Origin of the sequence: Edaphovirga cremea (assembly GCF_003332275.1) — a bacterium.
GTDB lineage: Bacteria > Pseudomonadota > Gammaproteobacteria > Enterobacterales > Enterobacteriaceae > Edaphovirga > Edaphovirga cremea.
Genome location: NZ_QOVA01000003.1, coordinates 57,672 through 114,043, shown reverse-complemented (window position 1 = coordinate 114,043; position 56,372 = coordinate 57,672). Strand labels below are relative to the sequence as shown.

Genomic DNA, 56,372 nt, shown 5'->3' with positions numbered 1-56,372 from the left:
GGTTCCGCCAACGGTTAGCATATCCAGTTTCAACGTCGGCTGACCGACACCGACGGGCAGGCTTTGCCCTTCCTTGCCGCATACGCCCACGCCGTTATCCAGCGCCAGATCGTTACCCACCATGGAAATCTGTTGCATCGCCTCGATACCGGAACCAATCAGCGTCGCGCCCTTCACCGCCTTGGTGACCCGGCCTTTCTCAATCAGATAGGCTTCTGAAGTCGAGAACACGAATTTACCCGAGGTGATGTCCACCTGGCCGCCACCAAAGTTCGGTGCATACAGGCCATACTCGACGCTGCTGATAATGTCTTCTGGCGTCGACTTCCCTGCCAGCATGTAGGTATTGGTCATTCGCGGCATAGGCAGATGCGCATAGGATTCACGACGGCCATTACCTGTCGGCGCAACGCCCATCAATCGGGCATTCAGTTTATCCTGCATGTAGCCTTTCAGAATGCCGTTTTCAATCAGTACGTTATATTGACCCGGAACGCCTTCATCATCAATGGACAACGAACCACGACGCCCCTGAATGGTGCCATCGTCAACAACCGTACAAAGTTCGGATGCAACCAGTTGTCCCATCTGTCCACTGAAAACAGAGGTGCCGCGGCGGTTGAAATCGCCTTCCAGCCCGTGACCGACGGCTTCATGCAACAGTACGCCCGGCCAGCCCGCACCCAGCACAACCGGCATTGTGCCAGCCGGGGCGGCAACTGCGGAAAGATTAACCAGCGCCATACGTACCGCTTCACGCGCATAGGTATCGGCACGGACTTCGCCGTCTACCACTTCCAGAAAGTAGTCATAGCCAAAACGCCCGCCGCCACCGCTGGCACCGCGCTCGCGCTTCCCGTCTTCTTCAACCAGCACGCTGACCGACAGCCGTACCAACGGACGAACATCAGCCGCCAGAGTGCCATCTGTCGCGGCAACCAGTACCGTCTCATACACACCGGTAATGCTTCCGCTTACTTCCTGCACGCGTTTGTCTGCCGCACGGGCAATCTTGTCGACCCGGTGCAGCAGCTCGATTTTTGCTTCACGCGGCATGCTTTGCAACGGGTCGAGCAGCGGATATAGCGCCTGATGCGTGATTTCACCCAGCGTGCGCACTTTGCCGTTACCGCTTTCGCGTACAATACTGCGCGCAGCCTGGGCACTCTGATTCAAGGCATTCAGGGTGATCTGGTCAGCATAGGCAAAACCGGTTTTCTCACCGCTCACTGCCCGCACACCCACACCCTGATCGATGTTATAAGAGCCATCCTTGATGATCCCGTCTTCTATTACCCAGGCTTCGTGATAGCTGGATTGGAAATAGAGATCTGCATAGTCCAGGCGGCGTTCAGCCAGTTGGCCCAATACGGTGAAAAGGTCTTGATGACTCAGGTTGTTAGCCGTAAGTAACTGCTCACTGACAAAGGCCAGACTCATAATTTGTTCACTCTTGATTGTTGGATTGACCGGCCTGCACCGGAATCGTCATGCTGCATCATACATCACAGCCGGGCAGCGTCTGGACTCGTCACTGACGCTAACGCCCTTCTGCGATAACCTACTTGGCTTCATTGTCCTTCGGCTGACGCAACACCTCATTAATACTCGGATGATCCAGACTACCGGTTATCTGGTAACGAATCAGTGATATTTTGTTCCACAGCGGTGCCAGCACTTTCGTCGCCGCAAATACCGCTGCGCCCACGACAGGGTTAATGACAAAAGCCGTCGCAACACCTACCGTGGCGGAAATCTCAGGAGCGATTACCGCTTCCATATCAATTTGCCTTCTGACCAGATCAATTTTGCCACTCATTGCAATATCGGCGGCCAGTCCATCAATCAGCAAATCATCGGTATGCATCACACCGTCTTTAATCCAGGCTGTGGATTTGATCGAGTCAAAATAGAATCCGCGACCAAACGTATCCCTGAAATCAAACTGTAGCTTACGCAGCAGGGCGTCGAAACTCACCAGTCGCAGTAACTGCCCGGCGCGACCTCCACCGAGGTTATCAATTTCGCCTTTGCCCAGCCGGGTATTGAGCGTACCGTTCAACGTTGCTATCTGTGGCTGCCACGGCGCGCCCTGCCAATAGAGATCAAACTCGAAGGTAAAGGGGGCGTCCTTGAGCGGCGTTGATACACCGAACCAGTCTGTTGCATCATTAATCTTTGCCCCGCTCAGTTTGCCCTTCAGCGACGTCTTTTCCGTATTATCACTCTGCTGCCAGCGTCCAGCCAGCAACACACGGGCTTTACCGGTATCAATCAGCCCATGATCCAGCGTCAGGGTGTCATTGCTCGTCGTGACATCTGCCTCAACGCGACCAAAATTTTGCCCATAGAACCAGCAACTATCACAGCGCAGCATCAATGAGGGCCAGGATTTGAATGAAACCTTGCCACTCAGTGGCTCGGACGCAGATTCGGTGCCAGCCAGATCGCTCCCGGCTTTAGGGAATTGCGGATTGAAATAAAGATAGCGGATATTGGCACGCCATGGGGCATTCGATACAATCCGCAGTGTACCGTCAATCTCTTTACCCTTCGCATCAACCTGTATGCCGTTGATCTGCTGCCGATTTTGCAGCGTAAGATTGTGCCACGCCTGTCCTGCCAGCGTCAGTTGCGGCGTCGTCAGCGTGACCTGTTTCGGGAAGCTGAATCCCCCGACTTTGCCACTCGAACTCTCCTGTATCGCATCAGGCGAAATCAGTGCCAACCAGCTTTCACCGTCAAGCGCCGGGAGATCGAGCGTCAGGCTGCTGTTTTCCGGTAATGGTGGCACTTTTTTACTGTCGGTATCCCAGGAAGCGCGGTTCAACTCAATCTCTTTGCCGAGCAACCACTGGCTATTGAAATGGTTCTTGCTGGCCAAACTGCCGGTGAGCATAAAACCATGCAAATTACCGGTAGCGTTGACTTTCAACGGCAGGGGTTCGCCAGCCTTTTTGTCCAGTGGTGCAGGTAAGTAACTACTCACTCTTTTTAAATCTGCATTCACATCAACCGTATAATTTGGCACGCCTTTGCGCGGCAGAGTGATCGCCACTTTACTGTTCCACGGCACTGAGCCCGACAGCTTTTTCGCCTCCTGCGGCGGTAATCCCGGCAGTTTGGCCGGTTGCCAGTCGCCGTTAAGATCAACGCCAACCTGATACTCTTTTTCCAGCTCTTTGGTGGAGAAGTTGACGTTTACCGGTTGCCCCAGCCAGTTCGCGGTCAACGCGTCGCTGGTCAGATTGCCATTATCAAAACGAAACGCGCCTGACAGGCGGTCCATCTTGCTTTCCAGCGGCTTAATAAACAGACCATTATTGTTCAGCACCACTTCGCCTGAAGCGGTAACCTCTTCACCATCGAGTGGAATGTCGAGATGTAAGCGACCATTCACTTCGCCGCTGACCTGCAATTCCTCAAGCGCTCCACCCAATGAATCATCCAGTGGCGTCTGCATAAAGTAGTTACCGACCTCTTTCCCTTCGCCGGTAATATCCGCATCAATCAACAGCTTTTGCTTGAGATAATCGGGGATCGCGGCAGCGATATTTTTGCCCGTCACTTTACCAAGTTGCGTCTGTTTCGCTTTCATGAACAGGCCATCATTCAGGAAGTCGAGATCGATATCCAGATTGGTCAACGCAGGCCAGCCCGGCTCGAACTCAAAAGTCGCCTTACGCAGGGGCACAAAAACTTCAAACTGCCCTTCGTTATGCTTATAGGGGAATAGATGCGGATTACCCGCGTAGATCAACGACGCATTATCGACCTGCCCAGCCTGAATCGCCTTACTGAGATAGTCCACTAAATGCTTGCCCATCAAGGGTTCCGGGAAATAACGCCAGGCGTTGCCTGCGTCATAAAGGCGAATCCCGGCGAGAATTTTCAACCACGGATCACCCTTGGCTGGCTGTTGGTAATGAAAGTCGCCATTAATCCACAGGGATTTAGCCTGCACATCCAGTTTATTGCTCCACATTTCCCAGCCTTGAGCGTTGTCCCGCCACTCCACCGCACCGCTGGCCTTGCTGACTTCCAGCGGCGCACGGAACATCGTGCCATACGGCAACAGACTGTTTTGCAAATTAAGATCGAGGCGCCCATGGCCAACGCTGCCACTGAGTTTTCCGGAAAAATGGTCAATGCCAGGCAACAGTTTCCAATGCTGCCAACTGAGATCTTGCCAGCTCGCCTGAAAGCGGATCTGCTCAGGCTGCCTCATCGGGATATCCAGTGCCAGCGCGTTAATCTTGCCTTTAGGTTGCAGATCCGCCCAACGCTCCAGCAGATTTGGCGTTAAAAAGGAGATCGCGGGCAGAATGGGTTCCAGCCTTTCCAATTGAATATTGCTGGCACGTAACCGCAACTCTTCGTTTTGGGCTGGTCCAAGGAACTGGGTGTTCTCCGGTAGCCACAGCGCAGACAGCGCGCCCTGCGGCCAACGGATTCCGTCGGTTTTAAGATTCAATGCAGGAACATCAAACTGCCAGCCAGTGCCTTCACGCCTGGCGTGCAGCGTCAGATTATCAACATCCAGACGGTGGACGTTGTCGCCCTCTTTCCAGTTGGCGGCTCCGCTACTGAGCAGGGCATTGCCACCAATTGCCTGACCATGCTTCACACTGATCCAGGCGGCCAGACTGAAATCCGCACTTTGCAGACCGGTGTTGTTACGCAACCAGCGGCCAAACCACGGCTTGAGATCGATATTGTCGGCCTGCAAATAGAGCATGCCGTTATTCAGCAAACCCTGATTGTCATGCAAATCCATCCGCACCTGAACCACACCGTGCTGCCCGTTAAAACTCGACAGGCTGATCTGCCCCTCGGCACGATGGCGATTGAGCGAGTTAAGCCAGGTCAGTTGAGGGATTTCCAGTTCGGCGCGAGAACCGGAGGGCGTAAGGAAAGAGATACGGCTGTTACGTAAATCGAAGTGGTCGATCTGCTTGAGGAAAATATCACTGACCTGACTCGGCTCAATCGTGTTGCCACGGTGATCCTGACCACCCAGCGTCGTGTGCATATCAAGTTGCAGGTTGTAGAAAGTGAGATCGCGGAACTGCCAACGCATATGCAACAGGGACTGCCAGACATCCAGCGCCAACGTGATGCGCTGAACCTTCAGGTCAGATTTCGGCAGGGCGGTGTCCAGTTGTTGCAACTCAAGCGTCGGACCAAACGTCTGCCAGCTACCGCTCATCCTGGCGACATGAACGTCAATGCCCGTGACTGCTTTGATCTTTTGCAGGATTTGTGGACGGAAACTGTCAATCTGAGGCATTACCAACCGTAATCCACTGATCAATAACGCCACAATCACAATGATTGTGGCGCAGGTGGCTAACAGGATCCCCGGCACTCGCCTCACGCATTTCTCCTTGTCTTCCGGCCAGGATCGCATGGCCGGATCAAATCAGTTCAGAATCTTTACAGCCACGAGCGATGTGAAGGCAAAGTACGATCGGTTATTACGGTAGCTGCCCGCTACATCATGACGACGTCAAACTGCTCCTGGTTATAGAGCGGTTCGATTTGCACTTTGACCTGCTTGCCGACGAATATTTCCACTTCCGCCAGCGCGTGAGACTCTTCACCTTTCAATGCTTCGCCTACCGCAGCGGAAGCATAGACCAGAAAACGGTCAGATTCATAGGCATGGTGCACACGCACGATTTCACGCAGAATCTCATAGCATACCGTCTCGACGGTTTTCACAGTACCCCGGCCATGACAAGTAGGACATTCGCTACAGAGCACATGTTCCACACTTTCACGGGTGCGCTTGCGGGTCATCTCAACCAGACCAAGCTGGGAGAAACCATTGATACTGGTTTTGACCCGATCTTTGCTCATCGCCTGTTCCAGGGAACTCAGCACCCGACGCCGGTGATCCTCATTACTCATGTCAATGAAATCAATAATGATAATGCCGCCGAGGTTACGCAGGCGCAACTGCCGCGCAATCGCCTGGGTGGCCTCAACATTGGTATTGAAGATTGTCTCATCGAGATTGCGGTGGCCGACAAAAGCCCCGGTATTGATATCCACCGTGGTCATTGCCTCGGTCTGATCAATGATCAGATAACCGCCCGATTTCAACTCGACTTTACGTTCAAGCGCGCGCTGAATTTCGTTTTCGACATCAAACAGATCGAAAATCGGCTGCTTGCCGCTGTAATGCTCCAGCTTCTGTGTCATCTCCGGAATATATTCCCGGGTGAATTCCACCAGTTGATCAAAGGTAAGGCGTGAATCAATACGGATCCGATCCAGTGCCGCGCCAGCAAAATCGCGCAGTATGCGATGCGCCAGTGCCAGTTCACCGTACAGCTTGCATTTAGTGACGTTACGGCGTTTACGCTCCATCACTTTGGCCCAGACGCGTTTCAGATAAGCCGCATCCTGCGCCAGCTCTTCTTCACCTACTCCTTCAGCCGCAGTACGGATGATAAAACCGCCATGCTCATCGCAGTACGAGGCAACCGTATTTTTCAGGCGATCGCGCTCTGCTTCCGTTTCAATACGCTGCGAGACACCGACATGCGCAGCACCCGGCATAAAAACCAGGTAACGCGACGGCAGGGTGATATCGGTTGTCAGGCGGGCACCTTTCGTTCCCAGCGGATCTTTCACCACCTGCACCATCAAATCCTGTCCTTGACGGACCAGTTCAGCGATATCGCGGACGTGAAAGTTTTTCTGCTCGTCACCCGCCACGCACTCCGTGTGCGGCATGATGTCCGATGCGTGCAAGAACGCCGCTTTATCCAGCCCGATATCTACAAAGGCAGCCTGCATACCCGGAAGAACCCGGCTGACACGGCCTTTATAAATATTGCCAACGATTCCGCGTTTGGCTTCGCGTTCAATATGGATTTCTTGCAGAATGCCGCCATCGATATAGGCGACACGGGTTTCAGACGGTGTAATATTTACCAGTAATTCAGCGGTCATGCTCTCCCCTTACTGCCCGCACAGCCATGAAATCACTGTACAGCTCATAGGTTTCGACCAACGGTAAGCCCATCACCGCGTGATAGCTACCGCGGATCTCCCGGACAAAGCAACCGCCGCGCCCTTGAATTCCATAGGCTCCGGCTTTATCCATCGGCTCGCCGCTGGCAATGTAATGTTGAATATCGTCAATTGACAGAGTGCGGAATGTCACATCGGTGACGACCAGTTTATGCAGGACATCCTGGCGGTCAGCGATGGCAATGGCAGTCAGAACCTGATGCTGCTGGCCGGAAAGTGCCTTGAGCATTTCAGCAGCATGCTCAACGCTCGTGGGTTTTTCCAGTACCTGACTATTAAGTACCACGATAGTATCAGAACCCAATACCGGCAAATCCTGCGATGCAATTTCCACACCCGCACGGGCTTTATCTTGTGCCAGTCGACAAACGTACTCTTGCGCCGACTCCCCTTCACGACGAATCTCTTCTACATCAGCCACCAGCCGTTCAAAGGGAATATCGAGCAGGGTAAGCAATTCATGCCGCCGCGGAGAAGCGGAAGCCAGGTAGAGCGCTGTCATGTATGTCCTCACTGTACGGCGAACTGGCGGCGGATTTTACGCATCAACAGGAACAACCACGGCCACAAAATTCCGTCTACAACACTACTCCAGAAAACATCTGGGCGGAAAGAGACATTGATCACTAAAAACTCAGCCCAGAAAACAATGACATCCATAGCCAGTGACAATAACACCACAATCAGTGCCTGCTGCCACAACGCCATATTACGGAAGAGCTGGAATTTGAAGGCGACCAGATAAGCAATGATGGCCAGCGCCAGTGCCCGGACGCCAAGTGTTGAGCCAAAAATGAGATCCATGATCAAGCCGACCACAAAACCAGTACCGACATTGACCCGGTGCGGCAGTGCCATCACCCAATAAATGAGGATCAGCGTCAACCAGGAGGGACGGAACATATAGAGCTGTTCCGGCCAGGGCATGATTTGCAGTAACATCGCAATCAGGAAGGAGAGCCAAATGATCCAACGGCCATGACTGCGGTAGCGATTCATTGGCTGCCTCCGCTTACCGGCCGGTCAGTCACAGTCGATCCCACGGTGCCCGTCGCAGGCTGCGGCAGCGGGGCGGGTGGCCCCATGTCGCCCGGCGGCGGCAACACTTGTGGCATCATCTGCGTCAGGCGCTCATTGGCAACGCGGTGGACAGCATCGGGTGGCAGCGGCATATCGCCATTGCGATCGGAACCCCACAGCAGCAGCAGATAGCGTAAACGCTGCAAGCCTGCGGTTGGGCGAGCCTGAATCACAGTATATGCACGTTGATTATCGACTTTGACCGACGAGACCACAGCAACCGGGTACCCTTCCGGGAAGCGACCACCGAGTCCAGACGTCACCAATACATCACCAACGCGAATATCAGTATTGCTCGGCAAATGCTCAAGCAACAGATCGTCAGTACAGCCACTGCCCGCGGCAATCACCCGGATGTCATTACGTAACACCTGAATCGGCAGGGCGTGCGAGGCATCGCAAATCAGCAAAACGCGGCTGGTCAGTTTACCTACGGCAACCACCTGGCCGACCACACCTTTATCACTGATTACTGGCTGCCCTTCGTAAACACCACTGCTCGAGCCTTTATCGATCACCACCTGATCGCTGTACGGATCGGTACCGGTAGAAATCACCTGGGTCACCATTTTGTGCTCATCCTGACGCAGCGGCGATCCCAGCAATTCACGCAAACGGGCGTTTTCCTGTTTGAATTGGCCGAGCAGCAGCGTATCGCTGTTTTTCAACAGCAACTCCTGGCGTAATGCACGGTTTTCAAGTTCAAGCTGTTGGCGAGTGGCAAAGGTGTCAGACACGCTGTCCAATACTTTGCGCGGTCCATTGGACAAAAAATAGAAGGGACTTACGGCAGTGTCCATATAGGTACGAATCTTCACGAAAGTACCCAAACGGTTGTCAGCAATGATCAATGCAATCGCCGCTAAAATCGCCAGAAAAAGTCGGAGTTGCAGGGAAGGCCCCCTGCTAAAAATCGGCTTCATAAAATATGTGCGTTCCTCGACAACAGAAGGTGCTATACCCGAATTCCTTCAAGCTGCAGGGGTGTTGGCTGCCTTTATTCACCCCATTCACTTACCTGAATAAGTGACTGGGATTCTCTCAGTTGCCGCCTACCTGCAACCTGAAGTTTTTTGGGTACAACCACACTGGGTGAAAACTGAATCAGCGAAGAAGAGGCGAGTCCAAAACGGGATAACCGGCGCGCCGCAACAAAAGCGGGCACGCCACTTACAGCCATTTTTAACGCTGCAACTTTAGCGCAGGAGTTATCACGGGAGAGGTCATCACCTTCACGGGGCTGATTATTCTTCGCTGAACAAATCGCCGCCATGCATGTCGATCATTTCCAACGCCTTACCGCCGCCGCGCGCTACACAGGTCAGCGGATCTTCCGCGACCACAACCGGAATTCCGGTCTCTTCCATTAGCAGGCGATCGAGGTTACGCAGCAGTGCGCCACCTCCGGTCAGTACCATACCGCGTTCTGAAATATCGGAAGCCAGTTCTGGCGGGCACTGTTCCAGTGCAACCATCACAGCACTCACGATCCCGGTCAGCGGTTCTTGCAATGCTTCCAGAATTTCGTTGGAATTCAACGTAAAGCCGCGCGGTACACCTTCTGCAAGGTTACGTCCACGCACTTCGATTTCACGGACTTCATCACCCGGATAGGCGGAGCCGATGCCATGTTTAATACGTTCTGCGGTCGCTTCGCCAATCAGTGACCCGTAATTACGGCGCACATAATTAATGATAGCTTCATCAAAACGATCGCCGCCAATACGCACGGACGAGGAGTAAACGACACCGTTCAGGGAGATAACGGCCACTTCGGTCGTACCACCACCGATATCCACAACCATTGAACCGGTAGCTTCAGAGACAGGCAGACCTGCACCGATAGCTGCGGCCATTGGCTCTTCAATCAGGAATACCTCGCGTGCACCTGCACCCTGTGCAGATTCACGGATCGCACGGCGTTCAACCTGCGTGGCACCTACAGGTACACACACCAATACGCGCGGACTTGGGCGCATAAAGCTGTTGCTGTGAACCTGTTTGATAAAGTGCTGCAGCATTTTCTCGGTGACAAAAAAGTCAGCGATAACGCCATCTTTCATCGGGCGGATAGCCGCGATGTTGCCGGGTGTACGCCCCAGCATCTGTTTAGCTTCATGGCCCACAGCCGCGACGCTTTTAGGTGAACCGGCACGATCTTGGCGAATGGCGACCACAGACGGCTCATTCAGTACAATGCCTTGCCCTTTTACATAAATGAGGGTATTGGCGGTACCCAAGTCGATGGACAAGTCATTAGAAAACATGCCACGAAATTTCTTAAACATAACTAAAGGAATATCCTGCAAGCTGGGGGCGGAAAATAAAATCCGCCTACTTTACCAACCACACGAAGCAGCGACAAGGCGCAAAAACGTTCTGCTTCGGTGAAAAGATAGTCTGCGATGTTGATGACTTATCAGCCGCAAAACCACGGTGACCCGAATCTATAGATTGGGCGCTCACCCTGGCACGTCTATTGGCAAATAAATGGCCAAACATCGCTCATAAATTCTTACATTTTGCCGGATTGGTGCGGGTTTGTAAGTACCCACCAACACCCTTCTGTCCGGGCTGGCTTATTCTACGTCAATTCACGCAAATCTATCAGGGTAAACGTGTCAGTTATGTGAATATTTTTTACTGCTTAGCTCCACTGGCTCCGGCGAGGCAAAATAAACCCCCTGACCACCCCGAACCCCCTTGTCCAAAAGTGTCTGCCACTCGTTGCGCGTTCTGACCCCAGCAGCAAAAACCTGGGCATGACTTCCTTCGCACGCCCCCGTCAAACTTTCAACAAACAGTTGATTCTCAATACGACGGTCGATACTACGCACCAGGCCGGGGTGAAGTTTTACAATTTCCACCGGCAAAGATTTAATATATGACGTGCTCACAACGGTCAATCCTGCCTGTGAAACAGCCAGCCGACACCCCAAACCCGACAATAGTCGCAATGCGGGGCGTAAGCGGTCGATATGTTGACATAGATCTGCCTCTGCAAGTTCAATCAGCATGCGATTTCTCTGCTGTTTTTTACATTGCAGCATGGTGTCGCGTATCCAGCGCAAAAATGAGCGCTGCAATAATGAATCAACCATGATTGGGAAAGCCAGCGTCTCTTGCGGCCATTGGGTCAGTAACGGAATAATCCGACTCACCATCTGGCGATCGTAACTCTGAGAAAGTCCCAACTGATTCACCAGTGGTATAAATTCAGCAGACTGCAATTCCTGCTCACCATCATAAATCCGCTGCATGATTTCCCGATGATGCATTTTCCCTTCTTTGGTCAATGCCGGTTTCTGGTAGAGCCGTGGTCCACCGCGCGCCAGAGTCTGTTCAAGCAGCGTCCGCCATTTGACGCTACCGCGGCCTTTTTCAGGCACCTTGTTATCGTAGACATACCAACTGTTGCTGCCCTGCAAAGAGGCATGGCGCGTGGCCTGCTCCGCAAAATCCATCACTTGTTCGGGTGTCTGCCCATGGCGATAGGTGCTGATACCAATATAAAGCAGCGCATCACGGTCGATAATATGGGGTATCGGCAACGCGCTGACCGCTTTGACCAGCTGCGCCGCGATCACATCGGCCTCCTTCAAGGTACAATGGGGCAGCAGAACGGAGAAATCACTGTGGAAGTAGCGGGCAAGCAGTGCGGTGGGGTAGCGCATCACGAACGTAGAGAGCATGTTTACCATGGTATGCATCAACTCTTGCGAGACCTGGTTGCCATGAATCTCACGCAGTGTGTCGAAGTCCGGTAAGCGAATCATCATCACCACACCGTGAGACCCTTCCTCTTCGATTTGTGTCGTTAATTGATTGTCGAAGAAAATGCGGTTATTCAGGCCGGTCTTGCCATCTTGTGCAGCAAAAACCCGGATGAGTGTATCGACACGGCTACGCTGCTCACGCGCTTCACTCAAATCATTCAACAAAAGGTCTATCGCGCTGCTGGCAGCTAACGGCCATTCATGCACGTCCCCTCTCTCTACCGTATCACGCTCACCGCTGAGGATACGGTTCGCCCGTTTCTCCAGACGCTCCATGCCGTTGGTCAGCAATCGCAACCAGCGGAAACTCAGCAACACAATGATGATCGTCAAGCCGATCGCACCACTGATCATGGACGTGGATTGCAGTGAACGGCTGAAGGTCGCCAACGGATCTATATAGGTGAGCCGTACCTCCACACCGGGATGCTGTAACAAAGGAAGAGTAGCGACTTTATAGTCACCGTAGGTATACCGAACATTGTTGTACGCTGGCTGCGATAACTGAAAGAGAGTGTGATTATTGTTCACAACATCCATTTTCACTACGCCAATCGCACTCATCACCACCGGTAACCAGCTTTTTATCGTCTCGGGCGGCTGACTGAGTAACGTTTGGTCAAATGTGGTGACCAGTAAGCGCAGACGACTCTCCATCCTCTGCTGACTCAGATAAAAATAGCTAAACGTGGTCGCCAACAGGATTAATAACATGCCCACTGCAACCAACAGAGTGATATATGCAGATAATTTGGTAGTAAATCGCATCCCTGTGCCTTACGTACGGTGATGAGTGAAATTCAGCCTCTGAATAAAAAGGCGGCGCTACTATAAGACAATATGCCAACAACACTAAGACAATATGTCGACAAAAAGGGGAGTTTTTCGCCAAATTATGACCAATAACTCGCATCTTTCTGAAAGTATAGCAATTGATTAAAGATTTACCTTTCACATCGCAGTGGACTGCCTTTTAAATTGTTCTTTATCATCATGCGATCGTGGGTTAGCGCTTATATTTATTAAATGACAGCTTTGCTAAGAATTAATTCACATTTCTTATAGAGGGCACTATGAAGGCACTTGTACTTGAGCAAAACGAAGGGAAAACACTGGCCAGCGTGCAGGACATCTCTTCTGACCGACTGCCTGCCGGTGAGGTTACCGTTGATATTGACTGGTCAAGCCTGAATTACAAAGACGCTTTGGCAATCACCGGTAAAGGCAAGATTATCCGGGAATTCCCCATGGTGCCGGGCATCGACTTTGCCGGTACGGTAAGCCATAGCGAAGATGACCGTTTCACACCGGGTCAATCTGTCGTTCTGACAGGATGGGGCGTAGGCGAAAATCACTGGGGCGGATTGGCGGAACAGGCACGGGTCAAGGCTGATTGGCTGGTTCCCCTGCCTGATGGCCTGGATACGCGCAAAGCGATGATCCTGGGTACCGCAGGGTTTACCGCCATGCTGTGTGTACTGGCCCTTGAAGATGGCGGCGTGAATCCACAAAGCGGTGAAGTTGTGGTTACCGGCGCCAGCGGTGGGGTTGGCAGTACTGCCGTCGCACTCCTGTCAGCGCTTGGCTACAACGTTGTTGCGATCAGTGGCCGCGAGAGCAATCACACCTATCTCACAGAACTGGGGGCGAAACGTATTCTGTCCCGCGATGAATACAGCGATAATACGCGCCCGCTGGAAAAACAGCTCTGGGCAGGCGCTATCGATACTGTGGGCGATCGCATGCTGGCAAAAGTCCTGGCGCAAATGAATTACAACAGCACCGTTGCCGCCTGCGGCCTGGCCGGTGGTTATACGCTGCCCACCACCGTCATGCCCTTCATTCTGCGTAACGTGCGCCTGCAAGGGGTCGATTCCGTTATGACGCCGCTGCATCGCCGCCTGACAGCCTGGGAAAGGCTGGCCGGTATTCTGCCTGAGCGCTTCTACCAGCAGGCCGCCACGGAGATCACCCTGGATCGAGCCGCTGAAACCGCTGCTGCATTGATTGGTAACAAAGTAACGGGTCGAACGCTGGTTAAAATCCGCTGATTCGAGCAATAATTGATTTTCCAGGCGCATAGCGAACGCAAAAAACAGCGATCGCCATGCGCCTGTTTGCTCTCTGGGAAAATGCATATTTTTGCCCACTGGCTCGCATGTCCCTGACTTTCACGCCATGCTTTGACAAGTAACCATACTATTTTGGCTTGTCGCAATGCTGCCCCCACAAGGCAGTCGGAGTAGATCATGAAAAACCCACGTAAACTCACCGAAGCCGATGTCACGCCAGAAAGCGTTTTTTATAGTCGACGCAAGGTCTTGCAGGCATTGGGTATTTCTGCGGCCTCATTGGCTTTGCCAATATCTGCCCGTGCTGACCTGCTCTCCTGGTTCAAAGGTAATGATCGACCAAAAGCTCCCCCAGGAAAAGCGCTCGATTTCAGTAAACCCGCGGCTTTCCAACCCGATTGGCCCATGACGCCGGAAGATAAGGTCACCGGCTACAATAACTATTATGAATTTGGTCTGGATAAAGCCGATCCTGCCGCCAATGCCGGTGATCTACCGACTGAAGGTTGGAAAGTACGTATTGATGGTGACGTTGCCAAACCGATTACGCTCGATATGGACGATCTGCTCAAGCGCTTCCCGCTGGAACAGCGTATTTATCGCATGCGCTGCGTGGAAGCCTGGTCAATGGTGGTGCCGTGGATCGGTTTTGAACTGGGTAAACTGCTTAAACTGGTCGAACCCACCAGCGATGCCCGCTTTGTGGCTTTTCAAACCCTCTACGATCCCGACCATATGCCTGGCCAGAAAGATCGCTTTATTGGCGGCGGTTTGCAATATCCCTATGTTGAGGGCTTGCGTCTGGACGAAGCCATGCATCCTCTGGCAATGCTGACCGTCGGTGTCTACGGCAAAGCGCTACCACCGCAAAATGGTGCGCCGATCCGCCTGATAACACCGTGGAAGTATGGTTTCAAGGGAATCAAATCCATCGTGCATATCCGCGTAACCCGGGATCAGCCGCCAACCACCTGGAATCTGGCCGCTTCCGATGAGTACGGTTTCTATGCCAACGTCAATCCGCACGTCGATCATCCCCGCTGGTCGCAGGCAACAGAGCGTTTCATTGGTTCCGGCGGAATTCTGGACGTAAAACGTCAACCCACATTATTGTTCAACGGCTATGCTGATCAGGTTGCCTCGCTCTATCGCGGTCTGGATCTCAGGGAGAACTTTTAAGTGGTGCGTTTGACTCTCAAGCAGATTAAATGGCTCAAGGTGTTCATTTATCTCGCCGCTTTTCTGCCTTTTCTGTGGCTGTTACTGTCGATCAATCAAGGCTGGTTCAGCGCCGATCCGGCCAAAGACATCCAGCATTTTACCGGTCGGATGACGCTGAAACTGCTGCTGGCGACCCTGTTGATCTCCCCCGTGGCGCGCTATGCTCGTCAACCCTTGCTGATTCGCTGCCGCCGTTTAGTGGGTCTTTGGTGTTTTGCGTGGGGAACGCTGCATTTGTTGAGTTATTCATTCCTGGAACTGGGTATCAGCAATCTCTCCCTGCTGGGGCGCGAACTGGTTACCCGCCCGTATCTGACGCTGGGGATTATCAGTTGGCTACTCCTGCTGGCGCTGGCGGCAACATCCACTCTCTGGGCACAGCGAAAACTGGGATCGCGTTGGCAAACACTGCATAATTTTATCTATATTGTCGCTATCCTTGCGCCAATCCACTACATTTGGTCGGTAAAAATCTTGTCGCCGCAACCGTTGGTATATGCATTTATTGCGAGCGTTCTGTTAGCACTTCGTTATAAAAAATTTCGTCAATGGTTCCGATAACCCCCGGAACTTTTCTGTGTTCCACCCCTCATAATCCATTGTCGAACCAAACAATATTGGACGTTACAGTTGATTATCTTCGCTGATAAGACCAGTATTTAGCTGCGAATTGCCACGATATCATTATAATGCCCTCCTTCGGTGCCGATCGTAGAGACTGTCTGGCGGGGGAAAAAGGTGACAAATCGGTGACGCCGGGTTATTTTCTACGATCTCGGCCTAATAGCCGGAGATAGGCGCGCAATGCCAGTTAAGTTTCGCATTTTGCATCTCACGCGAACCCAACCTGTTCTTTGGGCTCCCGTGAGCTGCCAGCCTACATCCAACTACTATCTACGCAAAAGAGTACGGAATCACACTCATGGATATTCGTAAAATCAAGAAACTGATCGAACTCGTTGAAGAATCTGGCATTTCTGAGCTGGAAATTTCTGAAGGAGAAGAGTCAGTACGTATCAGTCGTGCCCCGGTTGCTCCTAACTACCCCATGATGCAGCAAGCTTATGCCATGCCAATGCAGCAACAGCCGCAAGCTCTGGCGAACGCCGTTGCCCCGGCCGCGCCTGCAGAAGCCGCAGCGCCTGCCGCCATCAGTGGCCACATCGTCCGTTCGCCCATGGTCGGTACCTTCTACCGTACCCCAAGCCCGGACGCGAAGGCCTTTGTCGAAGTGGGTCAGAAAGTGAATGCTGGCGATACCCTGTGCATCGTTGAAGCCATGAAGATGATGAACCAGATTGAAGCGGACAAATCCGGTGTGGTGAAAGCCATTCTGGTAGAAAGCGGTCAACCGGTTGAATTTGACGAGCCGTTGGTCGTCATCGAATAACGAGGCGTACCATGGTAGATAAAATTGTTATCGCAAACCGAGGTGAGATTGCGCTTCGGATACTGCGTGCCTGTAAAGAATTGGGCATCAAGACTGTCGCCGTTCACTCCACAGCGGATCGCGATCTGAAACACGTCCTGCTGGCTGATGAGACCGTCTGTATTGGTCCTGCGCCATCAGTGAAAAGTTATCTGAATATTCCGGCGATTATCTCTGCAGCTGAAATCACGGGCGCAGTAGCTATTCATCCGGGTTATGGATTCTTGTCCGAGAATGCCGACTTTGCTGAGCAGGTTGAGCGTTCAGGCTTTATCTTCATCGGTCCACGTGCAGATACCATTCGCCTGATGGGTGACAAAGTCTCTGCCATCAGTGCCATGAAAAAAGCGGGCGTCCCTTGCGTGCCGGGTTCTGACGGCTCACTGGGCGATGATATGGAAAAAAACCGTGCGTTCGCAAAACGTATTGGTTATCCCGTTATCATCAAAGCCTCTGGCGGCGGCGGCGGCCGTGGTATGCGCGTAGTGCGCAGCGATAAAGATCTTGAGCAATCCATCATCATGACCCGTGCTGAAGCCAAAGCGGCCTTCAATAACGACATGGTGTACATGGAGAAATACCTTGAGAACCCGCGCCACATTGAAGTTCAGGTGTTGGCAGACGGTCAGGGTAACGCAATCTATCTGGCTGAACGTGACTGCTCCATGCAGCGCCGTCACCAGAAAGTCGTTGAAGAAGCGCCAGCACCGGGCATCACCAGCGAAATGCGGCGCTATATTGGCGAACGTTGCTCAAAAGCCTGTATCGATATCAACTATCGCGGCGCCGGTACCTTTGAATTCCTGTACGAAAACGGCGAGTTTTATTTCATTGAAATGAACACCCGTATCCAGGTTGAGCATCCGGTTACTGAAATGATTACCGGCGTGGATCTGATCAAAGAGCAGTTGCGTATCGCTGCCGGTCAACCACTGTCGATCAAGCAGGAAGAAGTGCGTATTCAGGGCCACGCGGTAGAATGCCGTATCAACGCCGAAGACCCGAATACCTTCCTGCCGAGTCCGGGTAAAATCACTCGCTTCCACGCGCCTGGCGGCTTTGGTGTTCGTTGGGAATCGCATATCTACGCCGGGTACACCGTACCGCCGTACTATGATTCCATGATTGGTAAACTGATCACTTACGGTGAGAACCGTGATGTGGCGATCGCCCGTATGAAAAATGCGTTGGCAGAACTGATCATCGACGGCATTAAAACCAATGTGGAACTGCAACAGCGTATTATGAGCGACGAAAACTTCCAGCATGGTGGCACTAACATCCACTATCTTGAGAAGAAATTGGGTCTGCAAGAAAAATAATCACGCACCCGCAGTGAACAAGGCCGGATAATCCGGCCTTTTTTCATTTCTGCTGCGGACGGTGGCAGATAACGCTATAAAAATACCCCGCTTTGCGTAGAATTCCGGTTTTTGACTAACGCGACATGCTCACAGAGGAACAAATGGACAAGCGATTTGTTCAGGCGCACCGTGAAGCGCGCTGGGCCTTTGGCCTGACGCTGGCCTATTTGGTGGCCTGGAGCCTGGCGGCTTATCTGCCCGGCGATACACAAGGTTTTACCGGCCTGCCCCATTGGTTTGAGATGGCCTGCCTGCTGATACCCCTGCTTTTTATTCTGCTCAGTTGGTTAATGGTTCGGGTGATTTTCCGCGATATCTCCTTAGAGGACGATGTCCATGCAGACTGAAGTCATTCTTCCGTTACTCGCCTACCTGCTCGTGGTTTTTGGCCTGTCGGTATACGCTTATCGCCGTCGGCAGAAAGGTAATTTCCTCAACGAATATTTCATCGGCAACCGCTCAATGGGCGGCTTTGTGTTGGCGATGACACTTACCGCAACCTATATCAGTGCCAGCTCCTTCATCGGCGGGCCCGGTGCGGCGTATAAATACGGGCTGGGCTGGGTGCTGCTGGCAATGATCCAGCTGCCTGCCGTTTGGTTATCGCTCGGCGTGCTGGGTAAAAAGTTTGCCATTCTGGCGCGACGTTACAATGCCGTCACCCTCAACGACATGCTGTACGCGCGCTACAAAAGCCGGGTGTTGGTCTGGCTTGCCAGTTTCAGCCTGCTGGTCGCTTTCCTGGGTGCCATGACGGTGCAATTCATTGGTGGTGCCCGCCTGCTCGAAACGGCAGCCGGTATTCCCTATGACACCGGCCTGCTGATCTTCGGCGTCAGTATTGCGCTCTATACTTCCTTTGGTGGTTTCCGTGCCAGCGTGCTCAATGACGCCATGCAAGGGCTGGTGATGCTGATGGGCACCATTCTGCTCTTGGTCGCGGTGATACACGCTGCCGGGGGTTTGCACACCGCGGTGGACAAGTTGCAGCAGATCGATCCTGCGCTGGTCTCAGTGAAAGGCGGTGAAGGTATTCTGACCATGCCGTTCATGGCATCATTCTGGGTACTGGTCTGTTTTGGCGTGATTGGGTTGCCGCATACGGCGGTGCGCTGCATCTCTTACCGTGACAGCAAAGCAGTGCATCGTGGCATCGTGCTTGGTACCGTGGTGGTGGCGATCCTGATGTTCGGCATGCATCTTTCAGGCGCACTGGGCCGGGCGATTATTCCCGATCTGAAGATCCCGGATCAGGTGATCCCTACGCTGATGATCGCCGTGCTGCCGCCTTTTGCCGCCGGGATCTTTCTTGCGGCACCGATGGCGGCGATCATGTCGACGATCAATGCCCAGTTGTTGCAATCGTCCGCGACGATCGTTAAGGATCTCTATCTGAATGCCCGTCCGGCTGCGTTGAAAAATGAAAAACGGCTGACGCGAATGACCAGTCTGGCAACGCTGGTGCTTGGATTGCTGGTGATCCTGGCGGCCTGGCGTCCGCCTGAAATGATTATCTGGCTCAACCTGCTGGCCTTTGGCGGACTGGAAGCGGTATTCCTCTGGCCACTGGTGCTGGGTCTCTACTGGCGTCGGGCGAATGCGACTGGCGCGCTCAGTTCGATGATTGTCGGGGCCGTGTGTTATACCATTCTGGCCAGTATCGACCTGCATATTGCCGGTCTGCACCCGATAGTTCCGACCTTGCTGCTTGGCCTGCTGACGTTTTATATCGGAAATAAATTTGGTGACGAATCTTCTGAGGCGGCATTGGCCGATCATTAGCACGCATCATCAGATACACATAAAAAGAGACTTGCTATGCCTTGGATTCAATTGAAAATTAACACCACCGGTAACCAGGCGGAAAACCTGGGTGACGTGGTAATCGACAGCGGTGCCGTTTCGGTTACCTTTCAGGATACGCACGATAATCCGGTGTTCGAACCCTTGCCTGGTGAAACCCGCCTATGGGGCGATACGGATGTGATTGGGTTGTATGACGCTGAAACCGATATGGCTGAGGTGGTCGCGATTCTGGCAAGCCATCCGCTGCTGGGCGCAGGGTTTGTGCATAAAATCGAACAGCTTGAAGACAAAGACTGGGAACGTGAGTGGATGGATAACTTCCACCCGATGCGCTTTGGTCAACGTCTGTGGATCTGCCCGAGCTGGCGCGATGTGCCCGATCCTGGCGCAGTGAACGTGATGCTCGATCCGGGTCTGGCCTTTGGTACGGGGACTCATCCAACGACAGCGCTGTGCCTGCAATGGCTCGACGGCCTGGATCTGAACGGCAAAACCGTGATCGATTTCGGCTGTGGTTCCGGCATCCTGGCTATCGCTGCGCTAAAACTCGGTGCAGCGCGCGCTATCGGCATCGACATCGACCCGCAAGCCATTCAGGCCAGTCGAGACAATGCGCAGCGTAACGGCGTTTCTGAGCGTCTTGAACTCTATCTGCCAAAAGATCAGCCAGCAGAACTTTCTGCTGAGGTTGTCGTCGCCAATATTCTGGCAGGGCCGCTGCGTGAACTCGCGCCTTTAATCAGCTGCCTGCCCGTTTCTGGTGGACATCTCGGTCTTTCCGGCATCCTCGCGTCACAGGCTGAAAGCGTGTGTGATGCCTATCGAGAGAAATTCCAGCTCGACCCCGTGGCTGAAAAAGAAGAGTGGTGCAGGATTACGGGCGTGAAAAAATAGTTATCACTCCCCGATGCGACAACCGTCAACGCAACTGACGGCTGTCGCAGTAATATTTTCTGTTACTTTTTCCCAAGATTCATCAGCATTTCCCCTCGAAGTTGGGGTGTCCATCACAGAAATGCCCCTCGTTTTGTTGTTTAAAACAACACTTTTCGTCTGCAAGGAGGGTTATTTTCAGGAGATTCACGCAGGATGCAAAGGATTTTAGCACAGCGCACCTTTTGACCATCGTCACTTAATACATTGTTATTTATCTAAAAATTAAAAATACCCAACGAAAAAACTCACTTTCATTGATCTATAGCGGCAAATTGCTCAAAGTTTGGCCTTTCATCTCAGATAAAAAATGCGTAATATACGCGCCCTTATGGACACAGTATGGTCAAATCTTTGTCTATGCGAATCGGACACCACCAGCTTGCAAATTGCCTGATTGCCGCCCCAATGGCCGGTATTACAGACCGCCCATTTCGTGCTTTATGTCATGCAATGGGGGCTGGGATGGCTGTATCTGAAATGCTCTCCTCCAATCCGGAGGTGTGGCGTACAGATAAGTCGCGTCTGCGCATGGTACATAACGATGAACCTGGGATCCGCGCCGTGCAAATTGCCGGTTGTGACCCGGATGATATGGCGGCGGCCGCCAGAATCAATGTGGCAAATGGTGCCCAAATCATCGACATCAATATGGGTTGTCCGGCGAAGAAAGTGAATCGCAAGCTGGCTGGATCTGCGTTGCTACAGTATCCGGATCTGGTGAAACAGATTCTGGTTGCCGTGGTTGCTGCGGTAGATGTGCCGGTCACGCTTAAGATTCGCACTGGCTGGGCTCCAGATCACCGTAATTGTGTAGATATTGCCAGATTGGCTGAAGACTGTGGTATTCAGGCGCTTACCATTCACGGCAGGACACGTGCCTGTCTGTTTAATGGTGATGCCGAGTACGACAGCATTCGGGCAGTCAAGCAGACTGTTTCCATTCCGATTATCGCGAATGGCGACATAACTGACCCGCATAAAGCCAGGGCAGTGCTCGACTACACTGGAGCTGATGCTCTGATGATAGGGCGTGCTGCTCAGGGGAGACCTTGGATCTTCCGGGAAATCCAGCACTATCTGGAAACAGGAGAGCTGCTTGCACCTTTGCCACTCGGCGAGGTAAAGCGCTTGCTAATAGAGCATGTAGGGGAATTGCACGACTTTTACGGTTCAGGCAAAGGATTCCGCATCGCTCGCAAGCACGTGTCCTGGTACTTGCAGGAACACGCTCCGAATGACCAGTTTCGGCGCTCATTCAACGCCATAGAGGATGCCAGCGAACAGCTGGAGGCGTTGGAAGCATATTTCGAAAATCTTGCGTAAACAGAAAAAAGAGCTGACAGAACTATGTTCGAACAACGCGTAAATTCTGACGTACTGACCGTTTCTACCGTAAACTCTCAGGATCAGGTAACCCAAAAGCCCCTGCGTGACTCGGTTAAACAAGCACTGAAGAACTATTTTGCTCAATTGAATGGTCAAGACGTCAATGACCTCTATGAGCTGGTACTGGCTGAAGTTGAGCAGCCACTGTTGGACATGGTGATGCAATACACCCGTGGCAACCAGACCCGTGCTGCTCTGATGATGGGCATCAACCGCGGTACGCTGCGTAAGAAATTGAAAAAATACGGCATGAACTGATTACTATCAGTTAACGTATTGAAAAGAGGCGCTTTTATCCTATTGGATTGGCGCCTTTTTTGTATTATTACCCCACCTAGTACCCCACCGTTTAGTGAACAAATCAGAAAACACACGAACAAAAAGAGCGGCTTATCACTTGATATGTGTTTTATGCCAACAGATACTGCTTACGCCATATTTATTATATTGATAATTCAAAGGAATAATTATGAAAGCATCTCTCGTCACCCTACTCATTCTTCAAGTTAATTCGTTGATTGATACAGGAAAGTACAACCACATCACTATCGATGAAGTTCATGACGCTATAGATAAAGAACGCCTATTACGCTTCCTTAAAGAACGCTGTGGTAGTGACCTTGATTTAAGTATTCATTTTCATGAAAGTATGAAATTTGAGAGAGAATACGAAAAGCGCATAAACATGATTTACGGTGGCTATGCTGGACAGGAACGCCGTAAATGGGGGGTTAGTAATTCTGGATTGTGTTTGGTTTTAGCGTGGACAAATGAACTGATCCAGAGTCATTTCTCTTTCCCTGATAGCCCCGAGTGGCATTTAGATAACTAATAATCTTTTGAGTAAAGCAACAGTAATTAGCATACTGTTGCTCTCCAACTAGACCCCGTCAAAGGTTTTAAGTCGCTGCTGCTGTTCTTCGCTCAAGGTGTACGCAAAATCTTCATGCTCAATCTGGTAGGTGCCAAAGCTCATCAGAAAGGTAGGTTACGAACCTATCTTGCTGACAACCTTACCCTTTTTGTTTTTACCCGTGTCGCCGGTTACCGCCTCGGTTCTGGTTTCTTCCACTGGTAAACCGGTGCATTCATCCGTTGTCTATGGCGTTCTTTGGCTGCGAGCGTTGCCGCTACCTTTGTCCGAATATCAAGTAATTCCTTGCCGTTCAGGTCAATTCCCTGCTGCCTGGCTACTGCGATCAATGCATTCTCAATCAATTCACGCTTTACCATTTTGGTACCCTCAGTCAGTGAAATAGCCAGCCGAAATCGTTTACTCGTACATACCGCAACTGCCGATGAAAAAAAGCCAGCACAGGGCTGGCAAAAGTTGGAGAATGCGAGTCTATAGCCCGCTAGATTGTCATTTATTCATCACTTCCGAGGGCAAAGAGTAACGCGGGGATCACTGAGTATGTCTCTGCTTCATTGTCCATCACATATAAAATATGTTCACGGCACTCAAATACCACGTCAGCAGCAGATAGCCCAAAGGCACCACCAGCAATGATCTGCCCGATTTCGTGCGTGGGTACTTCAACGATAGACAGGCGGTAACCGCCAAAGGTCACAGGTGGGTTATCGGGCCCCTCACTCAGATAGAGGCCCGCAGCCTTGGCCGCTACTCCTGCACGCTCATCCGGGTCCATGCTGGCCGCTAGTCCAACACATCCCGCCAGATGCTGCTTAATGTCGGCCACACTCATTTCAGTCAGTTCGTGACCTGCCTTTGACTTAACCCTGGCTGGCGCTGTCTTGCTTTTGGCGTTCTTCATCCGTGGATCATGACTGTCACGAAACTGCCTCAGATAGGCATCGCATGCCGCCTGGTCAATCTTGCCATCTACCCGCACCGGAAATCCCTGCTTAGCCTCCCAGGTATAAAGAGCCTGGCGACTCATACCGGCGTGTTTTGCGTACTGGCTAACGCTCATCAGACTCATTATGTTTGCTCCCGTTCTTGCCTGCTCGCCTGCTCAATGTGTCAAGCTCGCGGCGGTGAAGTGTCAATCAAAGTGTAAAGTGTCAACCGCTTGACACTTTTTCTGTCAACTTGACACTTTCAACCGGAAAAGTGTCAATCAAACTGTCAATCAAAATTACCGGCATTTTCCCGCCAGACCTTGCAGCGCTTGGCTTTTAACAACTCATCAACAAAAAGTGACAAGTGTAAAGTGTCAATCAAATTCAAAATTTCATAGCTAGGGAAACACCACGGCGCGCAATGACCCGTGTAATAAATGTTGCTGGGAAGGACCCATTTTTTTCTGGAACCTCGGGATGGGCTCCACCGCCCAGCGGCATACACAGCTCAACCGGTTTGCTCAGCACGATGATCTTGGATTTTTCCAACGTCATTACAGTGCTATTCATGAAAGGCCCCTCAGTTTAATCATTAAGTTATTCATATCTTGCAGCGTTGGCTGCTCTACGTATTTCTCCAGGGCTGTGATAGCGGCCCTGAATCCGGCTCGATAACCGTTTTCATCGTTGTTCCACAAGCTGTAATTAAAGGCTTCAAGGTTCTTGTCCTCATCATCCAGACATTCCCAACCCGGACAAACCTTCTCCATTCTGCGTTGGGTGAACATACTCAGATTGCGGTAACTGTCAGCCAGGAGACGGATAGCTTTTTTGCTCTTCTCACCCCGCTGGATGAGTTTCAGCGCCAGAACAGGGTTATTTTTGGCCTCTTGGCTCACGGCTATCCTGTGAGCATTTGAATGGCTATCTACTGCGGGTGAATCTTCGAGTTCAGGCTCAGAAAGCTCATTGATACGCGCCATCCGAGCACTTAATGAGTTATCACGTCCCGATCGGTAATATTGCGGCGGTGCCAGATGTCGAAAGCTCATAGCATGGACCTCGGCGCAGTATCAGCCTGGAAGTTGTGATTTAAGGCGGTCAACCTCATCGGCAGGGCCTTCAATCCTGCCGTTAACCCGCCGCGTATCCCCTGGAATGGCTTGCCCGGATGCACGATACCGATCATTGCGGCGGGCTGTAGCCAGGGCAACTTCCTGCTTGTATTCTTCATCAGCCTTCTTACGGGCCTCAACGTTATCCGGTGTATTGGGTTCGCTGGCGTTTTTCATTTCGATGGTTCGCGCCGTCAGGTCCTTAATCTCGTCTTCCGTCAGCGGCTCTTCCATTTTCTTCAGTGCCTTGATGGCGCGATCACGCGCAGCATGAAAGCCGTTCTCATCCCTGTTATTGATGGAGTACGTTTGTGCCGTCAGGGCTTGTTCTTCCCCGTCCTGAAACTCCCAGCCCGGATCGTGCTCTTCCATAAAGTTCTGCGTGAATTTGGAGAGCGCTTGCGGTTCGGAAGCGCAGCGGGCTTTAATTTGACTGGATTTAAGATCAGTTTCTTTCAACAGGCTAACCGCCAGAATGGGATTGGCCTTGCCCTCATCGGACACCGCCACGTTATGGCCGCGACTATGCTGACCAGGGCGGGCCAGCTTGGTTGGGTCGCCCGCTTTAATAAAGGCTTTCTCGCTATCATCACCGTTGTTTGCCCTGATCTTGGCTGCGGTTTTTTGAATGTCGCCACCAATACCATTCAAGTGTGAAAAGTCGTGCATAGCTGATTTCTCCTCATGGGGCTGATTTGCTTGATTTCGTTTTCTACCACCAAGCAGTGTCGGTAAAAGGGTTAAAAGGTTCATGTGCGCCATTACAGACCACCTACAGGTTTTTCAGGCCAAACAATTTTCAGAGGGAGTTCAGGGTCTACGCGATTCATCTGTACCAGGTAGATTTGCCACGATTTCAATGCCGCTATTTCCTCTGCCGTAGCCAACTGAATGCTGGCAGCGGCTTGTAGTGCGGTGACCTCGATATACGCCTCATTCAGCGCCTCTGCCCTGATAGTGCGGGCCTCTGAGGCTGTCATTGGAGATGGTTGCCATTCAGGTTGGCGGCCCGCTGTCTGTAAATACATATAGGGGCGACCAAAGCGATCTTTCGGTGCAGATGCACATCCAACGGCATTCACGCGACCAGGCTGATAAGTTCTCTCCATGAATTAGCCCTCAGCCTTGTTGAGAGCCTGGTTCATCAAGCGGCGAGCAACTTCATGTATGGAAGGAGTGATACCCAGTTCAGAGCGCTTGCGTTCCTGTTCTTGCAAACGCTGTAGCGCCTGGACTTGTTCCCGCGTCAGGAGCACAGCTTGAGTATTGCTTTTACGGTTCATTTCTTGACCTCAACTGAGTATTTATACAGTTATAATATATTTCCACATTTCATTAATTGCAATAATATTGTTTATTGTTGCAATAATAGGGATGTAGTAAATTTGTGATTTACAGCCGTATACGCGTTTACATCAGGCTATGCGGGTTACTGCCATATGACTGTTTACGGTGTTTGCAGATGAAAGTGATACAACCAAGCAAGGTGTTTTCGTTCAGGGTACAGGCTGACTTAGCCAGGGAGATTGATGATGCAGTGAAAGAAACAGGGAAGGATAAATCGGCGTGGTTACTTAGTGCTGTGTTGGAGAAATTAGGGAGACCTGGTAGTTCGCGTTCGCCAGAGTCACGCATTGAGGTGCTCATAGGTCGCATGGAAGGTTTGTTTACGGGTACCGGTGCTTTGACTGAGCTTAATCATTACCATGGACATGCAGCCAATTCCACCAGCCTTAACCGCTAAGGGTGTTATTGCTCAGATGGTCGAAGAATCCAGGCAACAAGGCATCCAGTCCAGTAATAAAATGATTATTGGTAGGTTTATAAACGATTTGGGTTTATGGTCGAAAGGAGGAAAAACTTAAAGATGAGTGGTATTGAGCGGACATACCAGCAACACTGGTACCCCATGCCCGCCAGCCACCAGCAGTTGAAGACCACTGATATGCATGTTTTTAACTATCAAAAAACAGCTACATGTTACATTTCATAAGAATAAGCATTTAGCTGTAATAATAGTCAACAAATGAAACTATGGGCACTCTGGCAAACTCAACAAATTATTAGGCTGTTCACCATCATTTTGTGTTTTGATATACTTATTCCCCGCAGCGCTTGTTGCCACAATCACCCATACTGAATAACCTCCTACACTTACGTAGAAACGCCACTCCCCAGATTCTATCCCTTCTATCGCTTGCTGCTGGGTGATATTCCAACGAGTCTTGTTACTATTGATACCTCCAACGTGGGTAATCCTCTCATGGGAACTCTGTCTATTGCTTTTACGGATACAGCTAATCTGATGGTCAGACATGTTATATTCCTTTCTGAAAAATGAAAAAATCCCTTTATGTACTTATTTTAAAATAGAATTCTCAATAGGTATTTTCCTTATTTATGGAAAGAGTAATGGCACGTAATTAAAACATAATGGGATGTTTTTATGTTACACACATGGATAATTCTAATTCTAATGATTGCCAATGAAATTATTTCAATTAGCAATGTAACTCATAAACGCCCAAATTTGAGTATGCACATCTTAAAATTTTATTCCAGATATTTGAAAGTTTGCTATCTCTTCGTCACATTAAATTTTTATATAGGGTAAATTAATTCATAATCACATCCAAAATTTTACACTTTGGGGTTACAATGAAAAATCCAATAAAATGCATTCTTTTGTTTTCTATGCTTTTTACACCCTTTGCTCATGCACAGTGGACAACCCAGGTTGATGATGATCTTTTCACTGGCGGCAAAAAAGCAACAATGTTGGGTGATCTGCAGGGAACCGAAGCAGCTTTGATTTTTGATTGCACCAATAAAATGGTTTCCATTTCTTACATTCAAAGGCACAGCGATCAGGAAACTATTTCACGAGTTCCTTTTACTCTCATCGTCAAAATCGATGCTAACGATGCACTAAAAATGGATGCCCAATCGGGGCGGCGTAACAGTAAATATCTTGAGATCTCCGCTGATGATAAGGATCAGATATTAGCAATTATCAAGAATCTTCAACAGGCAAAAAATCAAATATTGGTAGGTTTGCAGACCAAAGATGGTGGTAATCAGTTCTCTTTATCTGGTGGTGTGTCAGGATCAACAAAAGCTACAGATCAGTTTATCAAGGCGTGCGAGCTACCACTTTAACATTTAAGAATAACCACCACTTTAAACTTAGCTCTGTTTTTTGTGAGGTGCAATAAGTGCACCAGCCCTGGGTTGGTTGTGTTCCACCCGATGAAAACCGTCCATATCCCAAGTAGCAACCGGCTGTCTTGATTGGCGGTAAAGAAGCGCAGAAAGAAGCAATAAAAATTACCGCTAGGTAATTGATTAAAGGCGTGAGTTCTACGGCTAAAGTGGTGATGCAAGTTTGAGTACACTTTTAAGATATACCTTAAAAGCTTTGAGTAAACAGTCCATTAGATGCATAAGAAATAACGAACAGCCTCGAATAAATATTCTACAAAAATATAAATATGATATCCATGTTTTATCGGTAACAAAATACACGACGGAGAAAGGTATGGCATTGAACTATTTAGATCTGGATAATAATACACGTAAATTTATGATGGAAGAGATTCAGTACGATAAAGACAATGATAATTTCTATAGGAGTAATTACCTCACACCACATGGTAAAGAACAGTGGCCATCTCTACTCGAAGAATCCATTGCACATGATGACGCATGGCTTGAAAAACAAATTCAGCGGAGAGGATTGTTAGCGCAGTACCATACGCGTAAAAAACCCACCGGCGGTACCACTCAAGCAAAAGTACCAGTAACCGCAGCAGCGACTTTAGCAGAAGGAGAATTTAATCGTTTATACGCACGTGGCTTATGTGCAAGGGTTATAGAGGAAGGTGGACAGACGGTTGAAGTCTATAGAGCACGAGCCTCAGTAAATCCAAGGCCAGAATCCCAAGCCATTATCGGAAAAAATTTTATCGCCCGAGACATTATCCATGATCTGCGTACACACCCTGGCGTAGATTCAGCCCTTGGCGTCCCCCAAGGCCCAAACTCAGGTATTTCAATAAAAAAATAAAATGATGAATTAATATAAAGGCATATCACTAACTTATCGGTATGCCTTTGATTTTTAAATCTAATAACTCGTCATCCATTCAAAAATGGTTCGGTTGCAAACGCCTATACCCTTTAAAATATTCAATCAGTAAATCTAACTGTTTCGTATTGGCAACTATTCTTTCACCAGAAAGCATATGCATGATAAACCCATGCGAGTCTTCCCAAAAGAAAACTCCTCCACTAAAACCTTAGGTGATTCACCTGAACGTAATCATTATCATAGACATTAAACTAATCCCTCCAGCGTTAACCGCTAATGTGTCATTGCTCAAATTGTCGAAGAGTCTAAATAACTTGGCATTCATTTCAGCAACAAAATGATTATTCCCCCGATTAAACGAACTAGGGTTAAGGCCTGCGGGGGAGATGGTTGGACCATTGATGCGGTAAATGGAATAAAGCGTAGAATGTTACATGATTTTGATTAAAATGATTTTTAGATCTTCAACTTAACTCATTTGATATCTCTTACCGCATTTCTGTCTATTCTTTTACGTTAGAGATATTCATTTCACCGATGTATGAAATCGAAAATCACATGCAAATGAATGAAGCATCTTATAAGAAGTCAATGATAACTAAAAACGACATGGTATAAGCCATGCCGTCAAGTTAACTTAGCAACGTACTAAGAAAGCCCAAGCTTCATAACCATAGTCATGAGCATCCAGTACTTTCCCGGATTTCCCCCGAACTTTACGGTATCGGCAGAAGATCCAGCGGAACCCTTTCGGAGCCGCATTGGAAACAATTGAACGTAGATCCATCCATAAACACCTCCTTAACCAGAGAGATTTTTCCTTGAACCATCTCTCCAAAAGTGTTAGCTTCAGGATGCGTTTGAGAAGTTCTTGGTGATGACGCTCTTGGTATCGTCACCTGTAGCCCCTTGCATTGGTTGGCGCCATGCAGGGGGTTTTTACATTCTATTTACTTGGTATCTAGCAGCGTCTACTGAAACCCCACAAACTATTGCGACTTTTTCAGCAGGCATCGTTTTAAAAACCGCTGAGTGTGTTGCTGGTACTAACAATTCCCCACTAAAACACTTTGCCTGCCATTCACTGCTTTCAAATGCCCTGATATTTACACCAGGAGCGGCTCTGGCAAACGCTATGTTCTTATGCAGGAGCAGATGTCCAAGCTCATGTGCGGCCGTCATTCTGTCACGACCATTTCCATTTAGAGCCCCCTCATAGATATCTTCCCGCAAGATCAGACGATTTTCTTGTGGGTAGGTTAATCCATGTGTTCCACCCATATCGTTAATATCACCAGCTTCGAACATAAACCCAGGAATAAGTTGCGGTAGAGCGAACTCAATCACTTCCATGATTGGAAACGAAGGTCCAGTAATCCGAAAAGTTCCCCTTAATGATCTCACAAGGCCCCTGATTGAATCTCGGCTTTGTGGGGGTACACGATAATCTTGTCCGCTCAAGGAGCCCCCTACTTGTTATTTTTATTCAAAAGATTTCGCAATTTTGCAAAATCAGTGTCACTTAGTTCATCAAAGTTTCGGGCAAATGCCATCGCAACCTGACGAGCGTTTTCCCCTCTACCTGACAAATTAATCTCAACGGTCTGCTGCGAATCTCTGGCTGCTTTAAGTAGCTCTTCTTTTTGTTCTGGACTGGCGTTAAAGAAATTAATAATACTATCCAAAATAGGCTTGGTGACTGTCCGCTTACCAGTCTCGATCGCTGATAGATAAGAGGAAGTCATACCCATAGCCTCAGCCATACTTTTTAAAGTAATGCCGAGGTCTATCCGTATTTTTCTCACTGTCTTACCAAACGGCGTTAACATGATGTGCCTCTCTTAATGTTACAGACCCATATATCCTATGGGTCACCGTCAATGTACACAAACCCAGATGAATAATCAACTGATTTTTGTTGATTATTTTACACCTAATAGTTAACTTCGGCTCTCTCAAAAAATCATTTTGACTTGAAATTATAGATCATGCCATCGTTAAGCTTTCCATCCCACACCCTCTCACCTGTTTTTCATGGATGTTGATGTTTCCGTTTCAATTCAGCCAATATTATTCCTCTATGTGATAAAAAATAAAATTATGCTTTTAAGTCTCCACCTCTCCACCCAAGCCATTTTCTTTATTAAAATCATGATATTAATGGGTGGTGACTATGTTTTTAGGTCTCCGTAAGTCACCACCCTAAGCCTCCACCTTTTTATCTTTTGGGTGGAGAGGTGGAGACTAGGTGGAGACTTAATTCAAAGGTCTCCACCCATTAACCATATGTTTTATAATACATATTTTACTGAGTGGAGACGGGTGGAGACTTATTCTATAACTTTTACTCTGTACCCCCTGTGGCCTGTGGTAGCCATTCCTCTGCATCCTCGCCCAGCCTGATGTTAGAACGCATGTTTCCCTTGGTGCTTTTCTTCCTGATGTACTCTTTGCCGTACTCAGCCATTGAACCAGGCATGTCAGTAGCAAACCGATTGAGTGAAACCGGTTTATTCAGCCCGTTGCTCTGCATGTAAGCTAGGTACGCGTGATACAGGTACTTGCGCGGGTTAAACGGAATGATGCTGGCATTACCAATGAATAGGCCATCACATTGCATTGACGCCATCAGATAGCCGCAGAAGTCCACCAGCGAATCACCCTCACGTTTAATGGCCAGCGCCTCTTCTGATTTCTGCTGTTCGAACAAAAGCCGCTTCGCTTCTGACTGGTCGGCAAAACGTATCAGAAGGTGACGAATGATCACCGGCAGTTCTGCCTCTATTTTTTCCGACAACAGCGGATCACGCTCATTTTCTGGTACAACCTGCGAGAAGTTGAAAATCACCCGTCGCCGCGATATACCGCCGCTCCGGTCACTGAATGACATGGCGTTATTGTTCACCGCCAGAATCACCGCAGGTATCCGGGTGGAATAGGGCGCTTTATGTTTTGGGTCTATCGCTACCTTATCACCGCCAGTAATGGCCTTAATTCCTGCCCCATCGCCCGCATAGCGCGACATGTCAGGCATGATGATAAGGGAGTAACCCACTATCAGCGCCCTTTCCCTTGGCTCCTCAAGCGCCTTCATGCTGGCTGATACCGTGTTGGCTTTCCCTGCCAGCATTGTGCAGATTTCCGCCAGCACGCTTTTACCACTCCCACCAGCGCCAGTTATCTCAAGAAATAACTGCCAGTCATACCGGTTCGCCATCACCATATACAGCGCAGCCAGCACACGATCCGCTTTCCGGGCATTACCAGCAGTAGACCAGTTCAGCCACTTCCAGAATGCCGGTGCATGCGTGGTGAGGTTCTCCCCTTCCGCAGCCTGAACAAACTCCACATCGCTGGCGATCAATAACCAGTCCTCTTTACGATGCTCTCTGAATGAACCTTCTCTGGTATCAAAAACACCGTTGCTGAAGCCGATCAGGTTACGCGCGGTGGTACCCATTATTGGCAGGCTTAATTTCATGGTATCAACAGCGTTCTTCATAGCCGGCATGGAGTAAGGCACTCTCGACTCCATGAAAATTGCCGCCATTTCCCGCGCCAGCGCCTTATCAGAAACGGGCTGCCAGATAACATCGTTGTAGTGATGTACCGTGTCAGAATCGCCATTAAGCGCAAGTAGGCCGTCATAATGAGATAACAGCACTTCCCCGCGCTGGCTTGGCCCCATTTGATTAAGCGTTGGGGTAGTTCCATCGACCGAAATGAAAGGTTCTGGCTTATTTTTGGTTTTCTTCACTATTGGTGCAGGGAATAGCCGGTTGATCCGTTCGTTATCGCAAAGAAGCGCCTTTACTTCATTTTCACCAAGAAATCCGGCTATCAGCTCAGCACGGGTCTTTCTCTGCTTTTCACTGTCGGTCAGGACTAATCCGTTTTCGCAAAGCCATTCATAAGTCACACCACCACCAGGGACAAAGGTTTTCAGCTTCTGAGCCAGGGCGCCATAACGTGATGTCTTGTCACGATGGCGGGCTCCCGCGGCACTGGCTTCTTTCTTGTCTATCGGATGACCGTTGATCCAGCGATAAACACAAGAGAACAACGCATCAGACATCACCTCTGGGTTAAGAACCTCAATAGTCATAGCTGCGGCCTCGCTGACATGGTGAATTTGCCGATCAGGGGGTGATACCAGTACTTGCTACCGTATTTACGCTTGGCACCGCGAATAATGATTGTGGCCGCTTCACGGAATTTGCCTTCATGCACTGCATAGCTGGCACCGTGACGGACGATCAGCACGCCGCTGTTACGAGCCAGTTCCTCGGCTTTCTTGGTAGAAATTCCCATCTCAGCCGCCATAGTGCTCAGCGGTGCCATACCTTCTGGGCAGGTGTCTTTACGGGCCATAGCAGCCAGCGCCAGCTCGAGGGCCGTAACACGTTTTTCAAGCTCATTGAATTTCAGTGGGCTGATCATTTTGCACCTGCCTTTTTATTCACAGGCTTAAACTCACGCTCAAAACGGGAAAGAGGGATGACTACTGATAATTCATAACCAGCAATAAAATAAGTTACCCGGTTAAACTGAACTGATAGGACGGTGACTTTGTCGCCATTAGCTGCTGCGTATTGGGTGTTTGGAATGATCATGGTTGATCCTCCTCTTTGTTCCGGCTTGGTTCTAACTTCAATCGATTTTAGGGTCGGGTTATGCATGGTGGGCCTCCCGCTGTGCCTGCTCTTCGATGAGCCATGCAGATACTGAATCAATGAGATTACTTGCCATCACTACAGCAGTTTCAATGTCGCAAAACTCCATATCGTCAATGACTTTGCTAAGCATCAGCAGGGTAACGCTCGCCTGATTTGCTCTTTCAGCGGCCTGCTGGATTGTGATTTCATGCAACATGTTCCACCCCCGGCTCGTTAATGGTGGATTGTGCCGCCGGTTCGAGCTCTTTGTAGGCAAGACACGCCAACGTTAAAATCGCGGCTATTTGCCAACTTTCCTCGTTATCTTTTTGGTTATTATTGTCAGATAGAGCACAAATAACGCCGCGTAGCTGCTTGATGTAGAATTGTGAATTATTTGCTGCATCAATCAGTTCGAGGCGGGTAAGGTTATTACACATGGCGCACCTCCTGAGCTCCTTCCAGTTCCATCAAACCAATGGCTATCGGTCCGGAAAGGTTCAAAGCGAGATCTATAAGATCTTCCATGTCTCCCTTTGCAATATTTTCTCTTGCCAGACTTAAAGCGATGAGCAATGCATTCAAGTGGGTGGCTTGTTCTGCAATTTCTTCTAATGAGGAGAGTTGTTTAAACATGATGCACCTCTCCGGTGATTTGGTAGCGTCGATGTATGAGCTCAATCCGACCGGTGTCCAAATCAATACGGCGAAATTGCAGCGTGCTTTCAGTACGGATTTGTGCGGCAAAAATCAGTGTGAAATCAGAAGGCGCAATTTTGCTCCGAGCCTCTACTTCCGTATCTGCTTCTATGCGCAGCACTGTAGGTTTGCCACCAGCGAAGTGAATGGCCAGGAACAGGAATGTAAATTTGGGGCGAGTTTGGGTAGACTGGGTTTCAGCCATAACTGTTACTCCAATTAACGTTGTGGTTAGACGCCTCGGTAGTGTTCCACCACTCCGGGGCGTTGCCTTTTCATTCATGTGCATGTAATGTGTAATTACACATAAACACACTACATCGAGTGTACTGAACGTGTCAACACACAAAAATGAAAGACGTGGCAATCCACCATTCCAATTTCGGCTAGATCCTGAACTGCGCGATTTGATGGAAGAAGCACAACGCCAAGACGGTGATGAATCCTTGGCCGCATGGATAAAACGCATCATCCGCAAGGAGTTGCAACAGCGCGGCATTGAGCCAAAAGGATGAATAATGAGAAATATAAAAAGCTGGTTACTCGTCGTACTAATTGTGATAGTCGCGTTTTTCTTGATCCGTTCTTGTAGCCCTTCGTCAGTGATATGCGGAAAAAACGAAGGTGACCGGATGCATCCAGCATGTGAAAAAGCTTTGAATTCCGAGCTAAAAGGCTGAACGAAAATTTTCGTTGAGTGAGTATTGCCTGGGGTGTGCGCTAATGTCGAATACCCCTCCATCACTGCTATCATTACCGGATTTCCGGTAACGTGATCGAACTCAGCCAACAGCTCAGTTACATGAGCGACAAAACTCAAATTTGAGCTTTGCTTACTAATCAATACATTAGATAACAACAAGGTTGCACCAGCGCAGCTACGAAAATAGCGTCGATTGACCTGATCGATCAGTATGGTATTCTGACTTGGCTTAATATTTGTGCTTTGACATTGGCGGCCCGGCAAGGCCGCTTTTGTTTTATGGTCCCTCATTCCAGCACCTCCAGACGCTTAACCAGCCAACGCTGCGCCAGTTCGGTGAGCCTAGCCTTCCTGGTTACTGTCAGCGTGTCCATATCCAGCAACGCACAATCACGGTTCTCCAGGTACGCCAGTAGCGCCAACTGATCAGCGTTCATTCTGTCGCGTACCTGCTTTGATGGAATCCCGTTATCCTTTGCCCACTTCACCGGATCGACGCCCAGCACCAGCTTATTCAGGAACCGGCTTTCATTGCTGTAGGCAAAGCCTTTTTGGCTGTCGCCGGTGCGCTCGATATAGCCTTTCATCGCCTCGGCCATACTTTTGTGATCTTCACAGGCAGCCACACGGTTTTTACGCCAGTTCAGCAAAGCGGCTTGATGTTCTTCAGGAGCTGCAAGGCGCAGACGTTCTTCACAGTCGATGAAATAACGGCGGGCGGCTTTGCCTTGATCGTTACGTTCGACCATAGATAGCTCTTTGCCCATGTCCAGGCTAAGAATGTAATCGTGTTCTATCTGCTGGCGAGATTTTGCGCTCCCCGAAACGGGGGAGCTCAAATCTTCAACAATTATGTAATCCACACCCTCTTTAAATCCGTACTGCTTGATACGCGCTTTTATCCAGGTGGTGAAGTCACGGCCAACCTTCAAAAACACATGCAGCTTTCTGCCACTGACCGACTGAATATCTTTGTTGCCGATATTGCTGATCGATACGGGGATGCGTTCTGCAAAATTGACGATATTCTGATTTTTGGCGTGAGTTTGCCCCTGGCCAGTTGTGGCCATATTTTCAGTTTTCATGTTTCAGTCCTTAATTAAGCAGAACGGCGGCTATATGGGTTATTAACGTTTTCAACGGTTGGCGGATTACGAACCCACCACAACACATCACTTAATAGCCATGCACATGAATTACGGCCGAAATGGCAGCGGGGAGGGAACTTGCCTTCATTCTCGAACAACCAACGAGTGGTGCGGGACAGACTGGTAATGTCTTGGCACTCACGTTCACGGATACGCTTGTCGTAGGTGAAGCCGTACTCACTAAGAATGGTACGGCGTTGCTCTGGGGTAGGTGGTGTAAAGATAGCATTTATCATGTTGCCTCCACTGTTTATGTGTTTGTGGAGGTTATTTTGGTTTCAAAGAATTAAACCTGCACTATATACAAAAAAATCATTTTTTATCATATAAAATAGCAACAATTATTTATTAGATATTTCATGCTCGATTTTATCTATACTTTTGCTGTCAAGAATCGACTCAATAAATGGCTTTATGGTTTGAGCAATATTTATAGAGTCATAGTCACCATCAGGAAAAAGAGATACGGCTAAAACACCATTGGTTATTTTATTAGACGTGGCTTTTTCCCACATAATTAAATCAATCAATGGGAAAGCAGCATAGGAAATTATTTTATCTTTTATTATAGGCCAAGTATTTTTAATTAATGGTGTCGGTTCTGGTATCCCAAGATCTTTCCTCCACATTTTAATAAGCTCCAATAACTCGGATGTAATAATAGCATCTTGCTTTAAAAGATTTACTTTACAGTAAAACCCATCAAAGTATAAAGAAATATCATTCATTGCGGATATGTGCTGATAGGAATCAATAAACTCATCATCAACCCTATCATTAATATCAATATTGTTATTTTCCTTCAAGTCTCTAGCAATAAATTTAATATCTCTTACAGATAGTGGAGAGATAGAAGAGCTTTTTCTTAAGAAAATTGATTTATCGTAATCATCTCTTACCCAAATCGGTATCACATTGTCATCTACGTTTACATATAGCCCTTTCTTTAGTCTATCCTCGAAAAAATTCTCGTTTTTATATTCCTCAACCATCATTGCATTACAACGGCATGACAACTGATGGACTATTTCTTCATCAGACATCACCTTGTAGCAGTCGTAATCTGCTAACTTAAACCAATCTGGTAGATTTTGCTTCTTATCAATTCTCATTTCTCACCAGCCTTTAAAATAATAACGTTTTCATGATTACCTGCAAGCACTTCCAACCGCTCTATCCACTTGTTCAGTGCGTCAATTTTTTCCGGTAGGTATTGACTGCGATTGTAAATTGCCATAACACCAGGCATCGAATGCCCTAATAACTGTTCAACCACATGCGGAGCAATGCCCAATTCATTCAGCTTGGTGGCAAAAGAGCGGCGCAAATCGTGCAAAGTCCAAGGCTCCGCTTGATTAAGCCGCTTATGCATATTTCGCCCTGTCTGGCTTACCGCTTCTGCCTTTTTCACTACACCCAATAGATAACCGCTCTTTTTATTATGGATGCTAAGCTCTTTAATAAATTCTCGTAACTGTACTGGAACGGGCCTAATAATTTTCTCACCTGATTTACTATGCTCTTTTGGCACCGTCCATAACCATTGCTCTAAGTCCCATTCTTTCCATTCAGATAATCGGGCTTCTTGCGAGCGGCAACCAAACACTATCAAAATAGTAAGCAGTGCAGAGTAATACGGCGAAAACAACTCATTATTATTAGCAAGTTTCCATAATTGCCCTAACTCACCATCATATAAAACCCTATCACGCTTACGCTGTTTCTTCCCAACATCAGGAATGGATAAATCGTCAAGCCAATTACTCACAGCATATCTACGTACACGACAAAACTTAAGAGCCTGTTTACACATCTGGAAAATATATCCAGCAGCAACAGGAGATTCGTGTTTTATGCGGTCAAAACATTTGAGCCAATAACGTGTTTCACAATCAGTAAGTGCCATACTGCCAATGTAAGGATAGATGTGCTTTTCAAGCTGAGCCTTATGCCTTTCGACGTTAGCCCGGTTATCCATCGCATATTCATCAATCCAATATTTCAAAGCCTCTTTCACCGTAACGGGTTTAAGGCTTTCTTCCATTGTTAGGTTAAACTGCATCCTGGGATCTTTACCTTCCGCCAGCCAAGAACGGCACTTATCCCGAACATCACGCGCCTGCCTGAGCGTCATGTCAGGGTATTTACCCAGCGTCAGGACAATGGCTTCAGTTTCCCGGCCACCGAGCCGATACTTGAAAGTCCAACTGATAGAGCCCTTCTTTGTCACCCGGACCATAAGCCCAGCACCATCAGCCAGTTTCATAACGCTTTCACGTTCTACACCGTGTAATGATTGCAGCTTTTTGTCTGAGAGCTTGTGGATGCCTGTAGCCATAGCGTGCCTGGAATGTCAGTTCATGAAATTTCGAGTACCCCACCAGCCAGCAGCAAGGGTTAGAGAGCCATTCGTGAAATATCAGTTCATACACAGATCACGATTCTGTGTACCCCACCGAGTACCCCACGGGTTAATGTAAGACAGCATAAACGAGGAAAAGCACTGGAACAATATACAGTTGATTAAATTTATAACGCATTGAATTTAAACTATATATTTAAATATGACGAAAGCACTCGAACATGAATTTTGAACCTACGGCATGAACTGATTACTATCAGTTAACGTATTGAAGAAAGGCGCTTTTCCTTTATTGGATAGCGCCTTTTTTGTTGGAATGACTACATCAATGACGACACATCTTTGTGAACGTCGTTATACCGCGATGAACAAACGCCATAGCGACAATTGTTAACTTGACAAGGTTATTGTGGTTGAAGCCGTGTTGGACCACCAGCGCTGTTGATTCGATGAAACGCAGAATGAGATAAACAGGGTGGCAGTATCGCCAGGGTCGTTCACCTTGATGACTATGGATCTGGATCTAAAAAAGCCCGGAAATCGGGCTTAAAATTATGCGACCTTCTGATTCAGCATTGCCGAATATTTTTGGTCTACCTGAATATCGAAGTCGGTAAACAGGGCTACTGGTTTAACGCTGCGCCCGTTCTTTTCCAGTCTAACAAAGCCATGTAGGCTAAGTGTCTTTAACGTGACTGAAAGATTACTGACTTTTCGCCCAGAAAGCTCTGCCAACTCTGTCAGCGTTTCCGGTTTTTGCTCGTCCATCATCCGTAGCAGCGAAATATTCTCATTGCTTAGTACCTGCGCCAAGGCAATCATGGATGTAAACCACACCTTTGGCTCGCCAGGCTCGGGTATGTACTCACCTTTGACTATCGCCAGCGTTCTCTTGCGAATGAGTTCTTCTGACATTACACCGATCAGTGCCTTCATCACGCTAACCTCTCTTTTCTCTTTCCGCTATCACTTCGTCCATCTTCTCAAAGAAGTCCTGGATCAGTTGAAATGCGGAGGTAAACTCGTAAGGGTATCCCTTATCGCTGGGTGTCCGGTGAATGTGATCATACACCAACCGCCCTGCGTACATGCCTTTCTTCGGTGGCTTTATGGAATGGGCATTGTCCATCCCAAATACCCTCGTGTTATGTTTATCATGCACAGTAAGACTGTATCGAATACCGTGCGGGATAAAATTATTGGGTTTGACCTTCCACACATCTACTTTCCACCAGTAACCGTCCTCTCTGTTAACTCTTTGCCCATGTAATTCAAGTAGATAATCTAAACTGGAATCATGTTGCATACATCGCCCCTGCAATACTTATGACCTAATCATAATATTATGATTCCTAGAGTTCAAACGGTTTTGACAGTTTAAATTGTTAATGCTGTTGTGCTTGCTGTCAGAGGTGGAGGAGGTGTTTGGTGCCCCTCTCTTGAAACTTTGAAACTCACATTGCATTCTTTTCCACGAAATGATTTTTTGAGGTGCGTCTTCTGTACAACAGTCTCGTAAACGGCGTTTATATAGGCTGTTTCTTTTTCTGAAAAAAGAGGCGGGTAATTCGCTGCCGAAGAGAGAGGTCTCTCTTTTGTATTCGAGCTACAAGCTGAAATGATGATCAAATGGAGAACAAACAAATGTGTTTTTTTTTCATTTCATAAAATCCATTTAAGAGCGTAATCCTAAATTACGCGGGGACAATATCGTTATTATTCATATCATTCATTACAAATTGCTCAGGAGCCCTATATTTCTCACGCAGAACTTTATCATTTTAGTAAGCAAATCAACCTCAGTTAATATCCTGCCAACTAAAGATAGCGCCAAAAAGCCCACCTAAAAGGTGGGCCTCATACTATTCATTGACGAGGATCCGGGATTATACGTGATGGACTTCCGTACAAAACCAGTACGTTATTTCCCATAACAAAAATCGGGCTGTTCCCCTGAACAATAGTCATCAGATTACCGTTGGTGGTCTGAATGACATATTCCATTCCTTTTTGTTTTGTTGCACTGGCTTCAATAGCTGCACCAGCAAGGCCACCTACTACTGCACCACCCAAGGCTCCAACAATATTGGATCGGGTACCCCCACCCAAGGCAGATCCAGCAGTAGCTCCAGCTAAAGCACCCGTCGTTCCACCAAGAGATGTCGTTCCTCTTATGTCAACTTCCCGAACACTGATAACCGTTCCTGCAATGGTGCGATTTACTTCGCCGACGGAGCCAACTGAATAGCTATTTGGAGATACATCTTGCACGCATCCAGCCAGTAATAAAGGCAGACACAGCAAGTATATCCTTATCATTTGCCTCCCCCAGCAGGAAACATCGGTCTAGCAATATCAATAGTTTCCAAAGATTGGAGGAATTGAGTTATGTTGTTCTGAATGGCTCGGTTGACCGACTCCCTCGCCCTCACATAACCAACGAATGCATATGAAATAGGCACAATTCCCGTTGAGGTAACATCTTGTGTATAAACAATGTCACCGTTATTTCTGTTAATCAGTTCGTATCTTGCTATCGCCTTGGTAGCCATGTCCAATCCAACCGCAGGGGCATTAACCGCAAGGATCTTAACCGACAAACTTAAACGAGTATCTGCCCCATCTTTGAAAATAACCATTCTATCAATGGATTCTTCAAGCGATGCCTTCCAAAATTGAGGAAGCAACTCCATTCCGGCCTGAATATCCCCTTTTTGTTCATCGGGACGTGCTAGTGACACGGTTATGGACTTGAGTTCAGCGTCAATTTTTTTGTTGCTCACGCCGACATTCGGAACTGAGAAATTCAGCGGAGGAACTGATGTGCATCCTGTCAGAACAAAAATAGCCAGAAAAACAACCAAATACCTTTTCATTCATCCTTTTCCTTAAGAAATTTACATTCGGTTACATCCTATCAGAGAGTCAATACAAGGCAACAAAAACCACATCATTAAAGTGGTTTTGAAATGGGTGTTTAACTTTCTACAAAAATAATTGACAATGGAAGGCTTTATCAAAAAAAGAGAAGCACATTGCTGCACTTCTCTTTGGGATTTCCTGGTGTGAAAGGATAATAACGCTGAATCATTACCGGTATCTATTTTATGCAGTTTTACTTTCTCTATCTTAAACGGAGGTTGGTTTCTTTCCTTCCTTGACCAACCTGGAGGGTGACATTAAACATAAGACCCTCTGGGAACTTTTATTATATTTGCTGTATTGATAAAAACAAGATAGCCAAAAGATAGTCATTTAATTATCTTCATTAGTTTTACCGCTGAAAGGTTCAAGCATTAAAGAAATGTTAAATCATCTGCCAATGAAAGGATAGCTAATGGAATCATGGCAGGATAATCATTATGGAAAACAATATAGACTTGAAATTTTGTAGATAATTCAATCGATAATTAAGTTCAAGATTCTGTTGTTTTCCTTCCATAAAATAATCTGAAATTGCTCAAAAAATTAACAATAAAAAAACAAAAACAATATAGTTTAACTCAGATTGCCGCCTTGTTATGAGAGTATTCCTAGCGAAATTTCTTGAACATAAGAATCGTTCTTATAATTACAAATAATATAATTCTTATGCGGCACTTCTTGCAGACCAATGAACTTCAAATAAATACTTGATAAAAGATGCAAAGAATATTTTAAAATGCGTAGTTGATCACAAAACTTATTGTTAATTATTCCTACGCTGTCATCAAAACAGAAATAACCTTTTTAGATACTTTTTTTATTGCACTTGCAGATAATTTAGCCAATATAATCTTTGCCTTCCAAGGGGTAACAAACCGAGCGTGGAAGTGAAAGTGTTGAGGATCGAAAGACGAAAAGGAGCGGTTCTATGTCGGAGTTTGAGTATCTTTTGTTAGGTGGCAGCAGGCATGGCACCTGCCACACTGAGAACGGCTACAAGCCAACTCTCGAATTTCCTTGCCAGCAAGTGAAGGGCAAAATTCCCTGTTCCAAAACTGAGCGCGAGAATCATGAGCGTTATGACGTTTACTCTGAAGAAAGCCTCGACGGTAAACGTTACCTGATCGCTTGCTGTGGCGTAACCGATTTCCCCGCACAGAAACAACTTTATCAACTGATTATTGAAGCTGGCGTCACCCCACTTCCTGAAACCTTGTAAAGAAACCGTCCCGTTAATTTTTTAAATATCCCAGGGGAGATTATCCAGGGATATTTATGTTGACCAAAATTTCATGAAATTTGTTCCGTTGCCTCACAAACTCTACCATTAAGAACCAGTAAGAAATGAGTGGGTGAATTCTACCCGCACTGCGATAAGCTAGAACCCAATCGCTTCCTCAAAGCGTCCGCTGACTACGTCCCAAACAGAGATTGAATATTGTGATTATCAGACGATTGAACCCTCTTTGTTCTGTAAAGTGCGTGATATACTTCGCCACTAAGTCGCCTCGCACGTCAATAGCCTCCACTGAAGCCCATTAGCATCGAGATCGCCTATAAAAGTGTAAAGTTTGCGTCAAGGACGGTGTTTTTTTAACGTTAGCTGACAACGTGTGTCAAAACTTACGTATCGCAAATGAGTCTCTTCCATATGCGTTACGTCGAATACCTCAATGCATATATCGAGTTGTGATATGACAGATCCGCAGAAATTTAATTCATCACTGCTTCGTCCACGCTACTGGCTGACCTGGTTTGGCCTGGGTGTCCTGTTCCTGCTGGTTCAACTTCCTTATTCGGTTCTGTATCGACTGGGAAACTGGCTTGGCAGAACATCAATGCGTTTCTTGAAAAGGCGCGTGTCCATCACCCGTCGCAACCTCGAACTTTGCTTCCCTGAAATGGATAAAGCCCAACTTGAACGTCGGATTGTCAGCAATTTCGAATCGCTGGGAATGGGATTGATTGAAACGGGGATGGCGTGGTTCTGGTCTGATAAACGCGTAAAACGCTGGTTCGATGTGTCTGGGCTTCATCATCTGAAAAAAGCGCAAGAAAACAATCGCGGAGTACTGGTTATCGGTGTGCATTTTATGTCACTGGAATTAGGTGGCCGAGCAATGGGTTTGTGCCAGCCGATGATGGCAATGTATCGCCCGCACAATAATAAAGCGATGGAAGTGGTCCAAACCTGGGGTCGCATGCGATCCAATAAAGCGATGCTGGATCGTAAGGATCTTCGCGGTATGGTTCGCGCCCTAAAAAATGGTGAGGCGGTATGGTTTGCCCCGGATCAAGACTACGGCCCGCGTGGCAGCGTGTTCGCCCCGCTATTTGCCGTCGATGAAGCAGCAACTACCAGCGGCACATTTATGTTGGTTCGTCTGGCTAAACCGGCGATCATTACCGTGGTGCTGATCAGAAAAGAGAATGGCCGTGGTTATGAATTGGTAATCCAACCTGCTCTGGAGGATTATCCTATTGATGATGAGATGGCTGCCGCATCTTATATGAACAAGATCATTGAGCGCGAGATAATGCGCGCACCCGATCAATATCTGTGGTTACATCGCCGCTTTAAAACCCGCCCCTCCGGTGGTGCATCGCTGTATTGATCGTATCTCCCTTTTAATAGCAAACAATGTATCTGAACCCGGCTTTATGACCGGGTTTTTTGTGTTTGATAGATCGGCATTAAATAATGAAAAAGGTTGTCTCACTAATTCAGTCAACACGTTAATATTTCGGGCTCCAGCAACGGAGCCTGATTCAGACAGATACTCCACAAATAGCCTATTTCCACACAAAAAACAGGGCTTTCTTCCTCTGCACCAAAATAATCCATTAAAAAATGCTATCGCACCATTTTAGTGCGAAATATTTCATTATGGAAGTTAATGTTACTGATCAATACATCGATGAGCCTTGTTTACTAAGAAAAATTAATTGTGGCATCACCTTTGCTAATACCAGTGAGGGCTCTGCCCTTTTGAACAGAGATGGTGCAGCCGATGCATCGAAAATGAAACTCTCCGACTTTGCCTCACAGGACGCTTTATGAAAAAAATTATGCTTTCAACGCTGATTACTGCAGCTACTCTTTTTGCTGCAGTCGGACAAGCACACGCAGGTGCAACGCTGGATGCGGTTAAGAAAAAAGGTTTTGTGCAGTGCGGTATCAGCGATGGATTACCAGGATTTTCCTATGCGGATGCCAGCGGTAAATTCTCTGGTCTCGACGTCGATATTTGCCGGGGCGTTGCCGCGGCCATTTTTGGCGATGCCAGTAAAGTGAAATATACCCCACTGAATGCAAAAGAGCGTTTCACCGCCTTGCAGTCAGGCGAAGTTGATATGTTGTCCCGTAATACCACCTGGACCTCGTCTCGCGACGCAGGTATGGGAATGATTTTTGCCGGTGTTAACTACTACGACGGCATCGGCTTCCTGACCCACAAAAAAGCCGGCCTGAAGAGCGCGAAAGAGCTTGATGGTGCCACGGTCTGTTTGCAGGCAGGTACCGATACCGAGCTGAATGTCGCCGACTTCTTTAAAGCCAACAAAATGCAATTCACCCCGGTCACCTTCGATCGTTCAGACGAAAGTGCCAAGGCTCTGGACTCAGGCCGTTGCGATACCCTGGCGTCTGACCAATCCCAGCTGTATGCATTGCGTATCAAACTGGGCAAACCGGATGATTTTATCGTTCTGCCAGAGGTTATCTCCAAAGAGCCGCTGGGCCCCGTGGTTCGCCGTGGCGATGAAGACTGGTTGATCATTGTCCGCTGGACCCTGTTTGCCATGCTCAACGCGGAAGAAATGGGCGTCACCTCCAAAAACGTAGAACAGTTGGCTGCCGCGCCAACGACACCGGATATGGCGCATTTGCTCGGCAAAGAAGGGACTTACGGTCAGGATCTTAAAGTGCCCAACGATTGGGTCGTCAAAATCGTTAAACAAGTCGGTAACTACGGCGAAGCATTCGAGCGTAACGTCGGTATGGGCAGCGAGCTGAAAATCAAACGTGGTCTGAACGCGCTGTGGAATCAGGGCGGGATCCAATACGCACCTCCAGTCCGTTAATTCCCTACCACTGATGATGTTCCGGTAGCGCTGACGCTGCCGGAACATCAGTGGCATGTTTGACCGTTTGTTGAGGTTTTCTTTATGTCGCGACGCCCAACCGGAAAAAGCAACTTTTCGCTGACCAATCCAGCGGTGCGTGCCTGGATTTATCAAATTTTTGCAGTGGCTTTGCTATTCGCCTGCGCTGGCTATCTGATTCATAACACCGTCACCAACCTTTCTACGCGCGGCATCACTTCCGGTTTTGCATTTCTGGATAAGAGTGCCGGTTTCGGCATTGTCCAGCATCTCATTGAATACGAACAGGGTGATACCTATGGTCGGGTTTTCCTTGTCGGTCTGCTGAATACGCTGCTGGTGTCCGCACTCTGCATCGTTTTCGCTTCCCTACTGGGATTTTTCATTGGTTTGGCACGGCTGTCAGACAACTGGCTCCTGCGTAAACTGTCGACGTTTTACATCGAGACGTTCCGCAATATCCCGCCATTGCTGCAAATATTTTTCTGGTACTTTGCGGTGCTGCGTAATCTGCCCGGACCGCGCCAGAGTCTGGATGCGTTTGGTCTCGCGTTTCTGAGTAACCGGGGATTATATCTTCCCTCCCCTCAACTGGGTGAAGGCAGTTTGGCGGGTTTCATTGCGTTACTGCTGGCGATTCTGCTGATTCTGGCCCTGAAGCGTTACAACCATTTTCTGCATGTCCATACCGGCAAAGTATGGCGTATCTGGCCCGTAGTGATCCTCCTGCTCGTCGGATTACCCGCTCTTGCGCATCTACTATTTGGTTCTGCGCTGCATTGGGACCTGCCAACGCTGCGCGGCTTCAATTTCCGGGGCGGCATGGTGCTGATCCCTGAACTTGCCGCCCTGACCCTGGCGCTGTCGGTCTATACCTCGTCGTTCATCGCCGAAGTCATTCGTTCCGGGATTCAATCTGTCGATCATGGGCAACATGAAGCAGCACGATCGTTGGGTTTACCGAATCCTATCACCTTGCGCAAAGTGGTATTGCCTCAGGCCATGCGGGTCATCATTCCGCCATTGACCAGTCAATATCTCAACATCGTCAAAAACTCCTCACTGGCTGCCGCTATTGGCTATCCGGACATGGTGTCGCTGTTTGCTGGAACCGTACTTAATCAGACCGGACAGGCTATCGAAACCATCGCCATCACCATGTCGGTCTACCTGATTATCAGCCTGGCGATTTCGCTGTTAATGAATATCTACAATCGGCGTATTGCGCTGGTAGAACGCTAAGGGAAAACAATGACTATGACATTACTCCCTCCCGGCAAGCCCTTGATTACCCCCGACAACAGGCTCGGACAACTGGTGTTTTGGGCACGCAAGAATCTGTTCTCCAGTTGGTTCAATAGCCTGCTGACGCTGTTTTGTCTGTGGTTGATGTGGGAACTGATTCCCCCGCTGCTGAACTGGACTATTTTTCAGGCTAACTGGTTCGGGACGACCCGCGCAGACTGCACCAAAGAAGGGGCATGCTGGGTGTTCGTACACGCCCGTTTCGGGCAGTTTATGTACGGGCTCTATCCTTTCGAAGAGCGCTGGCGCATCAACACCACGCTGGTGATTGGTCTGTTGTCGCTGATTCCCATGTTCTGGAAGGGAATGCCCCGGCGTGGACGTTACATCGCCTGCTGGATGGTGGTTTTCCCGTTGATCACCTGGTGGCTGATGTACGGTGGTTTTCTGGGCCTGAATCGGGTTGAAACCCGCCAGTGGGGCGGATTGACCCTGACACTGATTATTGCGGCCGTCGGGATCGCCGGGGCACTGCCGCTCGGCATCTTGCTGGCTCTGGCGCGTCGCTCCTCGTTACCGATCGTGCGCATTCTGTCGGTGGTTTTTATCGAGTTCTGGCGCGGCGTTCCTCTGATTACCGTGCTCTTCATGTCCTCGGTAATGCTGCCACTGTTCATGACCGAGGGAACCAGCATCGACAAGCTGATCCGCGCGTTGGTGGGTGTGGTGTTATTCCAATCCGCCTACGTGGCCGAAGTGGTTCGCGGTGGGTTGCAGGCACTGCCGAGAGGCCAGTATGAGGCCGCAGAGTCGCTGGCGCTAAGCTACTGGAAAATGCAGGGGCTGGTTATCTTGCCGCAAGCCCTGAAAATGGTCATTCCCGGTCTGGTCAACACCATCATTGCGCTGTTCAAGGACACCAGTCTGGTGATCATCATCGGTCTGTTTGATCTGTTCAGCAGCGTACAGCAAGCCACGGTCGATCCCGTCTGGTTGGGGATGTCCACCGAAGGCTACGTCTTCGCCGCTGCCTTGTACTGGATTTTCTGTTTTAGTATGTCGCGCTATAGCCAGCATCTGGAAAAGCGCTTTCACACCGGACGTTCTTCGCACTGAGGTAACCCATGAGCGACGTTGAAAAAATGATGATTACGTTGGAAAACGTCAATAAGTGGTACGGTCAGTTCCACGTTCTGAAAAATATCAACCTGCAAGTCAAACAGGGTGAGAGAATTGTGCTGTGCGGGCCTTCAGGCTCTGGAAAATCGACCACGATTCGTTGTATCAATCATCTGGAAGAGCACCAGCAAGGGCGGATTATCGTCGATGGTACCGAACTGAATGACGATCTGAGGAATATCGAGAAAGTCAGGATTGAGGTGGGCATGGTCTTCCAGCACTTCAATCTGTTCCCGCATCTGACCGTTTTGCAGAACTGTACGCTGGCGCCCAGTTGGGTGCGCCATATGCCGAAGAAAGAGGCCGATGAATTGGCGATGCACTACCTGAAAAGGGTGCGCATTGCCGAGCATGCACATAAATTCCCCGGTCAACTCTCCGGCGGGCAACAGCAGCGGGTGGCGATCGCCCGTTCGCTCTGCATGAAACCCAAAATCATGCTGTTTGATGAACCGACCTCGGCACTGGATCCAGAGATGGTAAAAGAAGTATTGGATACCATGATTGGATTGGCGCACGACGGCATGACGATGCTGTGCGTAACGCATGAAATGGGGTTTGCCCGTACCGTCGCAGATCGGGTGATCTTCATGGATCGCGGTGAGATTGTCGAACAGGCTGCACCAGAGGAATTCTTCTCAAATCCAAAATCCGAACGTACCCGCGAGTTCTTATCGCAGGTTATTCACTGATTGAACTCGGAGGGCATCCACCTGGATGCCCTCACCACATAAGACGACCAATGAAAGATGCGGCCAATATCCCGGCCAGCATCATCACCAGACTGGAAACCACGCCTTCCTGCTGACCCATCTCATAGGCTTTGGCAGTTCCCGCCCCGTGCGACGATGCACCCAGCCCTGCTCCCTTTGCCAACCCGCTGCGCACCGACAAACGCAGGAACATCAGATCGCCAATGGCCATACCAAATACCTCGGTGATCACCACAAACAGCGCCGCCAGACTGCGTTGCACATCTTCCGGCAACGTCATTTGGTGGACTCACGGTGCAACAGGCGGTGATTCATGGCGAACTGGATCTGGCGTTGACCGCCCTGCCTGCCGATGCCAATCTGCCCCTCACCTCCTTGCCGCTTTTCAGCCATCCGCTGTGCGTGGTCGTGCCGCGCACTGAGCACTGGCTAGCTCGTTCCCGGGTCGCCATCAGCGAATTGGCCCAAGAGAATATCCTGATTTACAACGAAGATTTCGCGCTTTACCGTCAATTAATCGCTGCATTTCAGGTCGAAGGTTTCACACCAAAAATTGCGGTCCGCAGCGGTCAGTGGGATTTTCTGGTAGCCATGGTGCAAGTGGGCATTGGGATTGCCATTCTGCCTGAGCCGATTTGCCAGCGATTGGACAGCAATAACCTGTTGTGGCTACCGTTGGATCCGCAACTGCCATCGCAATTGGGGTTAATCTGGCGTTAGGGGAGTTATCTCTCTCACAGCGCACAGGCATGGATCGCCCGCTGCCGTGACTATTGGCCGCAATGATTGGATTCGATAGTGAAAACCTGGACTCCCGCAGGCATGCACTGACGCCTGCGGGATACTCTGGGATCAGATCTCTTTTTCCACCAGCAGGGCTTCGAGCAGATCCAGTTCATGCAGCAGTTTTTGCAGCGTTTCGTTACTGATGCGCTGCGTGGCACGCAAGTGATATAACTCACCACGCTCCGCCCGCAAGGCGGTGAGCCGGAAACGGCGCTCCAGATTTTCGGTTTTCAGCGCGCTCTCCATGTCGTCCTTACTGGCCGTTCGACGCCGCAGCGTCCCGATGACCCTTGAACTGACCTCTTTCAGCGTCTGTTCATCAATGTTTTCCTCACTGTCCGCGGCCAGTCTTTCCTCCATTTTATGCAGGCTTTCGATAGCCACTTCTGCCGAGACAGATTTAGCCATCCGCTCCTCTTCGCGGTATACCGAATTATCGGCAATCACCACGCCTTTCAACAGCAATGGTAGCGCGATCACCCCGGCAATCAGCGAAAACAGAATGACTCCCGCCGCCAGAAATACCAGTTGATAACGTGACGGAAAGGCTGAACCATCGGTAAGAAACAGAGGAATGGACAACACACCGGCCAGCGTAATCGCACCGCGCACCCCAGCAAAAGAGGCCACCCACAATTCACGGGTGCTGTAGCTGCCGAACATCAAAGGATTCTTTTTCAGCACCCGGTTACTGAATTTCTTCATCGACCATAACCAGACGAATCGCAGCATCAGCAGCGCAAAATAGAGTATCGCGACATCGGTGAACAACTGCCAGGTGGCAATCGTAGGATCGTTTTCCGCCTGGATAATCGAGTTCTCAAGTATCCCCGGAAACTGCAATCCCAACATGATAAACACCATGCCGTTAAACACGAACTCCAGCATCGCCCAAACGCTGTTGGCGCGCAGGCGCATGGCCAGCGGTGCATTGCGGATAACACCGGACTGGCTGATGGTCATACCGGCAGCCACCGCCGCCAGAATACCGGAAACGCCAATGTGTTCAGCGATAAGGTAAGAAGCAAAAGGCAGCAACAGCAGGAACACAATCTGCGTGGCGGGATCATCACCGCTCCAGCGGCTCATGATGCGCAGCGATTTACTGTAAAGCCAGGTCACCGCAACACCCGCCAGCAGGCCACCAATCGCCACTTTCAGGAATTCAACGGTCGCACCGGAAACGGTAAACACCATTGTTCCCATCGCCACTGCGATAGCAAATTTCAACGAGACCAGACCAGAGGCGTCATTCATCAGCGCCTCGCCTTCCAGTACTCCCATGATGGATTTCGGGATACGCCCTTTGCCAACAATACCGGACAGCGCCACGGCATCAGTAGGTGAAAGCACGGCCGCCAGGGCAAACGCCGCCACCAGCGGGATATTTGGCACCATCATATAGATGAGATAACCCACGCCGACAACGGTCAGCAACACCAACATCAGCGCCAATCCAAGTATTTCACGCCCATGGTGCAAAAACTCACGCGTCGGCGTCTTCCAACCATCGGCAAACAGCAGGGGCGGGATAAACAGCACCAGAAACAGCTCAGGATCAAAATCGACATGCAAACCAAAATTTGGCCAGGCGAGAAGAGCCCCGACGGCTATTTGCATGAGAGGAAGCGGTATTTGAAAGGGCAACATTCTGGTGACCACCCCAGAGAGCGACACCACCAGAATCAAAATGAGGATGGTAAAAAAGATTTCCATGCTTTCCTTAGTCTCATTGCATTCGAAATTTAAAACTTACAGACCGATCGCCTCGGCCAGCACACCAGGGTTGATAGTAGATCACTTTTTTAGTGTGGTTAAAACTATTTAGCGTGATTAAAACCATTTGTCTTGGTTAAAACCATGTTGTGCGTTTTAGCGGTAAACAGCGAGGATTTGTTTAAAGAAGATCACTCACAGGGGACATTGCATCCCCTGTGAGTATGATACTGAAACGAGTGATTAAATCGCCCAGCCACCGGCGTAGAATACCACCAGCGCCAGCGCGATAATTACCGTGCCAAGATTTAGCTTGCGCCATTCACCGGAGAAAATACGGCCAATCACCAGTGAACTGAAGCCCAGCATAATGCCGGTGACGATATTACAGGTCAGTACGATGAATACAGCACACAGCAGGCCAGCCATGGCATCAACGAAATCCGTGAAATCCAGCTTCGAGACATTACTCAGCATCAACAGGCCAACGTACATCAAGGCTGGCGCGGTCGCATAACCGGGAACCAGATAGGATAACGGTGACAGGAACAGGATCATCAGGAACAAAATACCGACCACGGTCGCCGTCAGGCCAGTTTTACCGCCCGCCGCCGTACCCGCTGCCGATTCAATGTAAACCGCCGCTGGCGCTGCACCGACCAGACCGGAGAAAATGCTGCTCAGTGAGTCAGACGTCAGGGCTCTGCCGCCGCTGATGATCTGCCCGTCTTTATCCAGCAGGTTCGCCTGCCCGGCAACAGCACGGATAGTCCCAGTTGCGTCAAATACCGCCGTCATTACCAGCGCCAACACGCTCGGCAGCACGACGGGTTTCAATGCCCCCATAATATCGAGGCTGAACATCAGCGAGTTCCCCTCAGCATCTGACAGGCTCGGCATGGCAAACAGGCCCTGATACTTCACGTTGGGATCGAAAATCAGGCCAATGACCGAGAGCGCGATGATAACCAGCAGAATACCACCCGGAACGCGCAGTTTCTCCAGACCGAAAATCACGGCCAACCCAAGTAACGTCATAATGACCGGGAACGACGTGAATGCCCCCAGCGCTACCGGCAAACCTTCAATCGGGTTCTTGACGACCAGACCCACGCCATTGGCGGCAATCAGCAGCAGGAACAGACCGATACCGATACCGGTTCCGTGCGCCACGCCCATGGGCAGGTTACGCAGGATCCACGAGCGAATGCCGGTGACAGAGATAATGGTGAAAAGAACACCCATCAGGAATACGGCACCCAGGGCCACTGGAATACTTATTTGCTGACCAAGCACCAAACTAAAGGCGGTAAAGGCCGTCAGTGAAATAGCACAGCCAATCGCCATAGGCAGGTTAGCCCACAATCCCATCAGCAGAGAACCAAAACCAGCGACCAGACAGGTTCCCACAAACACGGCAGTGGGTGGGAATCCGGCTTTACCCAGCATGCTGGGAACCACAATCACTGAATAGACCATGGCCAGAAACGTCGTCAGGCCAGCGACAATTTCCTGTCGCACATTACTGCCGCGCTCACTGATTTTAAAAAAAGCATCAAGCGAACTCTTTGGCTGAACGGAGCCGTTCGCTTGCGTGTTGTTACTAGACATGTGATGTCCTCTGAGTGTGGTCTGAAATTGTCAACGCATGGTCATTACGGAATCGTTTCCGTCACGTTCGTATCCCTGATCCGACGTTTCCTGAGATGGGTGACAAGAAACAAGGCAAACGTTTAACTCTCAGCGCGTCTGACGATAGTGAAAGTAGCAGTTTATAAAACGCAAACGATTATCCTGCCTCTTCAGGGGGCATTTCAACCATAGATCGCGACATTTTGGTATGAATGTTGATTTAAACGGCGTTTGTCAGAAAGAGATGACACATATGTTGCTATCAATTTTCCTGGAGGTCTCTTGGCGGCTTTAAATGTGCGGTATTTACGCTGGGATATTGGCGGTTAAATAATTCTCACAGGGTGAGCAAAAACAGAATTGAAACGATCTTTCAAAATTTATGTGATTTATCTCACAAAAATATTGATCTTCGTTTCGAGCAGGCGTAACCTTATAAACGTGATGAAGATCACATCTAATAAGATAACCCATGAGGACCTGCAAATGAAACTGTTCAACAAAATCATCAAAATGTTCGAAAACATGAGCTTCTCTTTCGGTACGTTCAACGGCTAATTGTACATGCATAGGAGTTTCAAGATGAAAATTGCCCGTAAAATAAATCAAATCCTACAATTGCTGGGCAAAGCTTATATTGGAGCTACGTCCAAAGCGTTGTACTAGTCACAAAGAAGTACGCAGTAGTAAAAAATGGCAGAAATGCCGGATGCGCGCCAGACATCAATGTCATACCGCGCGCATAGAAATTTTGAATGGCTGCCCAAGGGCGGCCATTCTCGTTTTCAGCCCATGAGATTATACGGGCCTCCCTGCTTGAGTGCCTGCTGGTAAGCAGGACGCGCCTGAACCCCTTGCAGCCACGCCTGGATTTGTGGCACCCCGTCCAATCCAGCCCGCGAATCCATGACCTCGATGGGAAAACTCATCTGGATATCCGCGGCGCTGAAATCATTGCCCGCGAAAAATCGATTCTCGGTCAGATGATTTTCAAGATAGTCACGATGGGTCACCAACTGTTTATCCAGATAATTTTTCTGCACGCCTTGCCCTATGGCGCCAGCAATTGGCCGCAGTAACCACGGCATCGGCGGATGACCCAGGCGGCCAAATATCAGTTTCATTACCAATAACGGCATTAGCGATCCCTCGGCATAATGCAGCCAGTAGCGATACTGTTGACGGGCAAAGTGATCGGTAGGTTTTAATTTACCCTGTGCATCATAGGCTTCCTGCAAATATTCAATAATTGCCCCGGATTCCGCCAGCGTCAGATCATTATCCATCAATATCGGTGACTTTCCGAGAGGATGGATCATCTTCAATGCCGGTGGTGCCAGCATGGTTTTTTTGTCCCGGTGGTAAGGCTCAATCTGGTAAGGTACCTGAAGTTCCTCAAGCATCCACAGAATGCGCTGGGAACGGGAGTTATTAAGATGATGGACAATGATCATATAACCTCTCTTGAGTTAAAACCCTATCGTCGCGGTTAGCTGTTGTCATGGTTAACTGTTGTCATGCTTAACTATAGCCATGGTTAACTACAGACGCTGCCGCACTCTCTTTTTTACCTCACCAAAGACTGCTATCTCTCATTGTTGCAATACTTGCCTCACATACGGCACTCGACATGGCCGGACGCGTAGTGACAACGGATAAGAACGCGGCGCGCTGGTGGGCGGCTCATTCACAATGCGTAATCCGGATGCCAGCGTAGAAATCCTCGAGCGGCTGAATCAAATGGGCGTGAAGACGCGACCATCGTGTCAGCCGTTATCGCTTTAGGACAGACACTGAATTTGAAAGTGGTCGCAGAAGGCGTTAAAACCAGTGAGCAGCAAACGTTCCTGACGGAGATGGGATGTGACAGCTTGCAGGGATATTTGCTTGGCAGACCGATGTCCGCAGAATAGATCGCCGGCCATGATAATACCGACTGGCTGAAACCTGCCGACGAAGCGGAAAAGGAAGAGTAAAGAACGGTTGTAGACAGAATACTAGGCTCTATGGGATCACCGCAGGGCCAACGGACAAATTACCCCGTTTACTTCCATTACCTCCCACACTAAAACAAGAAAGCCCCTAAAATCAGGGGCTTTCTTCATAATGACTTACATGATATTCGAGCTATTTTCAGATAGCGGCGCGCTTAAAACGGAATGTCGTCATCAAAGTCCATCGGTGGCTCGTTGCTGCTGGCCGCCGGGGTGTTGTTCTGCGCTGGGCGGGCAGGCGCTTGCTGACCACCACCGCTGAACTGGTTATTGTTGCCACCCTGTGGCTGCTGAGGCTGACCCCAACCGCCCTGCTGAGCACCGGCATTGCCGCCCGCCGCTGGTGCACCTGCGCCGCCGCCCTGACGTCCACCCAGCATTTGCATGGTTCCGCCGACATTGACGACCACTTCCGTGGTGTATTTTTCTACGCCTGCCTGATCGGTCCATTTACGGGTCTGCAATGCACCTTCAATGTAAACCTGAGAACCTTTACGCAGGTATTCAGCCGCAACTTCTGCCAGCTTGCCAAACAGCACGACACGGTGCCATTCAGTTTTCTCTTTCTGCTCGCCGGTTGCTTTGTCACGCCAGCTTTCGGAGGTAGCCAGGGTGATGTTAGCAACAGCGCCGCCGTTAGGCATATAACGGACTTCAGGGTCTTGGCCCAGATTCCCGACAAGGATTACTTTGTTAACGCCTCTGCTGGCCATGGGGAACTCTCCTGATGAAGTAATTTATACACTTTAAACCGTTTAGTTTAGCATGCCATCGGGGCTCTTCATACCTGCGATACCGATTCCAAAAATGTCGCCGATACCGACACTGTTACATCACTATACTGTATATTCATTCAGGTTTATTTGTGCCATAATTATCCGTTTCGTACTTTCTGTGCCCAATCTAATGGCTGATGTGCGCGGCTAGACCACACCATCGAAATCAATGAAAGGCACGGTGAGAGGTTGAGTTTACTCCGGGAATGATGAATGGATAAGATAGAAGTTCGGGGTGCACGTACCCATAATCTGAAGAATATCAACCTGATTATCCCGCGCGACAAACTTATCGTTGTCACCGGATTATCCGGTTCAGGCAAATCCTCACTGGCTTTTGATACCCTGTATGCTGAAGGTCAGCGCCGCTATGTGGAGTCACTCTCCGCCTATGCACGCCAGTTCCTGTCGCTGATGGAAAAACCAGATGTGGATCATATTGAAGGGCTATCGCCCGCGATTTCGATCGAGCAGAAATCCACATCACACAACCCGCGTTCCACCGTCGGCACCATAACGGAAATCCATGATTACCTGCGCCTGCTGTTTGCCCGCGTGGGTGAGCCGCGCTGCCCGGAACACGATGTGACACTGGCGGCGCAGACAGTCAGCC

General features: G+C 49.2%; 60 protein-coding genes and 3 pseudogenes (2 of these 63 cut by a window edge). 24 read left to right on the top strand and 39 right to left on the bottom strand.

Annotation, left to right across the window (positions count from 1 at the left end; all coding sequences use genetic code 11):
• The 9 genes from tldD to csrD all read right to left on the bottom strand — a co-directional run.
• On the bottom strand, positions 1-1,440 hold the 5' portion of the coding sequence (gene tldD, locus DRI82_RS05620; protein WP_114192522.1) for a metalloprotease TldD. It extends 6 nt beyond the left edge of the window; only the first 1,440 of its 1,446 coding nucleotides appear in the window; it begins with the start codon at positions 1,438-1,440; the stop codon falls past the left edge of the window.
• Between the two features lie 121 nt (positions 1,441-1,561).
• Positions 1,562-5,377 carry an AsmA2 domain-containing protein YhdP gene (gene yhdP, locus DRI82_RS05615; protein WP_114192521.1) on the bottom strand — a complete coding sequence of 1,272 codons (3,816 nt, stop codon included), beginning with the start codon at positions 5,375-5,377 and terminating at the stop codon, positions 1,562-1,564.
• Between the two features lie 116 nt (positions 5,378-5,493).
• Positions 5,494-6,963 carry a ribonuclease G gene (rng, locus tag DRI82_RS05610; protein WP_114192520.1) on the bottom strand — a complete coding sequence of 490 codons (1,470 nt, stop codon included), beginning with the start codon at positions 6,961-6,963 and terminating at the stop codon, positions 5,494-5,496.
• Positions 6,953-7,546, bottom strand: coding sequence for a Maf family protein (locus tag DRI82_RS05605; RefSeq protein ID WP_114192519.1), 594 nt, complete (start codon positions 7,544-7,546; stop codon positions 6,953-6,955). The genes rng and DRI82_RS05605 overlap by 11 nt, the downstream gene beginning before the upstream one ends.
• An 8-nt stretch (positions 7,547-7,554) precedes the next feature.
• The gene (gene mreD, locus DRI82_RS05600; protein WP_114192518.1) at positions 7,555-8,043 is read right to left on the bottom strand and encodes a rod shape-determining protein MreD; all 489 of its coding nucleotides are present in this window, start codon (positions 8,041-8,043) and stop codon (positions 7,555-7,557) included.
• Positions 8,040-9,047: a rod shape-determining protein MreC gene (gene mreC, locus DRI82_RS05595; protein WP_114192517.1), complete on the bottom strand. Its 1,008-nt coding sequence runs from the start codon at positions 9,045-9,047 to the stop codon at positions 8,040-8,042. Before mreC ends, mreD begins: the two co-directional genes overlap by 4 nt.
• A 74-nt stretch (positions 9,048-9,121) precedes the next feature.
• A complete protein-coding gene (locus tag DRI82_RS23785) occupies positions 9,122-9,397 on the bottom strand; it encodes a hypothetical protein (RefSeq protein WP_157968019.1) in 276 nt (91 codons plus the stop codon).
• Positions 9,369-10,412, bottom strand: a complete 1,044-nt coding sequence (mreB, locus tag DRI82_RS05590; RefSeq protein WP_114192516.1) for a rod shape-determining protein MreB — start codon at positions 10,410-10,412, stop codon at positions 9,369-9,371. The genes DRI82_RS23785 and mreB overlap by 29 nt, the downstream gene beginning before the upstream one ends.
• 333 nt (positions 10,413-10,745) lie before the next feature.
• Complete coding sequence (gene csrD, locus DRI82_RS05585; protein ID WP_114192515.1) at positions 10,746-12,668, bottom strand: RNase E specificity factor CsrD; 1,923 nt, start codon at positions 12,666-12,668, stop codon at positions 10,746-10,748.
• Between the two features lie 305 nt (positions 12,669-12,973).
• On the opposite strand from csrD, the gene acuI reads away from it, so the two are divergent.
• The 11 genes from acuI (at position 12,974) to DRI82_RS05530 (ending at position 22,946) form a co-directional block, all read left to right on the top strand.
• Entirely contained in the window at positions 12,974-13,951 is a 978-nt protein-coding gene (gene acuI / locus DRI82_RS05580) for an acrylyl-CoA reductase (NADPH) (RefSeq protein ID WP_114192514.1), read from the top strand.
• 198 nt (positions 13,952-14,149) lie between these two features.
• On the top strand, positions 14,150-15,151 hold the full coding sequence (gene msrP, locus DRI82_RS05575) for a protein-methionine-sulfoxide reductase catalytic subunit MsrP (protein ID WP_114192513.1): 1,002 nt from the start codon (positions 14,150-14,152) through the stop codon (positions 15,149-15,151).
• A gap of 3 nt (positions 15,152-15,154) precedes the next feature.
• Positions 15,155-15,754: a protein-methionine-sulfoxide reductase heme-binding subunit MsrQ gene (gene msrQ / locus DRI82_RS05570; protein ID WP_114192781.1), complete on the top strand. Its 600-nt coding sequence runs from the start codon at positions 15,155-15,157 to the stop codon at positions 15,752-15,754.
• Between the two features lie 361 nt (positions 15,755-16,115).
• The gene (accB, locus tag DRI82_RS05565; protein WP_114192512.1) at positions 16,116-16,583 is read left to right on the top strand and encodes an acetyl-CoA carboxylase biotin carboxyl carrier protein; all 468 of its coding nucleotides are present in this window, start codon (positions 16,116-16,118) and stop codon (positions 16,581-16,583) included.
• Positions 16,584-16,594: 11 nt separating this feature from the next.
• On the top strand, positions 16,595-17,944 hold the full coding sequence (accC, locus tag DRI82_RS05560) for an acetyl-CoA carboxylase biotin carboxylase subunit (RefSeq protein ID WP_114192511.1): 1,350 nt from the start codon (positions 16,595-16,597) through the stop codon (positions 17,942-17,944).
• Between the two features lie 143 nt (positions 17,945-18,087).
• Entirely contained in the window at positions 18,088-18,333 is a 246-nt protein-coding gene (locus DRI82_RS05555) for a YhdT family protein (protein ID WP_114192510.1), read from the top strand.
• The gene (panF, locus tag DRI82_RS05550) at positions 18,323-19,768 is read left to right on the top strand and encodes a sodium/pantothenate symporter (RefSeq protein ID WP_114192509.1); all 1,446 of its coding nucleotides are present in this window, start codon (positions 18,323-18,325) and stop codon (positions 19,766-19,768) included. The genes DRI82_RS05555 and panF overlap by 11 nt, the downstream gene beginning before the upstream one ends.
• Positions 19,769-19,804: 36 nt before the next feature.
• Positions 19,805-20,686: a 50S ribosomal protein L11 methyltransferase gene (prmA, locus tag DRI82_RS05545; protein ID WP_114192508.1), complete on the top strand. Its 882-nt coding sequence runs from the start codon at positions 19,805-19,807 to the stop codon at positions 20,684-20,686.
• A gap of 399 nt (positions 20,687-21,085) precedes the next feature.
• Positions 21,086-22,051 (top strand): tRNA dihydrouridine synthase DusB, encoded by a 966-nt coding sequence (dusB, locus tag DRI82_RS05540; protein WP_114192780.1) that lies wholly within the window; start codon positions 21,086-21,088, stop codon positions 22,049-22,051.
• A gap of 24 nt (positions 22,052-22,075) precedes the next feature.
• Entirely contained in the window at positions 22,076-22,372 is a 297-nt protein-coding gene (fis, locus tag DRI82_RS05535; RefSeq protein ID WP_000462905.1) for a DNA-binding transcriptional regulator Fis, read from the top strand.
• A gap of 211 nt (positions 22,373-22,583) precedes the next feature.
• Positions 22,584-22,946 (top strand): hypothetical protein, encoded by a 363-nt coding sequence (locus tag DRI82_RS05530; RefSeq protein WP_114192507.1) that lies wholly within the window; start codon positions 22,584-22,586, stop codon positions 22,944-22,946.
• 212 nt (positions 22,947-23,158) lie between these two features.
• Here the strand turns inward: DRI82_RS05530 and DRI82_RS05525 are convergent, their stop codons facing one another.
• From DRI82_RS05525 to DRI82_RS24010, 7 genes are all read right to left on the bottom strand, one after another.
• Complete coding sequence (locus DRI82_RS05525) at positions 23,159-23,347, bottom strand: hypothetical protein (RefSeq protein WP_114192506.1); 189 nt, start codon at positions 23,345-23,347, stop codon at positions 23,159-23,161.
• Between the two features lie 134 nt (positions 23,348-23,481).
• Positions 23,482-24,057 (bottom strand): hypothetical protein, encoded by a 576-nt coding sequence (locus DRI82_RS05520; protein WP_114192505.1) that lies wholly within the window; start codon positions 24,055-24,057, stop codon positions 23,482-23,484.
• A gap of 244 nt (positions 24,058-24,301) precedes the next feature.
• Complete coding sequence (locus tag DRI82_RS05515) at positions 24,302-24,487, bottom strand: hypothetical protein (protein ID WP_114192504.1); 186 nt, start codon at positions 24,485-24,487, stop codon at positions 24,302-24,304.
• Positions 24,484-24,900, bottom strand: coding sequence for a hypothetical protein (locus DRI82_RS05510; RefSeq protein ID WP_245956784.1), 417 nt, complete (start codon positions 24,898-24,900; stop codon positions 24,484-24,486). The genes DRI82_RS05515 and DRI82_RS05510 overlap by 4 nt, the downstream gene beginning before the upstream one ends.
• A 90-nt stretch (positions 24,901-24,990) precedes the next feature.
• Positions 24,991-25,794 carry a hypothetical protein gene (locus DRI82_RS05505; protein WP_245956783.1) on the bottom strand — a complete coding sequence of 268 codons (804 nt, stop codon included), beginning with the start codon at positions 25,792-25,794 and terminating at the stop codon, positions 24,991-24,993.
• Entirely contained in the window at positions 25,794-26,141 is a 348-nt protein-coding gene (locus DRI82_RS05500; protein ID WP_114192501.1) for a tail fiber assembly protein, read from the bottom strand. Before DRI82_RS05500 ends, DRI82_RS05505 begins: the two co-directional genes overlap by 1 nt.
• A 3-nt stretch (positions 26,142-26,144) precedes the next feature.
• A complete protein-coding gene (locus DRI82_RS24010; RefSeq protein ID WP_170138674.1) occupies positions 26,145-26,315 on the bottom strand; it encodes a hypothetical protein in 171 nt (56 codons plus the stop codon).
• A gap of 179 nt (positions 26,316-26,494) precedes the next feature.
• Between DRI82_RS24010 and DRI82_RS05495 the strand changes: the two genes are divergently transcribed.
• Positions 26,495-26,776 (top strand): hypothetical protein, encoded by a 282-nt coding sequence (locus tag DRI82_RS05495; protein ID WP_114192500.1) that lies wholly within the window; start codon positions 26,495-26,497, stop codon positions 26,774-26,776.
• A gap of 288 nt (positions 26,777-27,064) precedes the next feature.
• Here DRI82_RS05495 and DRI82_RS05490 read toward each other — a convergent pair whose 3' ends face one another.
• Complete coding sequence (locus tag DRI82_RS05490) at positions 27,065-27,349, bottom strand: DUF3892 domain-containing protein (RefSeq protein WP_114192499.1); 285 nt, start codon at positions 27,347-27,349, stop codon at positions 27,065-27,067.
• A gap of 341 nt (positions 27,350-27,690) precedes the next feature.
• Between DRI82_RS05490 and DRI82_RS05485 the strand changes: the two genes are divergently transcribed.
• Positions 27,691-28,191, top strand: coding sequence for a hypothetical protein (locus DRI82_RS05485; protein ID WP_114192498.1), 501 nt, complete (start codon positions 27,691-27,693; stop codon positions 28,189-28,191).
• Between the two features lie 379 nt (positions 28,192-28,570).
• Positions 28,571-29,098, top strand: a complete 528-nt coding sequence (locus DRI82_RS05480) for a hypothetical protein (protein ID WP_114192497.1) — start codon at positions 28,571-28,573, stop codon at positions 29,096-29,098.
• A 963-nt stretch (positions 29,099-30,061) separates the two neighbouring features.
• On the opposite strand, the gene DRI82_RS05475 is transcribed toward DRI82_RS05480, so the two are convergent.
• The 9 genes from DRI82_RS05475 to DRI82_RS24270 form a co-directional block, all read right to left on the bottom strand.
• Entirely contained in the window at positions 30,062-30,475 is a 414-nt protein-coding gene (locus DRI82_RS05475; RefSeq protein WP_114192496.1) for an ImmA/IrrE family metallo-endopeptidase, read from the bottom strand.
• Between the two features lie 116 nt (positions 30,476-30,591).
• Positions 30,592-30,951, bottom strand: coding sequence for a helix-turn-helix domain-containing protein (locus DRI82_RS05470; RefSeq protein ID WP_114192495.1), 360 nt, complete (start codon positions 30,949-30,951; stop codon positions 30,592-30,594).
• A 515-nt stretch (positions 30,952-31,466) separates the two neighbouring features.
• Complete coding sequence (locus DRI82_RS05465) at positions 31,467-33,227, bottom strand: DNA primase family protein (protein WP_114192494.1); 1,761 nt, start codon at positions 33,225-33,227, stop codon at positions 31,467-31,469.
• A complete protein-coding gene (locus DRI82_RS05460; RefSeq protein WP_114192493.1) occupies positions 33,224-33,562 on the bottom strand; it encodes a hypothetical protein in 339 nt (112 codons plus the stop codon). The genes DRI82_RS05465 and DRI82_RS05460 overlap by 4 nt, the downstream gene beginning before the upstream one ends.
• Positions 33,559-33,801: a DUF4222 domain-containing protein gene (locus DRI82_RS05455; RefSeq protein WP_245956782.1), complete on the bottom strand. Its 243-nt coding sequence runs from the start codon at positions 33,799-33,801 to the stop codon at positions 33,559-33,561. The genes DRI82_RS05460 and DRI82_RS05455 overlap by 4 nt, the downstream gene beginning before the upstream one ends.
• Entirely contained in the window at positions 33,794-33,994 is a 201-nt protein-coding gene (locus DRI82_RS05450) for a hypothetical protein (protein WP_114192492.1), read from the bottom strand. The genes DRI82_RS05455 and DRI82_RS05450 overlap by 8 nt, the downstream gene beginning before the upstream one ends.
• A complete protein-coding gene (locus tag DRI82_RS05445) occupies positions 33,984-34,217 on the bottom strand; it encodes a hypothetical protein (protein WP_114192491.1) in 234 nt (77 codons plus the stop codon). Before DRI82_RS05445 ends, DRI82_RS05450 begins: the two co-directional genes overlap by 11 nt.
• Positions 34,210-34,413: a hypothetical protein gene (locus tag DRI82_RS05440; RefSeq protein ID WP_114192490.1), complete on the bottom strand. Its 204-nt coding sequence runs from the start codon at positions 34,411-34,413 to the stop codon at positions 34,210-34,212. The genes DRI82_RS05445 and DRI82_RS05440 overlap by 8 nt, the downstream gene beginning before the upstream one ends.
• Positions 34,406-34,681: a host cell division inhibitor Icd-like protein gene (locus tag DRI82_RS24270; RefSeq protein ID WP_245956781.1), complete on the bottom strand. Its 276-nt coding sequence runs from the start codon at positions 34,679-34,681 to the stop codon at positions 34,406-34,408. Before DRI82_RS24270 ends, DRI82_RS05440 begins: the two co-directional genes overlap by 8 nt.
• Before the next feature lie 130 nt (positions 34,682-34,811).
• On the opposite strand from DRI82_RS24270, the gene DRI82_RS24265 reads away from it, so the two are divergent.
• Positions 34,812-34,991 carry a YlcI/YnfO family protein gene (locus DRI82_RS24265; protein WP_225527841.1) on the top strand — a complete coding sequence of 60 codons (180 nt, stop codon included), beginning with the start codon at positions 34,812-34,814 and terminating at the stop codon, positions 34,989-34,991.
• Between the two features lie 475 nt (positions 34,992-35,466).
• Here the strand turns inward: DRI82_RS24265 and DRI82_RS05430 are convergent, their stop codons facing one another.
• The 8 genes from DRI82_RS05430 to DRI82_RS05395 all read right to left on the bottom strand — a co-directional run bounded on the left by DRI82_RS05430 (position 35,467) and on the right by DRI82_RS05395 (position 41,565).
• Positions 35,467-36,264, bottom strand: coding sequence for an antA/AntB antirepressor family protein (locus tag DRI82_RS05430; RefSeq protein ID WP_114192488.1), 798 nt, complete (start codon positions 36,262-36,264; stop codon positions 35,467-35,469).
• A 14-nt stretch (positions 36,265-36,278) separates the two neighbouring features.
• Positions 36,279-36,563, bottom strand: a complete 285-nt coding sequence (locus DRI82_RS05425; protein ID WP_114192487.1) for a helix-turn-helix transcriptional regulator — start codon at positions 36,561-36,563, stop codon at positions 36,279-36,281.
• 105 nt (positions 36,564-36,668) lie between these two features.
• On the bottom strand, positions 36,669-37,439 hold the full coding sequence (locus DRI82_RS05420; RefSeq protein ID WP_114192486.1) for a DUF6387 family protein: 771 nt from the start codon (positions 37,437-37,439) through the stop codon (positions 36,669-36,671).
• Positions 37,436-38,665, bottom strand: a complete 1,230-nt coding sequence (locus DRI82_RS05415) for a tyrosine-type recombinase/integrase (RefSeq protein WP_114192485.1) — start codon at positions 38,663-38,665, stop codon at positions 37,436-37,438. The genes DRI82_RS05420 and DRI82_RS05415 overlap by 4 nt, the downstream gene beginning before the upstream one ends.
• 576 nt (positions 38,666-39,241) lie before the next feature.
• Positions 39,242-39,625: an HVO_A0114 family putative DNA-binding protein gene (locus DRI82_RS05410; protein ID WP_170138682.1), complete on the bottom strand. Its 384-nt coding sequence runs from the start codon at positions 39,623-39,625 to the stop codon at positions 39,242-39,244.
• Between the two features lie 4 nt (positions 39,626-39,629).
• Entirely contained in the window at positions 39,630-39,995 is a 366-nt protein-coding gene (locus tag DRI82_RS05405) for a toxin-antitoxin system TumE family protein (RefSeq protein ID WP_114192483.1), read from the bottom strand.
• A 560-nt stretch (positions 39,996-40,555) separates the two neighbouring features.
• Positions 40,556-41,008: a glycine zipper 2TM domain-containing protein gene (locus DRI82_RS05400; RefSeq protein WP_114192482.1), complete on the bottom strand. Its 453-nt coding sequence runs from the start codon at positions 41,006-41,008 to the stop codon at positions 40,556-40,558.
• A complete protein-coding gene (locus DRI82_RS05395; protein WP_114192481.1) occupies positions 41,005-41,565 on the bottom strand; it encodes a lipoprotein in 561 nt (186 codons plus the stop codon). The genes DRI82_RS05400 and DRI82_RS05395 overlap by 4 nt, the downstream gene beginning before the upstream one ends.
• Before the next feature lie 977 nt (positions 41,566-42,542).
• Here DRI82_RS05395 and DRI82_RS05390 point away from each other — a divergent pair.
• The 6 genes from DRI82_RS05390 (at position 42,543) to DRI82_RS05360 (ending at position 48,834) form a co-directional block, all read left to right on the top strand.
• Positions 42,543-42,833, top strand: coding sequence for a hypothetical protein (locus tag DRI82_RS05390; RefSeq protein WP_114192480.1), 291 nt, complete (start codon positions 42,543-42,545; stop codon positions 42,831-42,833).
• Between the two features lie 475 nt (positions 42,834-43,308).
• A complete protein-coding gene (lpxP, locus tag DRI82_RS05385) occupies positions 43,309-44,229 on the top strand; it encodes a kdo(2)-lipid IV(A) palmitoleoyltransferase (RefSeq protein WP_114192479.1) in 921 nt (306 codons plus the stop codon).
• A 442-nt stretch (positions 44,230-44,671) separates the two neighbouring features.
• Positions 44,672-45,697, top strand: coding sequence for an amino acid ABC transporter substrate-binding protein (locus tag DRI82_RS05375; RefSeq protein WP_114192477.1), 1,026 nt, complete (start codon positions 44,672-44,674; stop codon positions 45,695-45,697).
• A gap of 84 nt (positions 45,698-45,781) precedes the next feature.
• Complete coding sequence (locus DRI82_RS05370) at positions 45,782-46,960, top strand: amino acid ABC transporter permease (RefSeq protein WP_114192476.1); 1,179 nt, start codon at positions 45,782-45,784, stop codon at positions 46,958-46,960.
• 9 nt (positions 46,961-46,969) lie between these two features.
• On the top strand, positions 46,970-48,079 hold the full coding sequence (locus tag DRI82_RS05365; RefSeq protein WP_114192475.1) for an amino acid ABC transporter permease: 1,110 nt from the start codon (positions 46,970-46,972) through the stop codon (positions 48,077-48,079).
• 8 nt (positions 48,080-48,087) lie between these two features.
• Complete coding sequence (locus DRI82_RS05360) at positions 48,088-48,834, top strand: amino acid ABC transporter ATP-binding protein (RefSeq protein WP_114192474.1); 747 nt, start codon at positions 48,088-48,090, stop codon at positions 48,832-48,834.
• Positions 48,835-48,865: 31 nt separating this feature from the next.
• Here the strand turns inward: DRI82_RS05360 and DRI82_RS05355 are convergent.
• Positions 48,866-49,135 (bottom strand): annotated as a pseudogene (locus DRI82_RS05355) (LrgB family protein); the annotation flags it as partial.
• On the opposite strand from DRI82_RS05355, the pseudogene DRI82_RS05350 reads away from it, so the two are divergent.
• Positions 49,120-49,641: pseudogene (locus DRI82_RS05350) on the top strand (LysR substrate-binding domain-containing protein); the annotation flags it as partial. The pseudogenes DRI82_RS05355 and DRI82_RS05350 sit on opposite strands and share 16 nt — an antisense overlap.
• 66 nt (positions 49,642-49,707) lie before the next feature.
• Here DRI82_RS05350 and DRI82_RS05345 read toward each other — a convergent pair.
• The 3 genes from DRI82_RS05345 to DRI82_RS05335 form a co-directional block, all read right to left on the bottom strand.
• Positions 49,708-51,357: a Na+/H+ antiporter gene (locus DRI82_RS05345; RefSeq protein WP_114192473.1), complete on the bottom strand. Its 1,650-nt coding sequence runs from the start codon at positions 51,355-51,357 to the stop codon at positions 49,708-49,710.
• A gap of 243 nt (positions 51,358-51,600) precedes the next feature.
• Entirely contained in the window at positions 51,601-52,968 is a 1,368-nt protein-coding gene (locus DRI82_RS05340; protein WP_114192472.1) for an NCS2 family permease, read from the bottom strand.
• 806 nt (positions 52,969-53,774) lie between these two features.
• Complete coding sequence (locus tag DRI82_RS05335) at positions 53,775-54,443, bottom strand: glutathione S-transferase family protein (protein ID WP_114192471.1); 669 nt, start codon at positions 54,441-54,443, stop codon at positions 53,775-53,777.
• Positions 54,444-54,737: 294 nt separating this feature from the next.
• Between DRI82_RS05335 and DRI82_RS05330 the strand changes: the two are divergent.
• A pseudogene (locus tag DRI82_RS05330) lies at positions 54,738-54,902 on the top strand (EAL domain-containing protein); the annotation flags it as partial.
• A gap of 236 nt (positions 54,903-55,138) precedes the next feature.
• Here DRI82_RS05330 and DRI82_RS05325 read toward each other — a convergent pair.
• A complete protein-coding gene (locus tag DRI82_RS05325; protein WP_114192469.1) occupies positions 55,139-55,696 on the bottom strand; it encodes a single-stranded DNA-binding protein in 558 nt (185 codons plus the stop codon).
• Positions 55,697-55,972: 276 nt separating this feature from the next.
• Here DRI82_RS05325 and uvrA point away from each other — a divergent pair, with 276 nt between their 5' ends.
• Positions 55,973-56,372, top strand: partial view of an excinuclease ABC subunit UvrA gene (gene uvrA / locus DRI82_RS05320; protein WP_114192468.1) — the beginning only. The gene runs 2,456 nt beyond the window's last position; 400 of the gene's 2,856 nt are visible here — the first part of the coding sequence; the start codon lies at positions 55,973-55,975; its stop codon lies off the right edge, out of view.

What these genes read in the sequence shown, in the direction of transcription:
- rng (WP_114192520.1), bottom strand. Translation starts at nt 6,963, where the DNA reads ATGACCGCTGAATTACTGGTAAATATTACACCGTCTGAAACCCGTGTC.
- DRI82_RS05505 (WP_245956783.1), bottom strand. Translation starts at nt 25,794, where the DNA reads ATGGCGCACATGAACCTTTTAACCCTTTTACCGACACTGCTTGGTGGT.
- DRI82_RS05425 (WP_114192487.1), bottom strand. Translation starts at nt 36,563, where the DNA reads ATGATAAATGCTATCTTTACACCACCTACCCCAGAGCAACGCCGTACC.
- DRI82_RS05485 (WP_114192498.1), top strand. Translation starts at nt 27,691, where the DNA reads ATGAAAAATCCAATAAAATGCATTCTTTTGTTTTCTATGCTTTTTACA.
- csrD (WP_114192515.1), bottom strand. Translation starts at nt 12,668, where the DNA reads ATGCGATTTACTACCAAATTATCTGCATATATCACTCTGTTGGTTGCA.
- mreD (WP_114192518.1), bottom strand. Translation starts at nt 8,043, where the DNA reads ATGAATCGCTACCGCAGTCATGGCCGTTGGATCATTTGGCTCTCCTTC.
- DRI82_RS05430 (WP_114192488.1), bottom strand. Translation starts at nt 36,264, where the DNA reads ATGAAAACTGAAAATATGGCCACAACTGGCCAGGGGCAAACTCACGCC.
- mreC (WP_114192517.1), bottom strand. Translation starts at nt 9,047, where the DNA reads ATGAAGCCGATTTTTAGCAGGGGGCCTTCCCTGCAACTCCGACTTTTT.
- DRI82_RS23785 (WP_157968019.1), bottom strand. Translation starts at nt 9,397, where the DNA reads ATGGCGGCGATTTGTTCAGCGAAGAATAATCAGCCCCGTGAAGGTGAT.
- DRI82_RS05515 (WP_114192504.1), bottom strand. Translation starts at nt 24,487, where the DNA reads ATGAATAGCACTGTAATGACGTTGGAAAAATCCAAGATCATCGTGCTG.
- DRI82_RS05520 (WP_114192505.1), bottom strand. Translation starts at nt 24,057, where the DNA reads ATGAGTCTGATGAGCGTTAGCCAGTACGCAAAACACGCCGGTATGAGT.
- DRI82_RS05455 (WP_245956782.1), bottom strand. Translation starts at nt 33,801, where the DNA reads ATGCATAACCCGACCCTAAAATCGATTGAAGTTAGAACCAAGCCGGAA.
- DRI82_RS05365 (WP_114192475.1), top strand. Translation starts at nt 46,970, where the DNA reads ATGACTATGACATTACTCCCTCCCGGCAAGCCCTTGATTACCCCCGAC.
- DRI82_RS05415 (WP_114192485.1), bottom strand. Translation starts at nt 38,665, where the DNA reads ATGGCTACAGGCATCCACAAGCTCTCAGACAAAAAGCTGCAATCATTA.
- DRI82_RS05605 (WP_114192519.1), bottom strand. Translation starts at nt 7,546, where the DNA reads ATGACAGCGCTCTACCTGGCTTCCGCTTCTCCGCGGCGGCATGAATTG.
- lpxP (WP_114192479.1), top strand. Translation starts at nt 43,309, where the DNA reads ATGACAGATCCGCAGAAATTTAATTCATCACTGCTTCGTCCACGCTAC.
- DRI82_RS05340 (WP_114192472.1), bottom strand. Translation starts at nt 52,968, where the DNA reads ATGTCTAGTAACAACACGCAAGCGAACGGCTCCGTTCAGCCAAAGAGT.
- DRI82_RS05405 (WP_114192483.1), bottom strand. Translation starts at nt 39,995, where the DNA reads ATGCAACATGATTCCAGTTTAGATTATCTACTTGAATTACATGGGCAA.
- DRI82_RS05475 (WP_114192496.1), bottom strand. Translation starts at nt 30,475, where the DNA reads ATGGAAGTGATTGAGTTCGCTCTACCGCAACTTATTCCTGGGTTTATG.
- DRI82_RS05555 (WP_114192510.1), top strand. Translation starts at nt 18,088, where the DNA reads ATGGACAAGCGATTTGTTCAGGCGCACCGTGAAGCGCGCTGGGCCTTT.
- DRI82_RS05490 (WP_114192499.1), bottom strand. Translation starts at nt 27,349, where the DNA reads ATGTCTGACCATCAGATTAGCTGTATCCGTAAAAGCAATAGACAGAGT.
- DRI82_RS05480 (WP_114192497.1), top strand. Translation starts at nt 28,571, where the DNA reads ATGGCATTGAACTATTTAGATCTGGATAATAATACACGTAAATTTATG.
- DRI82_RS05400 (WP_114192482.1), bottom strand. Translation starts at nt 41,008, where the DNA reads ATGATAAGGATATACTTGCTGTGTCTGCCTTTATTACTGGCTGGATGC.
- DRI82_RS05460 (WP_114192493.1), bottom strand. Translation starts at nt 33,562, where the DNA reads ATGATCAGCCCACTGAAATTCAATGAGCTTGAAAAACGTGTTACGGCC.
- panF (WP_114192509.1), top strand. Translation starts at nt 18,323, where the DNA reads ATGCAGACTGAAGTCATTCTTCCGTTACTCGCCTACCTGCTCGTGGTT.
- DRI82_RS05360 (WP_114192474.1), top strand. Translation starts at nt 48,088, where the DNA reads ATGAGCGACGTTGAAAAAATGATGATTACGTTGGAAAACGTCAATAAG.
- DRI82_RS05440 (WP_114192490.1), bottom strand. Translation starts at nt 34,413, where the DNA reads ATGTTTAAACAACTCTCCTCATTAGAAGAAATTGCAGAACAAGCCACC.
- DRI82_RS05530 (WP_114192507.1), top strand. Translation starts at nt 22,584, where the DNA reads ATGAAAGCATCTCTCGTCACCCTACTCATTCTTCAAGTTAATTCGTTG.
- DRI82_RS05390 (WP_114192480.1), top strand. Translation starts at nt 42,543, where the DNA reads ATGTCGGAGTTTGAGTATCTTTTGTTAGGTGGCAGCAGGCATGGCACC.
- msrP (WP_114192513.1), top strand. Translation starts at nt 14,150, where the DNA reads ATGAAAAACCCACGTAAACTCACCGAAGCCGATGTCACGCCAGAAAGC.
- DRI82_RS05410 (WP_170138682.1), bottom strand. Translation starts at nt 39,625, where the DNA reads ATGAAGGCACTGATCGGTGTAATGTCAGAAGAACTCATTCGCAAGAGA.
- DRI82_RS05420 (WP_114192486.1), bottom strand. Translation starts at nt 37,439, where the DNA reads ATGAGAATTGATAAGAAGCAAAATCTACCAGATTGGTTTAAGTTAGCA.
- DRI82_RS05375 (WP_114192477.1), top strand. Translation starts at nt 44,672, where the DNA reads ATGAAAAAAATTATGCTTTCAACGCTGATTACTGCAGCTACTCTTTTT.
- acuI (WP_114192514.1), top strand. Translation starts at nt 12,974, where the DNA reads ATGAAGGCACTTGTACTTGAGCAAAACGAAGGGAAAACACTGGCCAGC.
- DRI82_RS05465 (WP_114192494.1), bottom strand. Translation starts at nt 33,227, where the DNA reads ATGACTATTGAGGTTCTTAACCCAGAGGTGATGTCTGATGCGTTGTTC.
- DRI82_RS05395 (WP_114192481.1), bottom strand. Translation starts at nt 41,565, where the DNA reads ATGAAAAGGTATTTGGTTGTTTTTCTGGCTATTTTTGTTCTGACAGGA.
- DRI82_RS05500 (WP_114192501.1), bottom strand. Translation starts at nt 26,141, where the DNA reads ATGGAGAGAACTTATCAGCCTGGTCGCGTGAATGCCGTTGGATGTGCA.
- prmA (WP_114192508.1), top strand. Translation starts at nt 19,805, where the DNA reads ATGCCTTGGATTCAATTGAAAATTAACACCACCGGTAACCAGGCGGAA.
- dusB (WP_114192780.1), top strand. Translation starts at nt 21,086, where the DNA reads ATGCGAATCGGACACCACCAGCTTGCAAATTGCCTGATTGCCGCCCCA.
- DRI82_RS05495 (WP_114192500.1), top strand. Translation starts at nt 26,495, where the DNA reads ATGAAAGTGATACAACCAAGCAAGGTGTTTTCGTTCAGGGTACAGGCT.
- DRI82_RS05525 (WP_114192506.1), bottom strand. Translation starts at nt 23,347, where the DNA reads ATGGTAAAGCGTGAATTGATTGAGAATGCATTGATCGCAGTAGCCAGG.
- mreB (WP_114192516.1), bottom strand. Translation starts at nt 10,412, where the DNA reads ATGTTTAAGAAATTTCGTGGCATGTTTTCTAATGACTTGTCCATCGAC.
- DRI82_RS05325 (WP_114192469.1), bottom strand. Translation starts at nt 55,696, where the DNA reads ATGGCCAGCAGAGGCGTTAACAAAGTAATCCTTGTCGGGAATCTGGGC.
- DRI82_RS24010 (WP_170138674.1), bottom strand. Translation starts at nt 26,315, where the DNA reads ATGAACCGTAAAAGCAATACTCAAGCTGTGCTCCTGACGCGGGAACAA.
- DRI82_RS05470 (WP_114192495.1), bottom strand. Translation starts at nt 30,951, where the DNA reads ATGTTAACGCCGTTTGGTAAGACAGTGAGAAAAATACGGATAGACCTC.
- fis (WP_000462905.1), top strand. Translation starts at nt 22,076, where the DNA reads ATGTTCGAACAACGCGTAAATTCTGACGTACTGACCGTTTCTACCGTA.
- DRI82_RS05445 (WP_114192491.1), bottom strand. Translation starts at nt 34,217, where the DNA reads ATGTGTAATAACCTTACCCGCCTCGAACTGATTGATGCAGCAAATAAT.
- DRI82_RS05450 (WP_114192492.1), bottom strand. Translation starts at nt 33,994, where the DNA reads ATGTTGCATGAAATCACAATCCAGCAGGCCGCTGAAAGAGCAAATCAG.
- DRI82_RS05335 (WP_114192471.1), bottom strand. Translation starts at nt 54,443, where the DNA reads ATGATCATTGTCCATCATCTTAATAACTCCCGTTCCCAGCGCATTCTG.
- accB (WP_114192512.1), top strand. Translation starts at nt 16,116, where the DNA reads ATGGATATTCGTAAAATCAAGAAACTGATCGAACTCGTTGAAGAATCT.
- DRI82_RS05370 (WP_114192476.1), top strand. Translation starts at nt 45,782, where the DNA reads ATGTCGCGACGCCCAACCGGAAAAAGCAACTTTTCGCTGACCAATCCA.
- DRI82_RS24270 (WP_245956781.1), bottom strand. Translation starts at nt 34,681, where the DNA reads ATGGCTGAAACCCAGTCTACCCAAACTCGCCCCAAATTTACATTCCTG.
- accC (WP_114192511.1), top strand. Translation starts at nt 16,595, where the DNA reads ATGGTAGATAAAATTGTTATCGCAAACCGAGGTGAGATTGCGCTTCGG.
- DRI82_RS05345 (WP_114192473.1), bottom strand. Translation starts at nt 51,357, where the DNA reads ATGGAAATCTTTTTTACCATCCTCATTTTGATTCTGGTGGTGTCGCTC.
- DRI82_RS05510 (WP_245956784.1), bottom strand. Translation starts at nt 24,900, where the DNA reads ATGGCGCGTATCAATGAGCTTTCTGAGCCTGAACTCGAAGATTCACCC.